Source organism: Allorhodopirellula solitaria (genome assembly GCF_007859855.1).
Classification (GTDB): domain Bacteria; phylum Planctomycetota; class Planctomycetia; order Pirellulales; family Pirellulaceae; genus Rhodopirellula; species Rhodopirellula solitaria.
The window spans coordinates 1-57,671 of the sequence record NZ_SJPK01000003.1 but is presented as its reverse complement, the minus strand read 5'-3'; the positions used below and the strand labels follow the sequence as shown (position 1 = coordinate 57,671).

At 58.3% G+C, this 57,671-nt stretch carries 26 protein-coding genes; 16 read left to right on the top strand and 10 right to left on the bottom strand.

Features of this window, described 5'->3' with window-relative positions; translation table 11 throughout:
• Positions 1 to 676 precede the first annotated feature (676 nt).
• Entirely contained in the window at positions 677 to 2,518 is a 1,842-nt protein-coding gene (locus tag CA85_RS06325) for a BBP7 family outer membrane beta-barrel protein (protein WP_246112561.1), read from the bottom strand.
• Between the two features lie 151 nt (positions 2,519 to 2,669).
• Positions 2,670 to 4,406 (bottom strand): S41 family peptidase, encoded by a 1,737-nt coding sequence (locus CA85_RS06320; RefSeq protein WP_146390487.1) that lies wholly within the window; start codon positions 4,404 to 4,406, stop codon positions 2,670 to 2,672.
• Between the two features lie 527 nt (positions 4,407 to 4,933).
• Here CA85_RS06320 and CA85_RS06315 point away from each other — a divergent pair.
• From CA85_RS06315 to CA85_RS06280, 7 genes are all read left to right on the top strand, one after another.
• The gene (locus CA85_RS06315; protein WP_186774781.1) at positions 4,934 to 8,041 is read left to right on the top strand and encodes a tetratricopeptide repeat protein; all 3,108 of its coding nucleotides are present in this window, start codon (positions 4,934 to 4,936) and stop codon (positions 8,039 to 8,041) included.
• A gap of 239 nt (positions 8,042 to 8,280) precedes the next feature.
• Positions 8,281 to 9,105 carry a leucine-rich repeat domain-containing protein gene (locus CA85_RS06310; RefSeq protein WP_146390485.1) on the top strand — a complete coding sequence of 275 codons (825 nt, stop codon included), beginning with the start codon at positions 8,281 to 8,283 and terminating at the stop codon, positions 9,103 to 9,105.
• An 875-nt stretch (positions 9,106 to 9,980) separates the two neighbouring features.
• Entirely contained in the window at positions 9,981 to 12,872 is a 2,892-nt protein-coding gene (gene leuS, locus CA85_RS06300; RefSeq protein ID WP_146390483.1) for a leucine--tRNA ligase, read from the top strand.
• A gap of 121 nt (positions 12,873 to 12,993) precedes the next feature.
• Complete coding sequence (locus CA85_RS06295) at positions 12,994 to 13,917, top strand: hypothetical protein (protein ID WP_186774780.1); 924 nt, start codon at positions 12,994 to 12,996, stop codon at positions 13,915 to 13,917.
• A 37-nt stretch (positions 13,918 to 13,954) separates the two neighbouring features.
• Positions 13,955 to 15,652 (top strand): Na+/H+ antiporter NhaC family protein, encoded by a 1,698-nt coding sequence (locus CA85_RS06290; RefSeq protein ID WP_146390481.1) that lies wholly within the window; start codon positions 13,955 to 13,957, stop codon positions 15,650 to 15,652.
• A 1,061-nt stretch (positions 15,653 to 16,713) separates the two neighbouring features.
• The gene (locus tag CA85_RS06285) at positions 16,714 to 17,133 is read left to right on the top strand and encodes a hypothetical protein (protein ID WP_146390480.1); all 420 of its coding nucleotides are present in this window, start codon (positions 16,714 to 16,716) and stop codon (positions 17,131 to 17,133) included.
• Positions 17,134 to 17,155: 22 nt separating this feature from the next.
• Positions 17,156 to 18,088, top strand: coding sequence for a cobalamin-binding protein (locus CA85_RS06280; RefSeq protein WP_146390479.1), 933 nt, complete (start codon positions 17,156 to 17,158; stop codon positions 18,086 to 18,088).
• Here CA85_RS06280 and CA85_RS06275 read toward each other — a convergent pair.
• Together CA85_RS06275 and CA85_RS06270 are read right to left on the bottom strand one after the other, a co-directional pair.
• Positions 18,075 to 18,746, bottom strand: a complete 672-nt coding sequence (locus CA85_RS06275) for an ankyrin repeat domain-containing protein (protein WP_146390478.1) — start codon at positions 18,744 to 18,746, stop codon at positions 18,075 to 18,077. The two genes, CA85_RS06280 and CA85_RS06275, sit on opposite strands and share 14 nt — an antisense overlap.
• A gap of 3 nt (positions 18,747 to 18,749) precedes the next feature.
• Positions 18,750 to 19,370, bottom strand: a complete 621-nt coding sequence (locus CA85_RS06270) for a hypothetical protein (protein WP_146390477.1) — start codon at positions 19,368 to 19,370, stop codon at positions 18,750 to 18,752.
• Between the two features lie 410 nt (positions 19,371 to 19,780).
• On the opposite strand from CA85_RS06270, the gene CA85_RS06265 reads away from it, so the two are divergent.
• The gene (locus CA85_RS06265; RefSeq protein ID WP_146390476.1) at positions 19,781 to 20,518 is read left to right on the top strand and encodes a DUF4142 domain-containing protein; all 738 of its coding nucleotides are present in this window, start codon (positions 19,781 to 19,783) and stop codon (positions 20,516 to 20,518) included.
• A gap of 886 nt (positions 20,519 to 21,404) precedes the next feature.
• Here the strand turns inward: CA85_RS06265 and CA85_RS06260 are convergent.
• Positions 21,405 to 23,987: a DUF1588 domain-containing protein gene (locus CA85_RS06260; RefSeq protein ID WP_146390475.1), complete on the bottom strand. Its 2,583-nt coding sequence runs from the start codon at positions 23,985 to 23,987 to the stop codon at positions 21,405 to 21,407.
• Complete coding sequence (locus CA85_RS06255) at positions 23,984 to 25,333, bottom strand: DUF1552 domain-containing protein (protein WP_146390474.1); 1,350 nt, start codon at positions 25,331 to 25,333, stop codon at positions 23,984 to 23,986. The genes CA85_RS06260 and CA85_RS06255 overlap by 4 nt, the downstream gene beginning before the upstream one ends.
• Positions 25,334 to 26,063: 730 nt before the next feature.
• Between CA85_RS06255 and CA85_RS06250 the strand changes: the two genes are divergently transcribed.
• From CA85_RS06250 to CA85_RS06230, 4 genes are all read left to right on the top strand, one after another.
• Positions 26,064 to 27,929, top strand: coding sequence for a sulfatase (locus tag CA85_RS06250; protein WP_146390473.1), 1,866 nt, complete (start codon positions 26,064 to 26,066; stop codon positions 27,927 to 27,929).
• Between the two features lie 84 nt (positions 27,930 to 28,013).
• Entirely contained in the window at positions 28,014 to 30,221 is a 2,208-nt protein-coding gene (locus CA85_RS25620) for a sialate O-acetylesterase (RefSeq protein ID WP_246112560.1), read from the top strand.
• 82 nt (positions 30,222 to 30,303) lie between these two features.
• On the top strand, positions 30,304 to 33,351 hold the full coding sequence (locus CA85_RS06235) for a glycoside hydrolase family 2 TIM barrel-domain containing protein (RefSeq protein WP_146390472.1): 3,048 nt from the start codon (positions 30,304 to 30,306) through the stop codon (positions 33,349 to 33,351).
• Between the two features lie 161 nt (positions 33,352 to 33,512).
• Positions 33,513 to 34,472, top strand: a complete 960-nt coding sequence (locus CA85_RS06230) for a family 43 glycosylhydrolase (protein ID WP_246112559.1) — start codon at positions 33,513 to 33,515, stop codon at positions 34,470 to 34,472.
• 681 nt (positions 34,473 to 35,153) lie between these two features.
• Here the strand turns inward: CA85_RS06230 and CA85_RS06225 are convergent.
• From CA85_RS06225 to CA85_RS06210, 4 genes are read right to left on the bottom strand one after another with little or no spacing between them, the layout of a single operon-like run.
• Positions 35,154 to 37,778, bottom strand: coding sequence for a VWA domain-containing protein (locus tag CA85_RS06225; protein ID WP_246112558.1), 2,625 nt, complete (start codon positions 37,776 to 37,778; stop codon positions 35,154 to 35,156).
• Positions 37,779 to 37,781: 3 nt separating this feature from the next.
• Positions 37,782 to 39,581 carry a vWA domain-containing protein gene (locus CA85_RS06220; protein WP_146390471.1) on the bottom strand — a complete coding sequence of 600 codons (1,800 nt, stop codon included), beginning with the start codon at positions 39,579 to 39,581 and terminating at the stop codon, positions 37,782 to 37,784.
• A gap of 5 nt (positions 39,582 to 39,586) precedes the next feature.
• Entirely contained in the window at positions 39,587 to 40,414 is an 828-nt protein-coding gene (locus CA85_RS06215; RefSeq protein WP_146390470.1) for a DUF58 domain-containing protein, read from the bottom strand.
• A 50-nt stretch (positions 40,415 to 40,464) separates the two neighbouring features.
• Positions 40,465 to 41,475: an AAA family ATPase gene (locus CA85_RS06210; RefSeq protein ID WP_146390469.1), complete on the bottom strand. Its 1,011-nt coding sequence runs from the start codon at positions 41,473 to 41,475 to the stop codon at positions 40,465 to 40,467.
• A 137-nt stretch (positions 41,476 to 41,612) separates the two neighbouring features.
• Here CA85_RS06210 and CA85_RS06205 point away from each other — a divergent pair, with 137 nt between their 5' ends.
• From CA85_RS06205 to CA85_RS25950, 4 genes are all read left to right on the top strand, one after another.
• The gene (locus CA85_RS06205) at positions 41,613 to 53,774 is read left to right on the top strand and encodes a DUF1583 domain-containing protein (protein WP_186774779.1); all 12,162 of its coding nucleotides are present in this window, start codon (positions 41,613 to 41,615) and stop codon (positions 53,772 to 53,774) included.
• A 400-nt stretch (positions 53,775 to 54,174) separates the two neighbouring features.
• Positions 54,175 to 55,662, top strand: coding sequence for a hypothetical protein (locus CA85_RS06200; RefSeq protein WP_146390467.1), 1,488 nt, complete (start codon positions 54,175 to 54,177; stop codon positions 55,660 to 55,662).
• A 690-nt stretch (positions 55,663 to 56,352) separates the two neighbouring features.
• Entirely contained in the window at positions 56,353 to 56,637 is a 285-nt protein-coding gene (locus CA85_RS06195; RefSeq protein WP_146390466.1) for a hypothetical protein, read from the top strand.
• 201 nt (positions 56,638 to 56,838) lie between these two features.
• Positions 56,839 to 57,420: an IS66 family transposase gene (locus CA85_RS25950; RefSeq protein WP_186774778.1), complete on the top strand. Its 582-nt coding sequence runs from the start codon at positions 56,839 to 56,841 to the stop codon at positions 57,418 to 57,420.
• Positions 57,421 to 57,671 lie beyond the last annotated feature (251 nt).

Below are 57,671 nucleotides of genomic sequence, written 5' to 3'. Positions count from 1 at the left end.
GCTAGACTGGCACTGCCGGGAGAAACGGAGCCGAGCTCTGCAGAGGTGCGGGCTTGGCGAGGGATATCTCGGTCGCCAGCGTTTCCCTGCAAAAGCGGTACGCCAATGGTGTTGTCGGTCCCTGGCGAGCGATTGTTCGTCAGGGACGCATTTTTGAACGATCATTGGATATTAGAGCCATGCCTAGAAAAACCTTCTGCTGTGCTCTGCGCACGCTTCCGTCGGATGAACCTAAATATCTAGCGTTCACCCCGCTCCCATGCGGGCTTGCCGCGTATGAGAGCAAAGTTTGTCGGCTTGGTTTCCTGTCAGACAAGCTGACAGGGGAACCTGTGTTGGATGAGGGACTCGTCTCCTCGTCCACTACCCACAAGTTTTCCTACGCCGACGGCGTTGAAGACAATAGCCGGTGGTCGAGCGTAGCGAACACCACCGGAAACGCTAAGAAACACGCGTGCCAACCCCGAATGGGGTTGAAGATCATCCACGACGAGGTCTGCGACCCGCTTCGGGGTCGACGCTCCACGGCCAACGAACCACCGCGGGTGGAGCTGCGCTTACCTACGGCTATTCTCTTCAATCCCTTTCGGGATACTTGTGGGGAATCGACAGCTCGTCGCCTCGTCCACTACCGAGAAGATCTGGGAAAATTCGCCGCTTACTGATCCCGCGTTGCTTACCACACGTGGCGGATACCGAAGTGCATTCCTTGCATCATGAAGGTGCCTGACTTTGCGCCAGTGCGTGGCGTGTCCAAGGTGTTGTTCGGGTCCATGATGCCTGACAACCGCACAGCGTCGGTCATGGCGATGATGTTGTAACCGAAGGTGACGTCGAAGCGAGGGTATTTGTGCCAACCCACCGAGACGTCGAATTCAGGTACCCATCCGAAGGTGCTCGATGAGTACGAGCCGCTGTTGGCATCGCCGACCAACAGGCCTGTATCGTTGACCGCCGGGGGCGGTGTGTCGGTGGTGATCACGGAACTCCCCCGCCGTTCGGCTTGCCGTTTGATCTGTCCAAAGCCGATTTTGCCGAGCCAATCGAAGCTCCAGCAGCCTTCGCGGTAGTTGCCTGCGAAACCGAACTGGCCGCCGTGGAAGTTGTTGGTGGCTTCGAATCGGTCGGAAGTGGACAGTGTGTTGCCGATTTGAGCGGGGAAGGGATCCTGCGTCTTGGTGCTCGTCGTGGAGAACTGCAGGTCTTCGTCGAGGTGCATGTATTGATAGCCGTATAGCACATCGAACGTCGTGCCCAATCCACCGGTCAAAAATTGACGCACCGAGATATCGCCGCCGTACACGTTGCTGCTCGCTTGCAGATTCACGCTCCCGAAGCGACCGAAATTCTCAGCGGAATCGGGGAACGCGACCAGCAGCGAGTCCGGTGAACCGGCATTCGTCGTGGGTACCGCGAGAATGGATCCTGAATTGATGCCTTGGCGAGCCGAGTAGGAATAGTCCGCTTCGGTCGCCGTCCAACCGCGAAAGACGAGGCTGCGATCGCGGCAATCGTCCAGCCACGTGCCGAGGGTCAACCGCCCGCCAGCGGTGAGGTCTTTGAATGCCTGTTCGCCACCAGCGAGGATCGTGGCCCCAGGAAGCTGTCCGGCGACGTCGCCCTCGGTACCCGGAGGACTCGTCGTGACCAGTGCGGGAATGGAATCTCCCTCTCGAAAGAGCAGCAGCAATTCAAGCGAACCGAACCATTGGCCGGGGTCCAAACTCAGCGAGGCATTGCTCAGTCCACAGTGGTCGCAGGAGCCGCATCCCAGGCCATCGCAGCTATTGCAATCACCATAGTATCCGTCGCAGCTATTGCATCCGCCGTCACTGCATTGGTCGCAGCCAGAGTCGCCTGACCAGCTGCCGGCCATGGAAGTGTTGTTGTTCCAGTGGACGTTTCCAGAGCCCACCGAGTTGTATCCGCCCAAACCTTGACTCGCCGTACCTTGACCCACCGAATGTTGGCTCACCGAACCGCCATCGACCCAGATCTCCTCTCCCGCGGTGTGCTGGATGAGAGTTTCTCGGGCGTGTGATTGGCGGCGAGGTGGATTGGTGGCGTGCCCCGGAACGATTTGTTGCCGCTGCGCCGGCGACTGCACTTGGGACGAATTGGCATGGACACGTTGGGGCTGTTCAAAAGCAGCCTGTTCGATCGCGGCCGCTTGGTTCGCCAGCGGCAGCACGCGTGCTTTGCTACGTGGCACCATCGAGGGCAGCGGTTTCAGGTTGACCGGTTCAATCTCGCCACTGGCGTCTCGCAGAGGCGCTTGCTGGGACGGGGGATCGAACGGTTCCTCGGTGACCCCCGGGCCATGGGGATCAGGCTGCGTATCGATCGCTGGGGCGGGCGGAATTGCCGGGCCGGCGGGATTGTAGGTGGCTCGATCGGGCAACTTGGTTCGTACCTGGGCCGTCACGGATGTCGACAGGCTGAGAGTGCTGACGAGCGTGATCGCAAGCAGTTTCCCGGCCATGGGAACAGCGTTCATTTGGCGGGCTTGTGGGTTCATTGCAAAATTCATTCAACCGAGGTCGGTTCAACCGGGACGTTCCGAGTGAGGCGACCGCGCAAAACGAACGCCCGACAGTGATATCGGGCGTGCGGGTTGGGAGGATTGAATCAATTTGGCAGGATTTGCCGATTAGGCCGATCTCAACGGCTCAGCGACTGCCGCCGCCGAGGTGTTCGATAGCCTTCTGCAACACGGCATCATCGAGTTCCGTCGTGACCCGCCCGTTCTTATCGGGCCGAGCGGCGATGTAGGTTGGGGGGACGACGACGTTCGGCTCGACCCCGTTGCGGCTGATCGCCTTGCCACTGGGCGAATAAAATTTCGCAGTGGTCAGGCAGAGGCCAAATTTGCCCGATTGCATTCGAAAAATACCTTGCACACTGCCCTTGCCGTAGCTGGTTTCACCGATGATCGCTCCCCGTTCACTGTCGTGAATCGCACCCGAAAAGATTTCGCTGGCACTAGCACTATTGCGGTCGATCAGGACCACCATGGGCACGTCCCAGGTATTGGATTGGCGGGCGGTGTAGTCAAAGTTTTCGCGGGCGTTGCGGCCTCGCGTCGTCACGATCCGCCCATCGCTGAGAAATCGATCGGCGACTTCGACGGCCGCGGACAGCAATCCACCGGGGTTGTCGCGGAGGTCCATGATCAGCGACCGCATGCCCGCTCGATGCAGTTTCCAGAGGGCTTGTTCAACCTCGCGAGGCGTGGATTTCTGAAAGTTCGTCAAGCGGAAGTAGCCGATATGCCGGGCCGAGTCCACGATGTGAACGTTTTCCACGCAGGGGACATCGACGCGGCGGCGGGTCACCGAGAGTTGTCGCTCGACTTGATCGGCCGAAGCGATCGTCAAGGTCGCCGCGGTGCCTTCCGGGCCACGCAGCAGATCGGCGACGTAGTTGGGTTCCTGTTCGTCGGCGCGACTTCCCCCGACCGCGAGAATCCGGTCGCCAGGAACAATCCCCGCTTCGGCCGCCGGGCCGCCCGGGATCACCGAGAGGATCAGCAGCGAATCTTCCGCCGCTTTGAGTTCGACACCGAGACCGACGAAGTTGCCTTCGATCGTCGAGAACATCTCATCGAGCTGACCGGGAGAGAGTAAACGTGTGTAAGTATCGAGCGTCGAGACGGCACCACTGACATATTCGAGCACCGTGGCTGTCCCGGAGATGCCGAGTTCTTCGTGTGCCATCGTTGCGACGAGCTTCACGGTCGACCGCAGATCAAACCGGCTCTGGGTCGACCGTTCAGCGATCCGGTGATGAATCGCTTGCCGGAACGACTCAATGCGATCCCGCCGATCGGCATCGACCACTCGGTTAACGAACGCCGGTTCCGTCAGTGCGACTTCGAGGGCCGCGGTCCCGTGGAGGAGAATCCGTGACCATTCGATCGTATCGACGTAGTGTGTCTGCAGGTTGGCCAGGATCTCACTGTAGAGATCGAGGGTTTGCGAGCTCGACATCTCACGCACACTCGCCAGGTAGGTGCGATCGTCGTAGCGGCGGATCACATCGAAGTGCAATCGGCTGATCAGCAACCGTTGGTAGAGGATCCGGTCCTCGGGAAAGGCCCGCGTTGCCGAATCATAGTGATCGATCGCGTCGCCCCACTGTTGGGCTTGCTCGAGCTCCAGCCCCGCTTGGAGGGATCGCTCGCGGGCCGATTCCTTGTCGATCGATTCACCGGTCGCCGCTGGAACGGTGGGCGCCCGAACGCTCGTCGGAGCCGGGAGGGCAGGTGCCACCGGTTGCCCTTGAGCGAACGTTGAGGATGGTGAGCAAACCGTCGCTGCGGTGAGCAGTAACCAGGAGCCCAGCACGATCCGCCGGCGACTACACCGGCGTGGGTGACGACTCGATACGCTTGACGACAATTCCATACGAAAGTTCCATTGGAGTGTCATGCGGAGGAGGGGGACGCCGCGTGATCGACACTCGAGAAGACGCGGCTGAGCAAACTTAGGTCACAATTGGTGCCTGGTCAAAAAACCTTGCCGAAAAAATTCGCTGCATCCCCTCCAATCCGAATCAGCCGACCTGAACAGGTGCGGTCGAGTCGATTAGAGGGAAGTGGAGATGCATGCGGGCTTCGCATCGATCTCCCTTTTCCCGGCGGTTTGCGCTTCCGCTGCGCGTGAAAGAGAATTCGTCATGGCGATGTTTCACAGGTAAGTGATGTGAAACACGCAGGGGACCCGGTCGACGGGCCCGTGAGTTCTCTTTGGCGTCGAGCAATTAATAGGCATTGTCGCGCCGGCGGGCAAGCAAAAAAGACGCTGCAGCACGGCGGCCCGATCTGCCGGGAGCGGACATGTGTTAGAATCGTTAAGGTGGATGGCTCGCGAAGACTGCTCTTTCACACCGCCGCTCGGTGCATGCCTTTTCTTTCCCAGGCCGCTCTTTGAATATGAATCGTTTCGCCCAAGTATCCGTCGTGTTCCTGTTGATGGTGGCGCTCGCGATTACAACCTCGGCGGCGGATGGTCCGGCGCCCACTCAGGCGTCAAAAACGGGGCCTATCCAGCGTGATGGCGATTGGCAGGGTCCCCGGCAACTCAGCGGGGACGCGTTCTCGCTGCGTCGACGCTCGACCTGGGAGCTGTGGCGAGATCGGGACCAGTACCGCAGCGCGATCTTGACAGCGGCTCGCAGTGACGATGCCGAAGAGGCGGAGCGGGCCCAGTGGATCCTGGAGCGGTGGCGGCGAGGGATTTTGGCCGACACACCTTCAGAGCTTGCCCGGCGACTCGCGGCGCTCTCGCCCGTCGAGGCGATCGAGGCGTTGCTCGAGGCCGCGCAGTTTGACGCTGCGACGATCGCTATGCGTGAGGCCTATGGAACGCTCGATTTCGAAGCCGTCTCGCAACGCGTGGCCATCACGCTCGACCAGCGTTTCCCCGTGTACGCGCGGGCCGCGGTCCAATCACGCCGAACCGACGAGCTATTTGCGTTTCTCGATGTCGCCAGCAGCACGTCCGCGATGGCAGTCTGCCGCCGTGACTGGGCAATGCTGTTTCCGGGCCAGCCGTTGGTTCCCCGCCAACCACCGCTGACTGATGCGGACGGGCTGCCGTCAGCGGCCGAGACGTGGGACGGCGACTTAGTGGCCCGGACGGAGGTGCTTCTTGACCTCATCGCGGGTGATCTCGCCGCGGCGATGGAGTCGGCGGCCGCGGCCGATCGCAGCCGATCGGAGGATTCCAACCCCAGCGATATCAACGACACAGCGGAACTCGAGAAGCCGAGCAACCACCCCGATCAACCGCTGGTCCGCACCGTGCGTTTGCTCACGTCACAGTGGCCGGAGATGGCAGCCCACGCCGCCCGCCTGGCTCGCCAATGGGATCGATCGCTGCCGGTTTCGGAGGATGCATCGAACGGTCAAGCAGCGACGGAAGTCGTCTCAGGTCGTGAAAATGCGATTCGGTTCTGGGCGGATGCCCTAATCGCGGCTGAGCGCAGTGGGGCCTCAGATATTCGTGCTGAGGCGATTGCTGGGTTGATCACGCACCTGGATGCGCTCAGCCGAATCGATGATGGCTCAGCAACGACGAAGGAGGTGCGAGCGTTGGGGTGGCGGGTTTTGTTGATCCACGGAGAGATTGATGCGGCCTTGGACGTCGTGGGGCAAGACGAACCGTCGGCTGCCGCCATGATCGCTGCGAGTGCCTCTCGCAGCGCCGAAGCATTCGAGCGACTTGGGTTCCCCGCCGACCAGATCGATACTCACCTGGAGAGCTGGATCGACGAAGCGATCGCGGCCCAGCGTGAACTATTCGAGTCGATGGATCTTTTTACTTCTGGGGCGAACCAACCGGAGGGATCCGAGACCGGAGTCGCACCGGAAATCGAAAAGCTATTCACCTTGATTCGCTTGCTCGACCGAGTCAATCTCGATGGCGCGGCGTGGCGGATTGCCGATCGTTTATCACTCGAGGATCTGCATGTCCAGCGACCTCAATCCTCCTCCCACTACCTGATGCGCGACTATGTGATGTTGTCCCTGTTGTGGACAACGCATTCCGATTGGATGATTCGACTGGGGATGCGAGACTGGGAGTCCGAACCGACTTTGATCAGCCGGAACACGATCAGTCAGATCACGGTGCCCGAGAGTTACCAGATCCTGTGGATTCTGCAACAGTTCGTCGAGTTGCGGCGTCCTCAAGTCGGCACAGCGACGGCGTTCCAAATCGCGTGCGAGATCGCTCGGGCTGGCGAGGAGGACCGCCGCCAACACGCGGGTCTCGTTGCCGAGTTGGCCCAGAGTTTGCGCGACGGTTCGCTCCGCAGACGCGTGGCGGCGGAACCTGAACTGGCACGACTCTTTCGCCCAACGGCGAAAGCTTGGAGTGATCTGTTCGCTGCCCACGGACGTCCGGATCTAGCCGAACCGCTGCTCCGCAGCCGATCGGGGGACGGGGACATCAACGCGGCACTGACGCTCGCCAAGGAATATCGCATGAGTGCGCCGGCGGCGATCGGCCGCCAATTCGACGACGAGATTTGGGATGCGGTGGCCCAATCATCGAGTGACGGAAATCCGCGTTTTCGCGACGACGTGATGACTGCGGTGAGCGCCGTCGGTGAGCAACTCCGAGCGGCTCGCGACGCCGGAGACCAACGGACCGCCGACAGGCTACTGGTCGAGCTACGGGCGATGGCCTGCACACCGTCAACGGACATGCGCCAACAGATCGCGGAGATCTTTGCCGAGCTTGGCCAGTGGCAGATTGCTGATGAAATCTACCGCTCGCTCTTCTTGATCACCGCCCTGGGTTCGGAAGAGACCCTGTCAATGTTCGAGATCGCGCGCAAGTACCAGGGGTTCGTAGCCGAGGCGACTGCGTCGAGCGTGGAAACGACCGAATCGGCGTTCGAAACCGCCCAAGCCCGCAGCATCCGTGCCGAGGAATTGCAGCTGCGAGAGCAGGCCATTGGTTGGCTCGACATCGCCTTTGCCAGCTCGCTCGACCAAGCCGGCTTTCAACCGCAGCTCTACCTTGTCTTTTCGCGTTTAATCGCGAGGGAACAATTCGAACTGGTCGTCGAGCAGGCTGGGCCGACGGCCACGAGAGAGGCAATCGTGCGGTTCATCGAACGCTTGCAACAGCTCGATTCGATGGACATCACGATGGCGGAATCGATTCTGCCGAGACTCGAAGAAATCGGGATGCAGGATCTCGTCGTCGAGGAGTTGCAACGAATGATCGAAGCGGCCGACCTCCATCTCGACATCTTTCCCGCCGATGCCGTGACCGCGAATAATGTTGCCTGGGGAGCCGCGGTCAATCACGTCGAACTCGACGACGCCCTGCGGTTATCTCGCCATGCCGTGCGATTTGAGCCCGACAGCGCAATCTACCGCGATACACTCGCCGAAATTCTCGCCCGCCAGGAGCAGTACGAACAAGCTCTGCGGATCGAACGCGGCTGCGTGATCGACGACCCCGGCCAGTGGCATCTGCACGAGCAGGTCAAAAGATTCCAACAGAAACTTTCAAAGTCGCGTTGACAGCCCGTCCTCGCAATTGATACCTCACTTGCACTTCCAAACCACACACATTGGGTTTTCGTTGTTGAGTCGTCGATTTGCGGGAATTGCTTCTCGATCAGCTCTGCTGACGGAAATGAGTATCCTGTCGCGAAGATTACTGGGTCAATCGTCTCGGCAGGCCAGTTTCCCAACGAAATCCTTAGCGGCACCGGGGCGTTCGATATTGAACGCCCCGGTGCATCGTTCAATGATCTGAAATGTCTCACGAAAACATCGACAGCGAGACGAGAGTGCGACGATCGTGCTGCGGGGTCACCTGCTGTGATCCCAAGTGTCTGATCGCAATCGTTGTCGCCGTTGCCGGACTGGGACTCTATTTCAGCTGGCCATCCTTGCCCGATTCCACCGAGAAGACCGGCGCTGCCGTGGGAACCGCCCCGCAACAGCAACCGCGGCAGAGCGCCGAACAAGTGATCGTCGCTCAGGTCGCCAGCGTTGAGGCGGGCGAATCCACCAGTCTGCATTTCGAGCAGGTGGTCGTCTCGGATCAGAGGCTTGTCGATCTGCCGATCGAATCACTCACGGCCCTCGACGTCGTGAACGTGGATCAGGGCGTGGTGACCGACGAGGGGCTCGCTGTCCTGGCGCAATTGCCCAATCTCGAGCAACTTCGACTGCGACTTTCACCGATCACGGATGCAGGCATCGTTGCTCTGGCCGGTTGCGACAAGCTCTGGCTGGTCAATCTCCCGCAATCCCAGCTGAGTGCGGCGGGGATCGAGGCGTTACAGAAGTTGCCTGAATTGAAGCAACTGCGACTGGGGTCACCCCAACTCGACGACGACTGCTGTGCGTCGATCGCGGAACTGGAAACGCTGCGGGGATTGCATCTCATCGGAGTGCCAGTGACCGATGCAGGCTTGCAGCAGATCGCGACACTGCCTCATTTGCAGTCGCTCTATCTCGACGATTCCAAGGTCACGCAAGCTGGTTGGGAGTGGCTCTTCGAGCACCACCCTCAGCTCCATGTGCACGTCGACCAGCAGCACCACGACCGCGATCCCCATCGTCATACGCATTGACATAGTCGACCGACGGCTCCGACCGTCGCGAGTGAGGATGCGTGGGGTTCTAGCTCAGACGGGCGGAGCCGTCTGGCTACGAAAATCCAATCCGACCGGCAAAAGCAGGAACCCAGTTCAATAGCAATTTTAGTGAAATTTCGGGTAGGAGGGATTACTTTCCCTTGAGAGGGGGATTACGGATCCCCAGAGATCATCCCGATATTCCTCCTAGTTGACGCAATGGTTTCAAGCCTTAAACTCTCGCTAAATTGCCTCGTCGAGCGACGAGCTTTACCCCATCCCCCCATTTTGGTGAGAATTAGATGATTCGTACGATCCTGGCAGTTGCCCTGCTCGCCGTTGCCGGCAGCGTTGTTGCACCTCAAGCCGAAGCTGGCTTCTTTCACAAAAAGCGTTCGGCTTGCTGCCAACCCGTTTGCACTCCTGCTCCAGCACCTCAGTGCTGCCCAACTCCCGAGCCAGTGTGCTGCCCCGAGCCAGCTCCTGTTTGCTGCCCCGAGCCCGCCCCAGCACCAGTTTGCTGCCCTGAGCCTGCACCAGCACCAGTTTGCTGCCCAGCTCCTGAGCCAGTGTGCTGCCCCGACCCATGTGCCAAGCCTCGTAAGCACTGCGGCCTGTTCGCACGCTTGCGTGCCAAGTGCGAAGCACGTCGTTCCGCTCGCTCCTACTGCGATCCTTGCTGCAACTAAGCTGCAGGATTCAGACGCGAATTCAGAGCAATCGAAAGAAAGCGGGTGACATTTTCGGATGTCGGCCGCTTTTTTATTGCGCCCTCGGCTCTTTCGCGTTGTCGTTTCTCGGTGAGGCGATTCTAATCCGCCCTGGAAAATCATTCACCGATTCTTTTTCTGACACCGCAACTTGAATACGCTATGGTCCGCTACAACCCCAATGAGATCGAACCCCGCTGGCAATCGTATTGGGAAGCCAATCAAACCTTTGCCACCCCCGACTTGAGCAAGGCTGGCGATGACGTGGCCAAGCGGTACGTACTCGATATGTTTCCCTATCCCAGCGGCGATGGGTTGCACGTGGGTCATCCGGAGGGCTACACCGCGACGGACATCGTATCTCGTTTCGCCCGCTCTCGCGGCGAGTGCGTGCTGCACCCGATGGGTTTCGATGCTTTCGGGTTGCCTGCGGAGGAGCACGCGATTCGGACGGGGGAGCATCCGCGCGTGCAGACCCAGCGAAATATCGATAATTTCACCCGCCAGCTGAAGATGCTGGGGTTCAGTTACGATTGGAACCGAGTTCTGGCGACGACGGATGAGGGCTACTTTCGCTGGACGCAGTGGATTTTCCTGGTGCTCTTCGATACCTGGTTCGATTCCGAGGCTCAGGTAGGGCGTCCGATCGCGGAGCTGCCGATCCCAGCGGAGGTCCAAGCTCAAGGCGAGCGGGCGATCGAGTTGTATCGTGATTCTCGCAGACTGGCCTACCAGGACGACGCGTTGGTGAATTGGTGCGCGAAGCTGGGCACGGTGTTGGCCAACGAAGAGGTCGTCGATGGCAAGAGCGAAGTGGGTGGGCATCCGGTCAAGCGCATTCCGCTGCGGCAGTGGATGTTGCGGATCACCGACTACTCGGAGCGGTTGCTCGACGGGCTCGAGGAATTGCAGTGGCCGGCCGGCATCAAGAAGCTGCAGTACGACTGGATCGGCCGGAGCTCGGGAGCGGAGGTCGATTTCTATCTGCAGCCGGGGGTCCCCTCCGACGCAGCCTCGAGCGAATCGGACGAGGGTGCGGCCCGCGGTCCGTTCGTGGCCTGGAAGCGCGAGCGAGCGGCCAGCGGTTTTCCGAGCGAGGCAGGCAGCGACGCACTGCGGGTTTACACAACCCGACCGGATACCCTGTTCGGGGCGACCTACATGGTGGTGTCACCGGAGCATCCGTTGATCGATCGCTTGGTCACCCCAGATCGTAAAGCGGAAGTCGACACGTACCGGGAACAGGCTTCCTTCAAGAGCGATCGGGAGCGCACCGAGGGCGACCTCGAGAAGACCGGTGTGTTCACGGGTTCACACGCGATCAACCCAGCCGACGGACGGTCGATTCCCGTGTGGGTCGCCGACTACGTTCTGGCGGGTTACGGCACAGGCGCGATCATGGCGGTGCCGGCTCACGACGCACGTGATTTCGAGTTCGCTGTCGCATTCGATCTGCCGGTCATCCCGGTTGTCGACCCACCGAACGATCATCCGCAGCACGACGAAATCTTGGCAGGCCAAGCCTGTTATGTCGCCGAAGGTATCGCGATCCATAGTGGTGACTACGATGGCCAAACGACCGACGAAGTCAAAGCGAAACTAACTGCCTCGTTGGCCGAGCAGGGGCTCGCCTGTCCCGCGGTCAACTACAAACTACGGGATTGGCTGTTCAGTCGCCAGCGTTTTTGGGGGGAGCCGTTTCCGATCCTGCACGAACTCGATGCCGATGGGAACCCGACCGGAATCAAGCGCGGTGTCCCGGAGGACCAGCTACCCGTCACCCTGCCGGAACTCGAGGATTTCAAACCGCACGGTCGCCCCGAGCCGCCACTTGCCAAAGCCGACGACGATTGGCTGATCGTGGAACTCGATGGAAAACGCTACCGGCGTGAAACCAACACGATGCCCCAGTGGGCTGGGTCGTGTTGGTACTACCTGCGCTATATCGATCCTCACAACACGCAGTCGTTGATCGACCCTGAGCTGGAAAAAACGTGGATGCCAGTCGATCTGTATGTCGGTGGTGCGGAACACGCTGTGCTCCACCTGCTCTATTCGCGGTTCTGGCACAAGGTGCTCTATGACCGCGGGTTCGTCACCTGTCCCGAGCCGTTCCAACGACTCGTCAATCAAGGCATGATTCTCGGTGAAGTCGAGTTCACGGGATACGTCGACAGCGACAAGCAGCCGGTTTCTACGCAGCAAGTCCGCCGCGACGCTGAGGGCAACCGGATCAGCAAAGATGGTCGCCAGCTCGAAACGGTGCGGCTCGCCGAAGAGGACGTGCAGAAGAAGGGTGAAGGGTTTGTGCTAAAGTCGGATCCGAGCATCAAAGTCGACAGTCGCGCGTTCAAAATGAGCAAGACCCGCGGCAATGTGGTCAATCCCGACGGGGTCGTTCGCGACTACGGGGCCGACTCACTGCGTCTCTACGAGATGTTCATGGGCCCATTGGAAGCGACCAAACCGTGGGTCATGAATGGCGTTGGTGGGGTACGTGGTTTTCTCGATCGTGTGTGGCGTTTGGTCGTCGATGAGAAATCAGACGAACTACGTCTCTGCGATGCGGTAGTCGACACGGACTGCGATGAAGAACAACTGCGGGTGCTGCATCAAACGATCCGCAAGGTCACCGAAGACACCGAAGCGATGAGTTTCAATACAGCGATCGCCAAGATGATGGAGTTTTCGAACCACTTTACCCGTTGTGAACAACGCCCTCGTCACGCGCTCGAGACCTTCTTGGTACTGCTGAATCCCTACGCACCTCACCTGAGCGAGGAACTATGGCGACTGCTGGGTCATGACGAATCAATTGCCCTGCAGCCTTGGCCGCAATGGGATGAAGCCGCACTGGTGCAATCGAGCATCGAGATCCCTGTTCAAGTCAACGGGAAAGTCAAAGCAAAGATCAACGTGTCGCCGGATGCTACCCAGGACCAGATGATCGAAGCCGCCCTGGCGAGCAAGTCGGTGGCCGGTTCCATCGGTGACAAAAAAGTCGTCAAGAAGATCGCGGTCCCTGGCAGAATGGTGAACCTAGTCGTGAAATAGGGACCCCCTAATGACATTCCCATGACAGGTCGCTCTGGGTGCCCGGGCTGTGGTAGACTGTGCTGCATACGCTCAAGCCTTGGGCTCCCGCTCCACCCGTTGACCTATGGGAACGTTGATTATGTTTTGCCGAAATTTGATTTGGGCATTGCCCGTGTTACTCCTCTGCACCTCCGTCGGGACGAGTGCCAGGGCAGACGAGGCCGACGATGCCGTCAAGGTGGAGCTGATGGAAACAGGCACCGCGCCTCTTCAAACCATCCGTTACGCGCCTCGCGTTGGTGAGACGCAAACTGCGGTGATGACCATCTCAATGGATATGGCCATGTCAGTCGCTGGCAATGCTATGCCGGCCCAATCCATTCCCGCACAGAAAGTAACGTTCGACACCACAATCGAAAAAGTCAGTGACGATGGTGTGATTGAATTTAGCTTTATCTACACCGGGGCCGAAATTGTCGACGACGCGCAAAACCCGTCGCCCATGGCGCCGATGTTGGAGGAGATGCTCAAACCTCTCATTGGAGCGACGGGGAAGGCGACGGTGACCAACCGAGGCATCACCCAATCGGCTGAATTCAACATTCCTGATGAGATGGCGCCGCAGCTCAAACAGATCCTTGATGGCATGAAAGAATCCATGAACCGGATCAGTTCGCCAGTGCCGAGTGAGGAGATTGGCCAGGGTGCCAAGTGGAAGGTCACGCAAAACCTGGTCGCTAACGGGATGCGGGTGGTGCAAACGTCGATCCATGAGATCACCAAGTTCGAACCCGGTGGGTTCACGATGTCGATCGAGGTAACGCAGGCCGCCGATGCTCAAGAGATCAAGAATCCTGGATTGCCGCCCGGAACCAAGCTGTCGCTGGTATCGCTCGACACGTCTGGAGAAGGCACTTCGCAGATTCAGGTTGGGTCCTTGATCCCTGAGCAATCGTCGTTGACGATCCGCTCCAAGACCACCATGGACGTGGAGACCGCTGGCCAGAAACAGCAGATGACCACGGACATGAGTATGGGCATGGAACTGGAATCACTCCGCTAAGTTCCCCCCGGTCGACAACGCCTGCAAGGATGTACCTTTGGAAGCCGCACTACCGGATTTCGGATTTACCAGTCTGCTGCCGCCGCTGATCGCGATCGCCTTAGCATTGCTGACGCGGCGTGTCCTACTGCCGCTAGCGACGGGGATTCTCGTGGGAGCGGCACTGTTGGGACGAGCGGACTCGGAAGCCGATTGGGGATGGGCGACGCTCCGATATTTCACGCAGAGCATCGAGAATTCGATCACCGATCACGATCACATGATGGTGCTCTCGTTCACGTTGCTCTTGGGCATGATGGTTGGTGTGATCGAAATCGCCGGGTCGATGCGGCGCGCGATCCAACGTTTGGCGCGGCGTGTGAAAGACCGCCGAGGTGTGCAAACCTTGATCGCCGCCTCGGGGCTGGCTGTATTCTTTGACGACTATGCCAACACCCTGCTCGTGGGCGGCACGATGCAGTCGACGTCGGACAGGTTCGGGATCTCGCGAGCCAAGCTGGCGTATCTGGTCGATTCCACAGCCGCGCCGGTCGCCGGACTGGCACTGGTCAGTACGTGGGTGGCCACGGAGTTGAGTTATCTGCAGGCTGGCATTGACGCCTCCGCATATTCTCAATCCTCGTCCATCCGCGTTTTCGATTTTTTCCTGCAGAGCATTCCTTATCGCTTCTATCCCTGGTTTGCTCTGGTGCTGGTGTTCATCATCGCCCGGACCGGCCGTGACTTCGGCCCCATGCGACGTGCCGAGCAGGAGGCTGTCGATCAACACCATCGCGACACTTCTACCGCCCGGGTGCCTGGGTCGTCGGAGCAGCCAGACGATGCATCTTCCCCCCAGGAAGCCGACGCGGCAGCCCCTTCGACTTGGCAGGACGCAGCGGCCGCTCTCGGTCCAATCGCGGTTTGTTTGATCGCGGTTCTCACCACGTTGGTCGTGACGGGCCAGAACGAAGCCAGCTCGGCGAGGGCGGCTGATGATTCGGTTTGGTTGCATCAAGTTCGCTGGGCCGGCGACGTGATCGGCTCGGGGGATTCTTACCTCGCCCTCGTCATCGGCGGCGGTTGTGGGTTAGCGTTTGCGGTACTGCTCGCCCTTTCGCTCAGTCGTCTTTCTCTACGAGGGTTAGGGCGCGGCGTGTTCGTCGGCGCTCTGCAAATGATGCCCGCGATGGCGGTGCTCTGGCTGGCCTGGGCATTGTCGGCGATGACGGGCAAAGAAGCACTGGACACCGGAGGGTATCTCGCGAGTGTACTGAGCGATCAAATTGACATTCGGCTGCTGCCTACCTGTGTCTTCATCTTGTCCGGAGGGATCGCCTTCGCCACCGGGACGAGTTGGGGCACGATGGCGATCGTGACGCCGATCGCCGTCAGTCTCGTGCTGGACATGCAAGCTGGGTCCGCCGCAGTTGCTGGCGAGATGGCAGTGAACTCACCGCTGGCTCTGGCCACGTTCAGCAGCGTTCTGGCGGGGGCCATTTTCGGTGACCACTGTTCTCCACTTTCCGATACAACGGTGCTCTCGAGCCGTGCCTGCGGCTGTGACCATGTCCTGCACGTCCGGACCCAGATCCCCTACGCGCTGCTCGGAGGCGCTGTTTGTGTGCTCACCGGTACCCTGCCAGTAGCCTGTGGGGTGCCGGTGTGGATTTGTCTCGGCGTGGGATTGATCTGTTTGCTCGCCGCGGTCCACACCTTCGGCCGCCCCGTCGCGGCGACCGAACCGGCCAAGTAAGAATAAAGCATTCGTGACGTTCGAGCGCCGGTGGTTTCCGGGCTTATAACGGTTTGTCGATTCAATCGATGTTGGCCCTGCAATGGTGAGCCGGGGGCTGTAAGGCCAATGCCATCTACTTTGCCCCCGTTCGGGTAACGCTGTGAAGCATCTTTCAGTGATTTTCAGATGTATGCGGGCGTCCCGCCCGCATAGGTCAAAAGCTCGTTCTCGCAAGAAAAAACAGCTCATCCGACGGAAGCGTGCGCAGAGCACCGGGGAAGGTTTTTCTAGGTATGGCTCTCGTATCCAATAACCTTACAAAAATGCGTCCCTGAGGAACGAATGTTCGCCCGGGACCGGCAACACCATTGGCGCACCATCGACCGGGATATCTCTTGCCAAGCCAGCACCTCTGCAGAGCTCGGCTCCGTTCCTCCCGGCAGCTCCAGGCTAACATTGATAATCACATCCCACAAATAAATCCTTGGATACGGGAGCCATGCCTTGAAAACCTCGGACGCACGCTTCCGGCGGATGAGCCAAAAAATTGCTTCACAGCGTTGCCGTTCGGGGCGTCATCACGATGGTAACCCGACGCGTCAGCGAGGACGATGCAGTGTTTTGCGTGGCGAACAAGTGATCCTCGCTGACCGGCGTGTTGATTTAGTGAGCGGCAAGGCCCCGGGTAACGCCGCCCACCCGGCCGCTTACGCGTCTCGGCTCAATAAAACGACAGCTCGTTTCGGCAACGGACTCGGCGCCGGAGAACCTGTGGGTGACCGACAGCCCGATGCCCATGAGCTCACTCGGTTTTACCGAACGAACTCTGCCAGGCTGCGCAGACGTCAACAGAAATAACCCATCGCAGCGAACCTGTCGGTCGCCAATTCGCTCCATTGGCCAGAGCACCGAATGATCGGTCTCGCACCGTTTTTTTTAGTCCCACTCGTTTCGAGAGATCGAGCCATGCGTGTTTCATGTCCCCGTTTTGAAAATCCAACCGGCCGTGAGTAGTTCCTGCTCGCGGCGCCAGAACAACATGAACACACAAGACTCAACCTTTCCACGATTGCGGAACTATGAAGACCACAACCGATCAAGGATCCAAGTCCGTGACGACCGTCGCGGCGCGGATCGCTGGCGAAGACATCGCCGCCGGTGACTATGTTACCATCCTGAGTGAGACCCTCGAGATCCCCTCCTTTTTATGGAACTGCTCGGAGTTCTCATTGCCACCGGACGAGCCCGTTCGAAGTCGTTTTTTATCGCGGGCCTCTGGGAACCCCAACAAAGTGGTTGCTGTTTGCTTACCCTTTGTCTACGTCAAATCTCCAGCAGGCACGTTGTCTGCATTCGACACGCGTCGACAAGAACTCGTCCGGCTCGATCGAACCCAAGGGCGATTGATCTGGAAATCGCTTCAGAAGCAATGGAAACCGAGGAAGAAGCGTAAGAGTAAAGGGAAATGCAACGGCAAGAGCAAAGGAAAAGGTAGTTGAACACGACAGACAAGGAATGACCATGCGGATCGTATCCCTCTTGCCCAGTGCAACAGAAATCATCTGTGCGCTGGGGCTGCGTGATGATCTCGTCGGGGTGACGCACGAGTGCGATTTCCCGGCCGATGTGGCGGGGTTGCCCAAGGTCACGCGGACGCTGATCCCGCCCGCTGCATCGAGCGGTGAGATTGATCGTCTCGTCCGCGAGCGGCTGCAAACGCAAGCTGCGTTGTATTCGCTCGACATGTCCGTTCTGAAGGATCAACAACCTGATTTGATCATCACGCAAGCCCTCTGTGATGTCTGCGCCGTCGCAGAGAGCGAGGTCCAAGCGGCTGCTTGTTCCCTGCCGGGCAACCCGCGAGTCATCAACCTTGAACCAATGTGCTTGGCCGATGTGTTTGAGTGCATCGGCCACGTCGGCGATGCCGCGGGCCAGGCCGATCGAGCCGCGTCCTACATTGGCACTTTGCAGGGTCGAGTCGACGCCGTCGCGTCCCGCACGGCATCGATCCCAAAGTCCGAGCGTCCATCGGTGATGCTGCTCGAATGGATCGACCCGCCTTTTTCGGCAGGGCACTGGAGTCCCGAACTCGTCGATATCGCCGGCGGACGCGAGGCGATCGGTGTCGCTGGCCAAAGGAGCGTTACCACGCCCTGGGAAAAAATTGTTGCCGCTGATCCCGAGGTCATGATCATCGCCTGTTGCGGATTCGACGTCGCCCGCACGCTCGAGGATCTCCCACTGCTGCAGTCCTACCCGAGCTGGAACCAGCTTCGCTGTGTCCAGAACGATCGTGTCTTCGTCGTCGATGGAAACGCATACTTCAGCCGCCCGGGGCCGCGACTGGTCGATAGTTTGGAAATCCTCGCCAACGCACTGCATCCGAACATCCACCCGCTACCCGAAGGCATCGAGGCGGCAGTACAAGTCTCGGCGCCTAATCGTCGCTGACCTCACGGGATTGCAGCACTTGCTCCATTTTCAAAAACGACTGCAGGCACTCAGATAGCAACGCGGCATCCTGCGAGTTCATTCCGGCGAGTGCTTGCTCGATCGCTGATCGTCGGGTTGTGATGTATTCCAGCGGCGTGTTCCCCTCCTCGTTCTCAATAGCCGGGTCGACGCCGTGCGTGAGTAACACGGAGAGGGCTTCGCTGGATTGAACGATAGCAGCATGATGCAAAAGCGATCCGGTGATAGCGTCTACCTGATGCGGATCCGCACCGAGTTCCAAAAGCGTCGACAGGTTCGAGGCGTTGCCCGACTGCACCGCAAACAACAGTGGTGAAACGCCTTCGCTGCCCTGAGCCTGCAGATCCGCTCCTAAACGAACTAGCGTGTGAATTGTTTCAGGGGTGCCATAGCTCGCTGCCATCGCCAGAGCCGTGACAGTAAATCCCCGGGGGATCGCGTTGACATCAGTTCCCTCCGCGACCAATCGCTCGATCGTTTCTATATCGTCGCTTGCCGCGGCGGAGTGCAGGGCGGCTCCTGGCACATCGACCGCTGCCGCCTGGTTCTCGGCACCGACGTCTTCACCCGACACCTCATCGCTCGCGTAGATCAGGTGACTGTGCTCGACGTAAGATTGCGTGTTGGGGGACTCCATCCATTAGCGGTAGCTCAAATCGGCCAAGGAAGGATCAGCACCCAAGAGCTTTAAAAAGTTAGCCAGCCCTTCTTCGCCGCTGCGGATTGGAAGGTGATCGAGCGACGACAGATCAATAGGTGACAGCGCATCGTCCAAATCCGCTCGCGTGACTCCCTTTCCCAAACAGTCTGAAAGGATGTCCCAACGTTCTTCGAGAGAGGGGGTTGGAGCACCACCGCCGTCATCCGCAAGCGGGTCGGTATCCCCGAGTGCGTCGCCAAAATACGCGTGTTCATCCATGCTGGTGAAGCGATCGACGGTCTGACCTTCTTGCACCAACGTATAGGTCCAGAAATCACTGTCGTGAACGTGGAAGTTGAAGATGCTCGTCGAAAGTGCACGCGAGAGATCTGTGGGCGTTTCGCTGACCATGGCGGCCGAATCGATCACGGCGACCCATCCGCCGATGGGCTGGCACAGGATCAATCCGCGACGCGCGCCACCCACACCCCACATGTCTTCGTCGCAGAGAGGTCCACTGCAGGGCTGCCAGCCCTCTTCGGACAACAGTCGCTGTAGCTCCTGCGCGACCGTTTCGGCGTCTGTGGCGTGAACCAAATAGCTTGCTGAAAAACCGCCCATCTCATCACACCTCTCCGACGAAAACATTGGTGAACGAACAGAGGCTGCTTGGGATCTCGCAACTCAATCGCCCGTAACGAAACTCGGCTGACGATTGTATCGTCCCAGTCAACTGCATTGAATACGAGTTGCAATTCGAACTGCGGTTCCGCGACGCTTCGAGCTGAAGAAACAACTTGGTGGTGCCACCATCAAAGTCGCGAAACAGGATCAGCTCCTTCGGTCCATTTACCAACAGCGGTACCCGTTTGACAGCAAGTGTCAGCGATGCTCACTTTCGCGCGGAAGTCGAATGGAGCAATCATTTTGCTCGACCGGATTGGTATGTCGTGTGCATGACTTGGTGAGTGTCAGTTCGCGGCCAGGTTGCCGTGAACTTCTATTCTTACTCCGACAGTTAGGATCTTCCGATGTTGAAGTTACGATTCACCACAACTTTGCTTTCCACAGCCGCTATCGCGGGTCTTTCGACCGTGAACGCACAAACGACACTTCCCCAACCGATCCCACAAGAGGTACCAAGCGACCAGTCGGCGACGCTCCCTGGGCAACCAACCGACCGGCCAGTCCGATCGCAAACCGAACAGGACGGTCGCTACGAAGCTCGGCGGGCTGCACAGAACTCTGTCCAACAGCAAGGGCCAACTGTAAAAGAAGCCTTGACGCAAAAGCTGATCAAGGCGAACGAAGCCGAGATCGAATTGGCGAAGCTCGCTCACGAGAAGTCGGACAATGAGGACCTGAAGCAACTCGCTGTGACGATCGTGAAAGATCATCAACAGTTCAACCAGGTGCTTCAACAGCACGCTGAGAAGCGTCAAGGTGACCGACGCAATGCCGCCGCTAGTCAAACGGCGACTGTGCCGAAGCAACTCTGCGAGATTGGCGAGAAGGCCTGCGACAACGCGTTGAAAATGACCAAAGAGATGCTTGGCAACTACGAAGGGCAGGACTTTAGCATGGCGTTCCTCGGCCAACAGTGCGTTGCCCACACCATGATGCTGGCTGAACTTCGAGCCATCGAGAGCAGCGGCCCCGAGGAGTTGCAGCCCGTCGCTGCTGAGGCCGCCAACAAGGTTGAAAAACACCTCGAAGAAGCGAAGAAGCTGGCCAAGAAGCTCGAAGATGACCGCCGGTCGCGAAGCTAATCGTCAGTGATTGACCGAAAGTGTCAGTCGAGTGAACGTAGTGTCTGCCGGAGGCCGTCCCGACGAATGCCCCGGCAGACAGATTCATCGTAGGGCCGGTTCCTACCGGCCATATTCTATGCGGACCCTGGACGTGCGGATAACCGACGCGTGCGGCCGGTGGGAACCGGCCCTACTTGTGAACAACGTTCATGGGGCCGGTTTCTACCGGCCGTGTGTTGTGCGGACCCTGGACGTGGGGACAACCGACGCGTGCGGCCGGTGGGAACCGGCCCTACTCTTGAACAACGTCCGTAGGGCCGGTTCCTACCGGCCATATTCTATGCGGACCCTGGACGTGGGGGCAACCGACGCGTGTGGCCGGTGGGAACCGGCCCTACTTGTGAGCAACGTTCGTAGGGCCGGTTCCTACCGGCCATATTCTGTGCGGGCCCTGGATGTGGGGATAACCGACGCGTGCGGCCGGTGGGAACCGGCCCTACTTGTGAGCAACGTCCGTAGGGCCGGTTCCTACCGGCCGTGTGTTGTGCGGACCCTGGACGTGGGGATAACCGACGCGTGAGGCCGGTGGGAACCGGCCCTACTTGCGAGCAACGTCCGTTGGGCCGGTTCCTACCGGCCATATTCTATGCGGACCCTGGACGTGGGGACAACCGACGCGTGCGGCCGGTGGGAACCGGCCCTACTTGGTAGCAACGTTCGTGGGGCCGGTTCCTACCGGCCAAATTCTATGCGGACCCTGGACGTGGGGACAACCGACGCGTGCGGCCGGTGGGAACCGGCCCTACTTGGGAGCAATGTTCGTAGGGCCGGTTCCTACCGGCCATATACGATGCGGGCCCTGGAGGTGCGGATAACCGACGCGTGTGGCCGGTGGGAACCGGCCCTACTTGCGGTAGAGGAATGCGTCGGAGGTGAGCAGGGATACGAGCAGCGCGTTCATGCTTCCACCGCTCTCTTGATAGACGCGGTGCGCGTCTTGGAGCAGGGGACCGTCGTTGAGAGTTTCATTGCGGCCCATCCAAAATCGGAACGCGTGACGGACGAAGACCTGCTCGGCTCGTTCGCTCTGAGCTAGTCTCTCGATCAGTTCGATCGCATCAGCCACCTTGCCGTCGAGGGCGGGGTCGCCTGAATCGATGATCTCGCCGGACGTGTCAATGGGTTGGTCCTGTTCAGTTCGTCGGTAGAGGCCCGCGTGGTTATACATCTCAAAGGGCAGGCCGAGCGGATCCATCTTCTGATGGCAAGTCCAGCAATAGTCTTCGCGGGTGACCCGCATCCGGTCGCGCAGCGTGCGATTTGGCTCATCGGGAAGCATCGCGTCGACGGTGATCGGGACGTCGGGAACACCGCCACCGATCAACCTTTCTTGAATCCATCGCCCTCGGCGAATCGCATGGTTGTCCATCGCATCCGAATGGGAAACGAGCCAACTTGGATGGGTCAGGATGCCCATTCGTTCACCTTTGGGGGCGTCGGCGAGGATGCGTTCCCGCTTCATCGATCCTCGACCGAAACTGCGTCGACTGACGCGTGCAAAGATCGTCGGCCCTGATAGATCCGCTTCCGTGACCCGGTGATTGACGCTCGCTGGCTTCTTGCCCGCCTTGGGTTTGGGCGGTTCCTTTCCCGGATTCGCTTTCTTCCAGGCCGCAAGCTCCGCCGCCTTCTTCTGGGCTGCTTCCGCTTGCGCTTTTTTCACAGCGGCGATGGATGCCGCGATTTCTTCGCGGGAGCGTTCTGTGCCGAAGTAAATGTTGTCTGCCTTCGTCGCAACGACCTTGTTGGTTGTCAACAGCTCGTTGAGCACATCCTTGTCTTCTCGCAGAATGAGTTCGATCAGTCGATCGGTACTCGCGGTGGCGTCAAACATGGATTGGTAGTGAGCCTGGCCTCGGTTGCTCGCCCCGGTGTCAGCGAGTGCTCGAGAGTCTTTGCAAATGTAGCCGCCGAGGTCGTAGTCGAAGTATTCACGGAAGAAACGCAGGATGCGTGGTTTGCGGATGCTGTCGTCACCGAGCATCCGCTCGACTTCCCGTTTGACATCCTCTCGGGTCCGCATTCGCCCGTCCGTGATGGCGTCACGCAGCTTTTCATCGGGGCGGAGGTAGCGCAGCGCATGGTTGACGGCGAGACCGAGTTCCCAGTCCTGCAACATGACGCGGCCAAACTCATCCGGCTTGCCGTCCTCCGCTAACTCCGGCCGGAAGAGTGCATCTCGATCGAGAAAAATGGATGTCAGGCCGAGGACCGCGCCGTCCTGTTTACCAATCTTTTCAATGGAGTGTCGGACGATCGCCATGTAAGCGTCGGACTCACTCCGGTTCGGCGGCCGGAACGTTAACGCTTCGAAGAGATAGTCCACCGCAGCCCGCAAACCATCGTCAGTCGCACTGTCGTCGTTCATGAATTCATTGACTGGCGTCAGCGGACGAACCACCTCGGTGCTATAGACCAGACTGGTGGGCAGCCCACGAAGATCACCTTTCATCTTGTCCGCGATCGATTGCGGGTCGTCCGTGATCTGATAGGGCCGGGCAATGCTCAGCGGGCCGTCGGCCATGTATCGGATGATGTCGCCCGCAATCCCCATGATCTGCGTCGCTTCGGCCCCGTTGACGGTGGAGAAGATCGGGTAGTTCTCCAGGCCATGATCGCGTGCGGACGACAGCACCGCCGGTACGCTTTTAACCGAGGTCGCATAGGCGACCGTTCCACCCTGCCATTTAATAATGCGATCGGTACCGAAGTAGAGTTTCAATTCACCACCGTGATTGGTGGGGACAACATCGCCATGGGTGCGAAGCCCTGGTTTGGCTGGGTCGAACTCAGCTTCGGTGTTGATCAATTCATTCAGACGAGTGATGTGTTCTTGGGGGGTGACGCGCCAAATGCGAGCGGCCGATGAGGTGGGCTGGAGTCGGACGCCATCGGGAAGCGGTCCGAAAAGCAACTCGTGATCGACGAAATTACCCTTGTTGGGATCCAGGTGAGCCTGGAAGCCGCCACGGCCACGCATCACGCGCGTCAGTTCGCCGACGATCCAGTCGGAGAATCGCAGCCGCTCGATCACCTTAGGCTGATCTGCGTCCGCGGGCGGCATCTCTTGCAAAGACACCTGTGCCCACACGCTTTTCCAGGTGCTGGCATTGATCTCGTCGACCGGTCCGAGATCCTCCAGCGACAGCTCGCCTTCGGGGTAGGACGCGCCGTGGCAGTCGACGCAGTGGGTTTCGAGAAACGGCTTCGCAAAGCGGTCGAAGTCTTCGTCGATCGCTTCGCCGGGTGTGTAGGTCTGGGCACTGACAGGCGAGATCAGACCTACGAACGTGAGCGTTAGGAATGCGGTCGCGAGGAGTGCCACGGTTTGTAGTGGACGAGGCGACGAGTCCTTGAACGCGAATGATTTACGCAGATGCAGAGCGGGAGGACTCGTCGCCTCGTCCACTACGGTGCGTCCATTCATGCCAACACTTCTCGGAGGGGACCGTTGGCAACGTCAAACTTCTTGGCCATTTTGTCGTCCATGTTGAAACGATCGAGGTTCTGGCCAGCTGCACGCAGGAGCGAGGTGTACAGTGCGTTGATCGGCCGCTTGCCATCGAGCTGTGTGAAACAGCCGGATTTGAACGCCCCATCGAGGTTCCCCAGCAGCATGACTGGCCAGTTGGCACCGTTGGTGTGCTGTTTGTCCGCGTTGTTGCTCGTGTAGACGATCAATGTATTGTCCATCATCGTGCCGCTACCTTCGGGAACGCTCTCGAGCGACTCCATGATCCGCGCGAGCATGCGGCTGTTGTATTGGCGGATCTTGATCCAGATCGGATTGTCCGGCTGTTCCATGTGCCCCAGGTTATGGCCCTGTTTCTCCACGCCGAGTCCCTTCCAAGCACCAAAGATTTCGCCGCGACCGGAACCGATCGTCAGCGTATTGGTGATCCCTGAGGTGAGTGCCGAGATCCCCAGGTCCAGCAATCGATCGTGCCAATCCGTTTCGAACTCAGGATCGGTGTATCGCTCATCCACCGTAGGGGCAAAATTCCGCAAGTGATCGGCAACGGTATCGAGTCTGCCCCGGAGGTCATTGACGTCCTGGAAGCCTTGCACAAATTGGCCATAACGCTGTTGATCCGAATTGGGAAGCGATTGACCTTTCATTGCCGCGAGTACCTCGACCTGGCTCATCACACTCGACCGCGCTTCGTGCTGGCGGCGTATGTCGCCCGACGAGATGCCACCATAGAGCATTTGATAGAGATGATTGGGGTTCGAATGCATGAAGATCGGCTGGCCAGCACCGCTGGCCGACAGCGTCGCGATCGTGGGCTTAGCCTTCATGTTCTCAATCGAGTCCATGCCGATGCACAGATGAGGCAGTAGCGTTTCTGGCAGTGCCTTGCTCAGCTCGTAATCGATAGTCGGAGCACTCGGCGGTACCCCGTCACTACCGCGATACCCTCCCAATGCGCCAAAGAAAGCACTGTGCGAAGGGCTGGTGTGGCGGCCATGCAAGCCGTTGATAATGTGCAGTCGTTCCTTGTAAGGTTCCAACGCAGCGATGGGCTCGGGAAGTTTCGCTTTGGCCAGCGAACCGCTGCTCGTCATGCCGCGCGGGACGCAGGTCTTGGGATCGAACCCTTGATTCTGCATGAAGAAAACGATCCGCTTGGGAGTCGCGTTTCCAAAAGTGCCCGCAGCGGAGGTTCCGATGCCAGCGGGTCCAGCTAGGAGGCGTTCCGAAACGACCGAGGCACCTAAGGCAGCACCGGTGCTGGCGGCGATCCCTTGCAGCATTCTACGACGGCTGAGCATGATCGTTCTCTCAGTTAAGATGAAAGATCGACTGTCGACGATGTATCTGTCTGGGCGAGCAGAGAAGTTGGAAAGACAACCCGTCGCAAACGCACGCGACTCTGGCGAACGAACGGCGGCAGACCCACGGGGTTCGAAGTCGATAGGGAGGTGGGATTCGCCACTGCATGACCAGAGGCTTTGGCTACCATTCTAGCGAATCAGGCTCGCCCTGCAACAGAATCTTAGTTTTGCCCTAAACCAATGAACGCTCGTCCATTTCGCTGATTCACGTTCCCGCCCGGCTGAGCGGTGAAAACATCGACACCTGCCGGTCAATCGGCGTGTCGGTCGAGCGAGCCAGGCGCGCAAGCGGGCGGGTGGACGGCGTCACTTAGCACGGCACGATCAATTTCTGTCGTGGTGGACGAGGCGACGAGTCCAAAGCCGCAGGACTCGTCGCCTCGTCCACTACGAAAACCGACACTTATTCATCGTGTGTTGCTTAGTGCGTTACGGCACCCTGCCCACCGTTGCGGCGCCAGCATCGATTCAATCGCCAACCCGCAGGCAGACTGGGAATCGACTATAGTTGATAACGAACCGCGAAAGTCGAATGGAGTCGCTCAGAACGAGGAAGGGAGACTCATGCGGCGGATATCGGCGAAGCGGTGGCTAGACAGCATCGTTGGTCATCCGCCGATCGTGTTCAAAACAGTTTTAGTTTCACTTTCTATCGAAACGGCCTCCCATGACGTCTACGCTCTCAGTTTTCTCGTTCGCGTTGGCGGTTCTATTCGCATCGACGCTCTACGGTGACCAGCGTCCAGCGAAACCGAACGTTTTGCTGTTACTGACCGACGACTTGGGATGGCAAGACGTCAAGTGCTACGACATTGATGAGCCATCGCCCACCGAGACCCCCAACATCGATTCGCTTGCTCAGCGTGGCGTGATGTTTTGGCAGGGGTACTCTCCGACGCCTGTCTGTGCATCTTCACGGTGCGCGATCATGAGCGGTAATCACGCAGCCCGTTCTCGGAAAACAAGCGTGGTCGGTGGCGCCCCGCCCCATCCGCTGCGCACTGATTCGACCATGATGGATCCATGGCAAAGCGGCCGGATGCCCGCAGAGGAGATCACTCTTCCTAAGGTTTTGCGTGAGAACGGTTACGTCACCGGTCACTCGGGAAAATGGCACATGGCGATCCAGCACCATGCCTTCCCGCAACCCATCGACCAAGGGTTTGATTTTTCTCGTGCAAATCGAGGTTCACGATCGTCGATGGAAGATCGCCTGACCGGTTTCGCCACCACAGCACCCAACGACCCATTTCGCTTGGACGAGAATGGATATCCATTTCACCAAACCAATGAAGACGCGTTTGACTTCCTCCGCGAGAACAAAGACAAACCATTTTTCCTCTACTACGCGACCTGGTTGGTTCATGCGCCAATTCACACTCGTAGCGAAGCACATCTGGACAAGTATGCAGAGCGGATCGGCATCGCCCCAGCCAAGGTGCCTGGCCGGGAGACGCCGGGTTACGTCAATCCGTTCTACTGTGCGATGGTCCAAGAACTCGATTACTACGTTGGCCAAGTATTTGACTACCTCGACACGACCGAGGATCCTCGCTGGCCAGGGCATATGCTCAGTGAGAACACGTTCATCATTTTTTCTTCTGATAATGGTGGCATGGAAGGCAGTCCCAAGGAACGTTACACCGAAAATTTCCCGCTTGACCGTGGCAAGATCTCAGCGATGGAAGGCGGCACACGGGTGCCGCTGATCGTGACCGGCCCCGGCATCCCTGCGGGCGTCCAAACCGATGTGATGGCCAACGGTTTGGATTTCTATCCCACCATTCTTGCGATGACAGGCACCCAGGTTCCCGAGGGCAAGCAGTTCGACGGATGCGACTTGACACCATTGCTCTTGGGCGACCCCACAGATCCGAGCGAGGTCAAACAAATCGACGGCAGCGTCCGAGATACGATGATGTGGCACTATCCACACGGTGCAGCCATGGAGAGCACGATCCGCGTCGGCGACTACAAACTGATTCGCAACTACGACCATGTCGGGCACCCACACACCCAACCGCTCGAACTCTATCGGCTGTACGAGACGGTTGATGGGAAGCAGACGCGAGTAGACATTGAAGAAGCGAACAATCTTACCGATTCGATGCCCGAGAAGACTGAGGCATTGAACGATCGCTTGACCGAGATCCTGACAGAAATGGATGCGGCTGCACCGTATTACAACCCAACCACTGCTGCCGATTTGCCCGGCAAAGATCAAGTTTGCCGCGTAATTAAACACACCGTGCGAGATGACTCAGCGGTTTTTCGCTATCGCGAGAACGGCGCGAAAGTTGTTGCTGCTGATTTGATATTCACACGCAACGGTGGTGAGCGATATGAAGAATGGTTTCGCGAGCCCGCCCGATTGCTGCCAAACTCTCGCGTCGAAGCGGCGATTCCAGACGGAGCAACGCACTACGTGCTCAACGTGATCGATGAGAACAATTTTCTCGTCAGCTACCCACCGGTAAAACGATCCCGAACCGGATACACGAGCACCGCTATCAAAGTCGAACCGCCACAGTAGGGCCCCGCGTGGCTCGAGCAAAGCCTGTCGAATTTCGCTACCGCTACCACTCCACGAACGATCCTTCGCGACAAAGACGACCTGATGTTATTCAACCGATCTGTACTTAGCCTGATCTTCTTCTGCGCGTGGACTGGCCTGAGCTTGGGTGCGGCGCCAGAGCGATCAGGCCAAACGGAGACCGACACCCCGAAAGAATACTCATCTCCGTTTGCCAATCCCAAGGACAGCCCAGCACTTCCCAATGTTCTGTTGATCGGCGATTCCATCTCAATTGGCTATACCGTCGAGGTGCGACGGCAACTGCAAGGCCAGGCCGATGTATTCCGGATCCCCAGCAATGGAAAAAACTCTGCTTTCGGAGCGAAGCATCTCGATCAGTGGATCGGAGAACGTAAATGGGATGTGATCCATTTCAACTGGGGGCTCTGGGACCTCTGTTATCGGAATCCCAAGTCGAAGATGCAGGGGAACCGGGACAAGGTGAACGGGACCCTGACCGCGACTCCAGAGCGATACCGTGCCAACCTAAAAACGATCGTGGCCCGCCTCCAGGAGACGGGAGCGACACTAATTTGGTGCGCGACCACGCCCGTTCCGGAAGGCGAGGCGGGGCGAAAACTGGGCGATGACGTGAAGTACAACCGGATCGCCGAAGAGATCATGGAAGTCAATGGAGTGCTGATCAACGACCTCCACACCCATGCACTCGCGAAGCTCCCCGAAATTCAAATCCGCGAGGGCGATGTTCACTACACGACAGATGGATACAAGTACCTCGCCTCGAAGGTTGGCAAGAAGATTGCCGCCCAGCTCCAGCAACACGACGCCGGCACAACCGCGCTGACGGTGGCATCGCCCTTCACCGATCACGCCGTGCTGCAACGTGATAGCGAGGTACCGGTGTGGGGAACAGCCGCTGCGGGGAGCACTGTCACGGTAAATTTCGCCGGACAAACAAAGACTTCCCTGGCCGGTCCGAACGGTAGATGGAAGGTCCTGCTGGATCCCATGCCGGCAAACGCCGACCCACAAGTGCTTCAAGTGTCCGGTCCCCACTCTCAGATTTCCTTCTCCGACGTCGTCGTCGGTGAAGTCTGGATCTGTTCGGGTCAGTCGAACATGCAGTTTTCGGCACGCGCGGTTCCCGAAATCAAAGGCTTGATTGAACGTGCCAAGAACATCCGCAGCTTCGAGGTGAAGAGAACGGTTGCTTTCACGCAACAGGATCGTTGTGAGGGCGAATGGGTAACAACACCCCCGGATAGTGCAGTCGCGTTTTCATTCGCTTACTTTCTCCAAGCAAGTGCCGACGTTCCCGTGGGCATTCTGCTGACGTGCTGGGGCAGTTCGTCACTGGAAGCGTGGATGCCGCGGGAGATGGCGGAGTCCGTGCCGCACTTCGATGTTCTCATGGACGAGTTCGATGCTGATATCGAGACACGGAGCCGCATCGCCAAAATTCTCAACGGCCCCAAACCTTGGAGCAATCGAGACGATATCTTTCTGCGCCGTCAATCCAGCATCCTCTACAACGCGATGATGCATCCATTGGTTCCGTACGCCTGCCGTGGGCTGGTCTGGTATCAGGGTGAACGCAACACCCAGTCGATGTTCGGCATGTTGGAGGAACCCTGGTTTGCTCGCAATTCGGGGATGTTGAAATACGGCGACACGCTCAAGTTGTGGATGCAGCGTTATCGTCAGGAGTGGGGACGCGATGATCTTCACTTTCTCGTCGTGATGCTGCCCGGCTACGGAAAGGTATTGCCGGGGGGCCCGAAGGGCGAAGCCGAAACGCCAGCGGCGCATTCCTGGGCGTGGATGCGTGAATCGCAGCTCAAAGCACTCGAACTACCACATACCTCCGTCGCCAATACCATTGACTTGGGCGATGCGACGAATGTTCATCCGAAGGACAAGTTGCCCGTCGGCCAGCGGTTAGCGCTGCTGGCAGAGCGAGACACGCTGGGCCGCGAAGTGCAGGCACGAGGGCCTGAGATGAAGCGGGTCGAGGTTCAGGGCGACAAGCTGGTCATCGAATTCGATCATGCCGACAGTCTTAAAACCACCAATGGCCAGGCCCCGACAGGCTTCTGGCTGGCGGATGAGTCCAAGGAGTGGCGGAAAGCCACCGCCGAACTCGACGGGCAAACCGTCGTACTGAGATCGCCGAAACTGGCAATGCCGCTCTACGTCCGCTATGCCTTTACCGGAAAACCGAACGTCAATCTGGTCAATGCGGCCGGTCTCCCTGCCGTTCCGTTCCGTACCGATCAATTCGAGCCATAGTGATCCGCCGAGACACCCACCTATTGTTTACGCGCACCATCACCCGTTCCACCAACTTGACTCACGAAGCCGAACGAAAAACATGAGATACTTACACGTCGTCCTTGTGCTTTTACTTCTATCAGCTCAGACCACACGGGCAGATCGTACGAGTTTCGATGAGGCATGGAAATTTCAACTTGGAGATCCCAGTGGGGCAGAAGCCACTGAGTTTGATGACTCCACCTGGCGTTCACTCGACGTGCCGCACGACTGGAGCATTGAAGGTGAATATGAAAAAAGCCATCCGATGGGTGATCGGGGCGGTTACCTGCCGGCCGGCATCGGATGGTATCGGAAGACCGTTCCTGTTCCCGAAGCGTGGCAGGGGAAGCATGTTGAGGTTGCTTTCGACGGCGTCTTCATGAACAGCACTGTTTGGGCGAACGGCGAGAAGCTAGGAACCCGTCCCTATGGCTGGAGTTCCTTTTCATACGACATCAGCGAGATCGCTGACTCCTCAGATGCGATCACGTTCGCGGTGCGGGTCGACAATAGCAAGCAGCCGTCTGCACGCTGGTACACCGGTAGCGGAATCTATGCGCACACCTGGATGGATGTGAAAGAGAAGGTGCACGTACCTAACGACGGTATCTTTATCCGCACGGAGGGCAACACGGCAAAGCTCGATACCGAGATCCGCAATACATCGGGCGAGAATCAGCCGGTCAGTGTTCGAGTCTCAATCATGGATCCCGATGGCAATGTCGTGGCGGAGAACACCAGCACGCTAAGCCTGAAACCCAACACACGTCAAGTTTCGACGGCACAAATGCAGGTCCCCAGCCCGAAACGCTGGGACCTCGAATCACCCAACTTGTACCGCTGTGAGGTTGAGATACGCGTTGACGGCACATCGACAGATATTGCCACGAGTCGCTTTGGATTCAGAGACGTCCAGTGGAAACCCGGTACCGGCATGTGGCTCAACGGCAGGAACGTGAAACTGCGAGGTGTCTGCAACCACCAGGATGCCGGGGCGTTGGGGGCGGCCGTGCCAGATAAAGTGCTCCGGTTCCGCATCGAGCAGTTGAAAGCGATGGGCTGCAACGCCATCCGCACAGCTCATAACCCGCAAACGCCGATTTTTTATGAGATCTGCGACGAGGTCGGCATGCTGGTCATGGATGAGATTTTCGATGGTTGGCGGAAGAAGGCTGACCACGACTATGGGCGTTATCATTTTGACCAATGGTGGCGTCGCGATCTGACGGACTGGGTGAAACGCGACCGCAATCATCCCTCGGTGGTGATCTATAGCGTGGGGAATGAAACGCGTGGCCCTGTCGCCGAAGATCTCGTTGCCCTTTGCCATCAACTCGATCCGACGCGGCCGGTTACCTCCGGGCACTCGGCGTCACAGCACATGGATGTGTTCGGCGTGAACGGTTCGAGCGAAAAGAAGGGTTTCTTTGATTCACTGGACAACGATCGAGTCTTCATCGGCACCGAGAATACGCATACTTGGCAGGTCCGGGGCTACTATCGAACCAAGACGTGGTATCGCGACGGGTACCCGAGCAAGCAGAGACCGTACGAAACGCCCGACCTCACCGCAGAGGAAGTCTTCACTCACGACTGGATCGAGTCTGACAAGCGACGAAACCGGAAACAGATTTTCAATTCCAGTTACGACAATGCGATGGTGCGTCTGAATTCACGCCGCAACATCCAGCAAATCCGAGACATTCCAAACCACGCCGGTTCGTTCCGTTGGACCGGCTATGACTATATCGGTGAAGCAGGTTACGTGCACGGCGGCTGGCCGTTTCGGGCATTCATGGGAGGTGCCATCGACCTCGCCAATTTTGAAAAGGACCTGTACTACCTCTACCAGAGTCAATGGACGGATGATCCGATGGTGCACATCCTGCCGCACTGGACACACCCCAAGGTCGAAGAAGGAACGGAAATTCCGGTATGGGTTTACTCGACCTGTCCCGACGTAGAACTGTTCTTCAACGGCAAATCTCTCGGTCGTCAAATGCCGGGAACCCAGTGGGATGAGATGCAGTGCCAGTGGATGGTGCCTTGGGCGGCGGGCGAACTGAAAGCGGTCGGGTATCAGGGCGACAAAATCGTCGCGGAAGAAACAGTCCGTTCCGCTGGTCCGCCCGCTCGCATCGCACTGTCCGTCGACGGTGAACCACTCGCCACTAGCGGTAAGGATATCGTTCAAGTTCGAGTCACCACAACCGATGCCAAAGGTGAAATGTACCCGTACGGCGAAAACCGCACGTACTTTCAAGTAATCGGACCGGGAAAGGTCCGCGCCTTGGATAATGGAAGTCCGGTCGATGTGGAGAAGCACTACGAAGCGGAAAGCCGCATCGCGTTCTATGGCCTCACGCGCGGTTACATCGAGTCGACCGGCGAGACTGGCGACATCGCATTGCTGGCGAGTTGCATCTTAGGCGAAAAGAAACAGATCACCTCGAACGAGGTTCATATCGACACGCAGGTGCTGGCGCTGCGGGGAGAGAAGCCTCAACTGAATACGGAAATCTTCTACACGACGGATCAGTCAGATCCGACGGTGCAGTCCACGCCCTACACCGGCCCTTTCTCAGTTCCGCTAGGCAGCACCGTCAAGGCGCTCGTCACCGTCGATGGGAAACCGTTCCAGGTATTGGAAGAACGCTTTGCGATGGACGAAGGGTTTGTCTGGAACAACGATGCATCGCCGATCGCTGCGGAGACTCCTGGCAGTGAGCAAGCCGAAGATGCGAAATTGAGCGGCGCGACGGTGAAGTCCCACGGCAGTGGGTTTCATGGCAAAGGCTACATTGATTTTGGCAGTGACCGGGACGCATACGCCGAGTGGTACCAGGAAAACGATGGCGACGCGTACGACGCGACACTGAAGATCCGGTATAGCGGCAAAGCAAAGAATCGCCCGGGAAGACCCATCCAGGTGGTTGTCAACGGGAAAGTCATTGATGACAGACTGTTCCTGCCAAACACTGACGGCTGGGGGACTCACTGGAAGACAGTGAGCGTGCCCGTGCAGCTGCAACGTGGTGCAAACGTCATCCGTCTTTCGACTGTCGAGGCCGGAGGCATGTACATCGATGAAATCGCACTTCAATAAAAGCTGCTTGTTGATCACCCACACGCCGTGTTTTCGAGCGGCCAAGTAGAATGCGTTGAGCAACTTCGTGCCCGGCCTGTATCGCAGCCCAACAGCGAGAGCTGAGACTGCTTTCGTTCGAACGACCGACATCCAATTCAAAACACACATCGGACCACACGATGAAGAAACTTTTCTTCCTTGCAGCAGTTGCCATGGCCGCGACCGCCATCCACGCCGAGGAACCTGCCATGCCGACCGTGGCGGTTACACACCGGTCCGTTGAGGGAATTGGCGCAGAATCAGGTGTGATGCGTCGAGACCCGAGCGATGTGATCCAGGTCGATGACTTGTTCTACGTGTGGTACTCCAAGGGAGAAATCTCGCCAGGATACGATGCGACCATCTGGTATGCGACTTCTGCAGACGGCCTTCACTGGACAGAGAAAGGCGAGGCTCTCGCCAAAGGCCCGGAGGGAAACTGGGACGGCGCCAGCGTCTTCACACCCAATATCCTCGTGGCCGAGGGGAAGTATTGGTTGTTCTTTACAGGAACATCGAATGAGTATCGCAAGCCGTTCAATCCAGACTCTAAAATCGGCATTGCCGTATCGGATTCACCCGACGGTCCGTGGCAGCGACTCGATACCAACCCGGCTTTGAAAAACAGCGACAACGCGAGCGACTTCGACAGTCATCTGGTTGATGACGCCTGCCTGATCGTCCGGGACGGCAAATACTGGTTCTACTACAAAGGCCGCCAGATGGGCAAAGGACCGGGGCAAACGCAAATGGGGCTAGCGATCGCTGATCAGCCGCAAGGGCCCTACGTCAGGCACGAAGAGAATCCAGTCATCCCTGGCAATCACGAGGTACTCGTTTGGCCGCAAGGCCAGGGCGTCGCTGCGATGATCGGGACCACCGGGCCCAAATCGATCACCAACTCGATCCTCTACGCCGAAGACGGGATCCACTTTTCCAAAACCCATCACGTCAAGAACGGTCCGTGGGCCGGCGGCGCCTATCGCCCTGAAGCATTTACCGATAGCGGTAGCGGAGGGCTTCCGAAATGGGGTGTTGAGATCGGAAGTGCAAGAAAGCACCTACCGTTCATTCGGCGTTTCGATACCGAGGGAGAGTAACCACCAACCAACCGAGCGGCACGCGAACACCAGCGATTCTAAGACGGTAGCACAGTACCCGGAAGGGATTCTAGAAAATAGCCGTAAGTTCGCGCAGCGCCACCCACGGTTGATCGTGGACGATGGAGCGTCGACCCCGAAGTCGGTCGCAGACCTCGTCGTGGATGGTCTTCCACCCCACTCGGGGTTGGGACGCGTGTCTTTCGGCGTATCCGGTGGTGTTCACTGCGTTCGACCACCAGCTATTTTCGGTTCATCCGACGGAAGCGTGCGCAGAGCACAGCGGAAGGTTTTTTAAGGCATGGCTCTCGTATCCAATGATCGTTCAAAAATGCGTCCCTGACGAACAAACGCTCGCCAGGGACCGACAACACCATTGGCGTACCGCTTTTGCAGGGAAACGCTGGCGACCGAGATATCCCTTGCCAAGCCAGCACCTCTGCAGAGCTCGGCTCCGTTTCTCCCGGCAGTGCCAGTCTAACATTGATAATCACATCCCACAAATAAATCCTTCGATACGGGAGCCATGCCTGGAAAATCCAACATCCTGGATGCCTGCCACTCAATTCCGAGAAGAACCATTTTCTTTAACGCCTTCGGCGTAGGGAAGCTTGGAGGACTCGTCGCCTCGTCCACTACGATGCGGGAGGACTCGTTGCCTCGTCCACTACGGATCGATGATTACGGAGCAGCCGTGAACCAGCGGTTCCAGTGCAGGGCGAAATCGATGCGGCGGAGCGCGACGTCGAGGATCAGCAGGAAGGCGGCGGCGGTTAAGAGCCACGGCCACAGGGGCGTCGGTCGATTGGCGGTAGCATCGGTCGGCTGGAAGAGCTCGGCCGCCGTGGGGTTGAAACGGCCTCCAGAGACATCGGCAACTTGTTCCAAGAGCTTCTCATCGGTTGGTCGAATGCGCAGCTCATCGCTGTAGCCTCGCATCACGCCGCGCGATTGGCGATAAACAGTCTGGCCGTCCTGCTTGACGTTGATCTCCATATGATAGGAACCCGACACCGGGAGCCGAAACTCGCCGCTGTAGCGGCCCGGGGCCGATTGAGCGACAGAGATGGTTTCGCGTTTGAGTTGCGGATCGATCACGGTCAGTTCGACTTCCGCATCGTTGAGAAACTGTCCCACTTGATCAGCGGCATCGATGTCGACGTCGATGCGGTCAGCGTCACGTGCCGTGTGGACTTCGATGCCACGCGAGTCGCTTTTACGCATCACCTGACGAATCACTTGAGTCCAAAATTTGCCATAGCCGGGCCATGTCATCCACTCGGCGGCCCAGCGTGATTTCGCATCGGATGTGAATGCGGCTGTCATCCCGAGACCATACCGCCACCACGCCAGCAGCGGGTCTCCTTTCTCGGTCGCCAGGATCACTTCGCTGGTCGGTTTGGGACGGGTCATCACGTAGCCGAGCAGGAAGGGAGCTGACTCCATGTCCAAATCCGCCATCGCGTGGGTGGCACGCACGACGATCGGCAGAAAGGGTTGCTCGTCGATCGCCGACTTGCTCGCCGTGACGGTCTCCTTGGCAAAAATCTGGGGCACCTGGGCGGGATCGTCGGTGAAGTAGTAGCGGCCTTTACCCGTGCGTGCGATCTGTTCGAGCAGGTCGGTGTCGGCGCCGCCACCGGCCGCGACGGTGGACACGGTCATCTTCATCGAGGCCATCTGCTGCGCCATGCCTTCGAAATCCCCCGGCGTGGAAACGCCATCGGTCAACAGGATCACGTGTTTCAACTTGGCCGAGGTGGACTGCAGCATGTCGAAGGACATCTCCATCGCGGGATACATATTCGTCCCTCCGCCTGCTTCGATGCGTGCGATTTCATCGCTGATCTTCAGAGCGCTGCTGGCGGGTTGCATGTCGCTGATCACGAAGGTGTCGCCATCGAAGGCGAGCACGGCGACCTGGTCACGGCGGCCGAGAAGTTCGACCGCGCCCCGGGCAGCGGACTTGGCCATCTCGATCGGGTCGCCTTGCATCGATCCAGATTTGTCGATCACCAAGACCATTGCCAGCGACGGTTTTTCCTTCTCCTTTTCAAAGTCGCTCCGGACGGGCAAAACGTCTTCGAGGGCGCTTTTGTAGTAGCCGCCTAGTCCAAAGGATTGCTCGCCACCGAGCATGATCAAACCGCCACCGAGTTCCTGGACCCATGTTCGGGCAACCTGCATTTGATTTTGAGTCAGGTCGGTCGCGGGCACGTTGGAGAGCATCAGGCACTCGTAGTTCTGCAAATCGGCCAACGATTCGGGCATCCCCTGAGGCGGCCGAATATCGACCAAAATGCCTTCATCTTCGAGTGCATAGGCGAGCTCACGGATCAGGTTCGGGTCGCTCTCAACGATCAGCACACGGGGTTTGCCCGCGGAATAAACCAACCCGATGTCTGAGTTGTTGTCCAGGAGCGTGTCGGCCTCCACGCCGGAGACGCGGACGGTGAAGGCGGCCAAACGGTCGCGTTCGATGGATTGCTGGAATTGAAATCGGTTCTCGCCGACGGTGAATTTCTTGGTTTCGCTGATGACTTTATGATCACCGCGATAGACTTCGACGAGTCCCTCGTCCTCATGGTTGGACTGGACGATGACCCCGACGTTGAAAGGTTCGCCCTCTCGCACTTCAGCAGGCACATCGACGGCAGCGACCTGGATCTCGGGATCACTCATCGAGGGAAGTGCCACGGTCGTGATCGGAATGCGGCTCTGCGCCGCCGCCGCGACCGCATCACCCTCGGTTTGATTGCCGTCGGTAACGAGCACGATCTGGGGGACGTAGCCGGGCGGGATGTAGCCAGCGGCAGCCTCGATGGCCGCGGCGAGATTCGTGCCGTCTCGCTGCTCTTTCTTCTTCGCCTCCGCCTCACGGTCCGCCGCCGATGCCTCCACGCTCGGCGGCGCATCCACCGAATCGGCGGCACTGGATGATGCGTCGCTCAGCGGCCGGATCGGACCGGTCGAGGCAGCAAAGGCGAGCGACGCGAGCTCATCGCCACCTTTCTCATCGATGGCCTGACTGACAAACTCGTCGATTCGTTGCCTGGCATCCTCATCGATACTCAGACTATCGTCGGTCAACAGCACCACGAATTGCTGGCGGGTCTGCCGCAACAGCGTGAGCCCGGAGAGTGACGCGATCAACAGACCGGCGATCAGCACACGCACGAAGAGGGACGCCAAGCGTTGCCGCGGTGGGAAATCCGAGAGCGAACGGCGATAATAGACGAGTACGACGGCCAAGATCGGAATCAAGCCGAGCAGGTACCACGGTCGTGTCCATTCCAATGGGATCATGGGCTATCCGATCAGCCTGCGTTGATACAAGAACCATTCCACCGCGAACAGCAAGGCGGCGAGTGCGGCGCAGTAGAACCACACCGGGCGGGTGAACCACAAACCGGCAATGGAAGTCGACTGCTCTAGATCCGAGGGCGCAATTGGCCGCAAATCCGATTCGGTGGGACTCGCCAAATTCACAGCAATCGTGGACTGGGAATCTTCGCCCTCGATCGTCCAAACACCGACCTCGGCGAGCGGTCCTGCGCGGTCTCCGGTAATCGGCGTTCGCTCGCCCGAAGGCGAAACGAGTGTGCGTTTTTCGCCGCCGGCGGCGGTGATCGAAGCGATGCCGCCGCTAGCGATCGCGGGCTCCCATTCCCCAGATTGGTCGGCGAACCAGGCCAAGGCATTGGTGATCATGATGGGAAACGCGGTCCGGAAAGCGAGGTCGCTCTGTTCCAAGTTCACACTCAGTACCAAGCCCTTGCCAGCGGGCCGATCAAGCGACGCATAGATCGGTTCGCCACTGACGGTGGCGGCGAGCGGATGAGCGTCGCCTTCAAAGGCGATCTCGCGGGCTTGGGGCACGAGCACGTTATCGAGCCGAATGTAAGTCATCAACGGCGATTCTTCGTCTTGCTCGGTGACAATCGGATTTTCGATCATGTCGCCGATCGTCCACAGATCGCAATCCGCGTCAGGGTCGATCACCAAAAAATCACGCTCGGGCATGGTCTCCGGAACCGACTGGTGAAACACCACGATCGTGTCGGCGGGCCAGACCTCGGGGATGGTGTTGGTGAGCGTCACACGCACCAGCGGATTGGCTTCAAATACCTTCTGCAAAAATAGGTTGCCCGGCGAAACGATCAGTACTTGCTGCAGCTCGCGAGTCGGCACGATCGCCGCGGCCTTATTGTCGATCGCAAGGGAATCGGTCTGTTCCAGTTCGGTGAGTTTCGCTGTCAACTGACCACCTTCGAGCGATGTTTTCTCGATCGTTCGTGACCAGGTTTCGCCAGCATCGAGCTTGAGCGGCAGCACGTCGATGATGATGCCATCGAGTTCCAACTCGAGCCGGCCGCGAGCTGGTTCCTCGGATGCATTGAGAACCTCGACGAGCACTTCGTAACCAACCGGGTCGACAAAGCTCCGGCGTGCCTGCAGCTCGGTGATGCCGAGATTGGCGGCGGCGGTACCCACCACCCGCCAATCGACGTCGGGAGGAGCCGCTTCGGCCCCGTCGCTGATCACGATCACATGCGCGTTGGGATGGTCCCCAACAAGCTGTTTCCCCAAAGTCACAGCAGCATCGATCGAGGAGGGAGCGTCCGTCGCGGAAATCGAATCGATCGCGCGTCGCAGCGTGGGGGCGTGGTTGGCCATCCCTGTGATTACCTTGGGAACCACGCCGGCGGTGAGAATCGCGACCTGGTCGTGGTCACGCACCCCATCGATGATTCGGTGGGCTTCGGCGATGGCCTCGGCAAAACGCGTCGGCTCAACGTCGCTCGCCTGCATGCTCGCCGAAGCGTCCACGATCAGAACCATCCGCCGCGCCCGGGCCGCTTGCCAGGCAAAGAATGGATCCGCAATCGCGAGCACGAGCAATCCGAGCAGCAACAACTGCGCGAGCAACGACAACCAGTGTCTCAGGTTCTGCCAGAGCGACCGAGGTGGCTTCTCATCGTAAACCTGTTTCCAGAACAGATTCGTCGAGACAGGCACCCGTCTCAAGCGGACCTTCAAAATATACAGACCGATGATCGGAACCGCCAAAGCGGCCAACGTCAATGCGATCGGAGCAGCAAAAGACATCGCAGTTACTCTCCCGTTGCCGAAGTTCGCATCATGCTCATCACCAGCTGGTCAAATGGCACCGTCGACGGCGACTGCGTGCAGCCGAGGCCGTAGTTGGCACAGTAATCACGGACGGACTGTTGGTGAGCCTGAAACAGTTTCTTGTACGAACGCAAATGTTTTTCAGTAACCGTCACCATTCGCACCGAATCGGTTTCCACGTCGATCAGCTCGGCGTCGCCGAGCAGTTTGGGATCGGCTTCCTGGGGGGCGTGTAGCTGCAGCACGTGAGCATCGAAGCGACGTGAACGCAGCAGATCGAGTCCTGGTTGAAAGCCATTGGGATCAAACAGATCGCTGATCACGACCGCCAACCCCGATCTCGCCCCACGATGCACCAATCCCTGGACCGCCCGAGACAGATGCGTGTCCTCACCCGATGGTGAGAGTGACTCTAAAAACCGCATCAACGCCAAGATCCGAGCCTTGCCGCGCGTGACAGGAAATTCTTCGACAATTCCGTCGGCGTAGGCAAGCACTGCGATGCGGTCCAAGTCCGCCAGAGCAATGTAGGCGAGTGCGGCGGTGAGATGGCGTGCTAAGTCAAACTTAGCAGGATCGCCCATCACCATGCTCGGCGAACAATCGAGCAAAAGGTAAACGTGCAGATCCTGTTCTTCTTGGAATCGTTTGAGCAGCAGGTCTCCGTGACGAGCGTAGATATTCCAGTCCAAGTAACGGAGGTCATCACCGGGCGTGTATTCGCGGTGGTCGGAAAACTCAATCCCCGATCCCATCTGCGTCGTCCGGCGCTGGGCCAGCAACGTGCCGCGGAAGACACGTTTGGACATGATGGAAAGGTATTCCAATCTTGTCAGAAAATCGGGTGGAAAGAGCTCGCTCACGCTGCCGCCAACGAATCTTCGGCAACGTCAGCGATGATCTTAGCGATCACGTCATCCGCACTGATGCCCTCGGCCTGACCTTCGAAATTCAGGATCAACCGATGTCGCAGCACAGGCGTCGCCATGCAACGCAGGTCTTCACGAGCGACATGGTATCGGTTGTCGAGAATCGCGCGAATCTTGGCACCCAAGATGAGTGACTGCAAACCTCGCGGTGACGCTCCATAACGGACATACTTCTTGGTCGCCTCGGCGGCGAGTTCATGCTCAGGGTGCGTGGCGACGACCATAGCGATGCCATAGCGTCGCACGTCCGAGGCGATGGGGATCAGGCGAGCGAGCGCGGACATCTCCAGGATGCGTTCGCCCGTCATCACGGCTTCGGCGCGAGGATGAATCGATTCGGTGGTGCGGTCGAGAATCGTCTCGAGATCACTCACCGTCGGATACTTGACCAAAAGCTTGCAGAAGAACCGATCCAATTGGGCTTCGGGCAGCGGATAGGTGCCTTCCATCTCGAGCGGGTTCTGGGTCGCCATCACAAAGAAAGGCTCCGCGAGTTGGTGGGTTGTCCCCGCCACCGTGACGCTGTGTTCCTGCATCGCCTCGAGCAACGCTGATTGAGTTTTGGGCGTCGCCCGGTTGATCTCATCAGCCAACAGCACGTTGGCGAACAAGGGCCCGCGTTGAAACTCGAATCCCTTGCGACCGTCGGGCGATTCCACGATCACCTGGGTGCCGATGAGGTCTGCCGGCATCAGGTCGGGGGTGAACTGGATCCGATGGAAATCCAAATGCAACGCTTCGGCGAGAGTACGAACCGTCAGCGTTTTGCCCAGTCCTGGAACCCCTTCGAGCAACACGTGACCGCCAGCGATCAACGAGATCAGCATATCGTCGAGGATCTCATGTTGGCCGACGATCACCTTGGCGATCTCCGATTTCAGAAGATCAAAATCACGACGAAAATTGTCGAGTTGCTGTTTCAATTGGTCGTCGATGGTCATCGAAGAAGTCTCATGGAGGAGGAAAGCTTGTCGCGATTCTATCCGCAATGACGCCACGCTGCAGTTGCGTTGTGTTATTTTGTTGGATGTCCTTGGACGATAGCGACAGGCGACTATTTCTTTTCAGAGGTTATCCGGTGAAATTTGCGAACGCTTCAAAATACTTGATCTTGAGTATGGTCGTCGGATGGGCAGGCATCGCCGCGCCACTGCCTACCTTGGACGCGGCACCTCAAAGTGTAGCCGATGATAACGCCGTCGTTGCGGACGAGCTTTCCGAAGACGAACTTCGCCAGATCCAAACGGCCGAGCGGTTTCTATCGATCCTCAAAAGAAACCCAAGGCGTGGCACGGCGCTGGACCGCGTCTACGGACACCATATCGAATTTGGAACACTCGATGAGTTGGTCGATTCGCTCGAGGAAGAAGCGAAGGAGGCGGCCGATGACGGTGCCGCCTCGATGCTGCTCGGCCTCTTTGAATCTCAGCGTGGCAATGATGGGGCGGCGGTTGACGCGTTCGAGCGAGCCGAAGAGCTGCGTCCCGATGATGCCATGGCTCCCTACTATCTCGCCCAATCTCAGTTGCGGATTGGCCAAGCCCAGGAAGCGGTCGCGTCGATGGAACGCGCGATCGCATGTGAGCCACGTCGCGCCGATCTGTTAGAAATCTATCAACAGCTCGGCCGTGTCCACCAACGCGCCCAGCGCACCGACGATGCGATGGAAGTTTGGCAAAGACTTGAATCGCTGTTCCCCGACGACCCCCGCGTGCTCGAGCAGATCGCTGTCACCCTGGCTGAAGAGGGCCAGCCCGCTCTGGCGTTGCCGAAGTATGAGACCTTGGCGACGCTCGTCAACGATGACTACCGCCGCGTGATGTATGAAGTCGCCGCAGCGGAACTGCGGATTAAAACTGGAGAGCGGGATGAGGGGATCGCCGCACTCGAGAAGATCTTGTCGGACCTGAACCCGGACGGTTGGCTGTATCGTGACGTTCGCCGCCGGATCGACGACGTGTTCCTCCGTTCGGGCGACCAGGACAATTTGGTCAAGTATTACGAGCGTTGGCTCGAAGCCCATCCCGATGATATCGACGGGATGTCGCGTTTGGCACGCTTCCTCGCATCCTCGGCGCGGATGCCCGAAGCGAGACAGTGGATGGAGAAAGCACTCGAACTGGCACCATCGCGAACCGATCTACGGAAGTCTTATATCGATCTGTTGGTCAATGACCAACGCTTTGCTGAAGCGATTGAACAGTACGAAGCCCTCGTGGAATCGGCACCGGGCAACCCTGACTTCCTACGCGACTGGGGCAAGCTCGTCCTGCGAAACAAGGAGATGGCCAAAGCAGATCGAGAACAGCAAGCCGAACGGATCTGGAACCGGATGTTGGAGGGGCATCAAGACGACGCCGTCGTCGTCTCGCAGGTCGCCGACCTGTTTCGGCAGAACAATCTCTTTCCGCAAGCCGAGGAGCTATATCGACGTGGAATTGAATTGGCACCCGCCGACCCGCAGTATCGGGAGTACTTAGGCGAGTTCCTTTTCATCCGAAAACGACCCGAGGAAGCACTTGGTGTCTGGTCGGGGATCGCACAAGGCGACCGAAAAACCGCCGTGAACCTGACCCGATTGGCGGAGGTTTACAACAGTTTCGGGTTCCCGGAGAAAGCGGTCGAGGAGATCGCTGCTGCTGTTGAGCTCGACCCCAAGAGCTTTCACCTGCAAATCCGCGCCGCGGACTACCATAGCCGCGCCGACAAGTTTGACGATGCGATCGCGTACATCGATCGAGCCCGGGAACTCGCCGCGAATGAAGACGAGCGGGAATCTGTCGTGACGCAGCGAATTGAAATTCTGCAGACGAGCCAACGGCTCGAGGAAGAGTCCGAAAGATTGGCCGAAGGGCTGCGTGAAAAGCCCGATGCTACGTCCACTGATTGGTTTCGGCTCGCCCGGTATTATGAGGCTGCCCGGCGTTGGGCCGATGCGACGGCAGCGATCGACCGAGCGATCGAGATCGATCCGAAGTCCATCATCGCCCTGACCGCAGCGGCGCGGATCGCCGAAACGTCAGGCAATTACGAGCGAGCAGCGAACACGAGCCGGAAACTGGCCCAGATCGATCGCCGCTCTCGCGGTGATCATCTGATGAACGTGTCCCGTCTGGAAGCCCAACTCGGACGCTCCGATGAGGCGCTCGCGGCAGCCAAGGAGTTAATCGTTTCTGCCCCGGGCAATACCGATCACTATGAGTTCTACGCCCAGATGTGTTTTCGCATGGGGCAAACTGAAGACGGACTCGAGGCACTCCGCAAAGCCGTCCGTATCAATCCCAATGAACCGCATCTGATCATGGCCCTTGGCGCGGCCCTCGCTGAACAGCTGCGTTCGGATGAAGCGATCGAAGTGTACTGGCGTGCCTTCGAGAAGTCTGACGAAGTCGAAGATAAGGTCAGCCTGACGACGAAACTCGCCAACCTTTACCAGCAGACGAATCGGTTCGACAAACTGATCGAACGCTTTGAACGAGATCGACGAGAAGAGGATCTACGGCGTGAACTGACAATTTGTCTGGCACAGGCTTGGCACACGACGGGCGATTTCGGAGCGGCGCGACAGGAACTCGAAAGTTTGCTGAGCGAAGACACCCGCGACACCAATCTACTCAATCAGTTAGCGAAACTTTGTCAGGACGGCGCCGAACTCGATGCCGCAATCGGCTACCAACGTCAACTCGTCGCGATCGCTCCCGGTCACGAGACCGAGTTCCCTCTGGCGACGATGCTGATGTCCAATGGGCAGACCGACGAGGCGCGGGAGATCTTCGTCAAGCTGACGCGCCGTGAAGAGGACCCCATCCGCCAGATGAGGACAATCGACTCGCTCCTGCGGCAGGGAAATAACGAAGCAGCCATCGACGTCATCGAACCGTTGCTGGCACAATCACGCGACGATTGGGAACTGCTCTATCGGGAAGCGATCGCCTGGACTCAATTGGAGAAGACCGCAGAGGCCAAAAATCGATTCGATCGAATCCTATCACTCACGCTGCCCTACGATTCCATGGGCAGATCGGCTGAGGCGAAGTGGAAGCGAGATCAAGCCAAGGCCAAGTCGAATAACTTGCGCGGTATCACGTCGGCGGCGCCCCAGCGTCAGTCGCCGTTGGCGATGAGGTCCATGGCTGCCCAGGTCCAACAAGCCACAGGGTTGGTCGCCGATAATCGTTACTACCAACCGGGGACGACGCCGCAGCTTTGGACACCCGACGTCTACGGCGTCGCGCGAATGGCCGCCATGGGATGGCTGCTCAAGTTGCAACAAGACGCCGAGCAGGAGACGGGGGCGGACGCGGAGAGTCCGGCTGACGGGAACGACGATCCGGTGTCATTCGCCGATGCGATCAATCAAAAGGCAGAGGAGGACGACGCTCCACGAAACGCAATCTACGATGCCCTCTATCTCGCTGCATTGCAAGACTCCAACCAACAGGTCTATCAAATCGCTCGCGCGATGGCGAGGGACGGAGGCACCGAGGAAAAACGTTTCTTTCTGTCGTCGTTGACACTCCGAGATGCCCAACCCGCAGGTAACCAGCGGAATGCCGCAGTCACCAAGACGCCACTTAACGAAGAGGATCTGCAGTTGGTCCGCGACTGCTACGCTGACTTGGCTGAGGAGAATCAGAATGTCGATTTGTCAGCGGTCTATGGCGGCAACATCGCCTATGACAGCAACGGGCAAGCATACGCACTGATTGGCGGCAGCTATCAAATGCTGTCCGGCGTTTTCAAAGGCGAAGGGGTCTTCCTCAACACCTTGGTGGAAGAACTCCGCTTGGCAGGGCACGAAGAGGAAGCGGAAACGCTGCTCAACGAACATCTCCAGGAAGCAGAGACTGCAGGACAACTCGCTGCTGCGATGGCGTTGTTACTGCAAGAAGATCGAGACGACGAAATCGAAGCCTACTTCCAACGTTGGCATCAGGCCGCACTTGAGCAGATCGACGCCGCACCTGTGGAGCCGCCGGCGCGCGGGAGCAATCGCACGGCGAATGCACAGTCGAAGGCGAATGCCAACGTGCTGGCGGCGGCAAGCCTCACGGTCCAGCGCTGGATGGGACAACTTGCTGCGGCAGAGGAAAACGATCAATTGCTAACGATTCTCGATTCCGTACTCGATGTCTCCATCGCTGAAGCGAAGCACCGCCGCCTCGTCGACGCCCTCAAAACTCGGCGGAGTCCACGCGCGACCACCAGCACCACGAACCGGCGAGTCCTGATCATCTATGGCGAGGAGTCAAACAACGTCAATGTCGCGTTTCCTCCCTCGAGCTTGTTCCTCGACAGCGCAACGATGTCGCTGCTGCGTCAGGTTCACGAGAACTTGACCAAGAACGATGTCGGGAGTGATTTGGTCGATCGTTTGCAGACACGGCTCGCCGCAGCCGATGATGCGGATTCAGTCGCCGTTCTCTGCAACCAACTCTACCTCGCTGGAGCCGCTTGGTGGGCGGACGAGCGAGATGATGCGATCGAGTGGATGGCAAAGGTTTCCGAGCAGTTGCCCAATGATTTGTCCATGCAGTTTGATATGGCGAGCATGTACGAACAACGCGGTGACTTTGACGACGCGTTAACGATCATCGAGTCGATCGAGCCGCGCGACCAACAGGTTTTGCAGCGAAAGGAGATTGCCGTCTTGCAGCTCGCCGAACGAATCGGTGACATCGATCGCGCTCGCACCGCCGCAGAGCGTTTGTTTGGTCTTCGCCTGAGTTCGCAGATGCAGCTGAGTTTAGTGAAACGGATGCGCCGGCTCGGCCTCAGTGAAATGGCCGATGCCGTGATCTCCCGCATCGAACGGACCAGCAGCAATCAGGCCTCGTCCATGGCGTCATTGATGATGCTCTACCAGGGCCAGGGGAAAACCGACAAGGCGAACCAGGTCGCCCACATGCTGCTCCGCCGCACCTCGTCACCGATGTCGGTGAACGCCCGTTCTTCTCGCAATCCGCTGCGATATCAATCCAGCGAGAGTGGCGTGCGGAAGCAAGCGATTAGCGTTCTGCAGCGTTCAGGAGCTCTCAACGATCTCGTCGAGCGACTGGAGACGCAGTACGCGCGCTCACCGGACTCGGACAAGTTGCTCGAACAGTTGATTGAGTTCTATTCGGTCACCGGGGAGAAAAAGAAAGCACTCACGCTGCTGACCGAAGGGGTCGAGCGACGTCCCGACTCGCCCATGCTGCATCTTCAACTCGCTAAACAGTTCGAGCAGACTGCCAAGATTTCAGAAGCCTGCGACGAGTACCTGGAGGTGCTCAAGCTGCAGCCCAATTGGATCACGTCGGAGCTGTACCAAATCCAACGAGTCTTTCGGCAAGCCAAACGGCAGGTTGATCTTGTTAAAGGCCTTACTGAGGTCGACTTGAGTTCGATCAGCCAGCCCTACTACCTCGGACAAGCGGCCTCCTCGCTACTGCAAGAGGGTGAGAACGTGGAAGTCGCGATCGCTCTGCTCGAAAGAGCCTTTGACGCGTTTCCGCAGTATCGCTCAGACCTTTTCCAGAACTTTCGCGATCCGGAAATCCTTAAAAACCCTCGTGTCTACGCGTTCGCTAAGAAAATGGTCGTCCCGTCGGCGATGGACATCAAATCCAATCGCTGGACGGGAGTCGATCGGATCTACTCCAATTCCGGCAACGGTGAAGTTTCGACGCAGTTTGACCAGCTCCTGCAGGGTATCAAGTCCACTGACAACATCGAAGATTTTGAAACCACGATTCGCTCTGCCGCCGAGGCGAACTCGGATTGGCTGGGCGGGCAGGCCATGTTGGCGATGATAGAGTTGGCGACCGACCGCGATGAAGCGGGACGGAAGCGGTTGGAATCAATCGTGGACGATGAAGAGGTCATGCAGACCATTCCGTCCGACGCCTGTTGGATCATTGGGCAAGTACTCGATCGCAGTGCCGACACCGAAGAACTCGCGATGAGACTGTTCGAGAAAGCGGTTAAGAACCCATCACGAAATCACTCGAGCCAACTGCAATACAGCCCGGTTGCGAAGTTGATTCAGGCGTACGAAGACGATGGTCGAAAAGAGGACGCTCGAGATCTCCTGCTGGACCAACTCAATGGTATTGGTTCGGAGCAATATGACCAGTCCTATGCATCGTATCAGCGTCTGGAGAGTATGCAGTGGGCGGGCAAGCGATTGTTGGCGTTGAACTTTCCTGTCGATGCGATTCGCATGTATCGCCAAACGCTCGATGACCCCGAGGCCATGCAGGCTGCGGTGCGGTTTAGCGGTCGCGGTGAGAACGGATACAAAACGCAGGCGGAGGCGGGCATCAAGGAGGCGTTGGCGTTAATGAAGCCTGAGATGGCCGATGAAATGGTTGCGCAGCTGCTGAGCGTTGATGGAGAGGCTGCGTCCAGAGGCGCTGCCGTGGATCTGATGGTCGGCATCCCGGGGGTCGACGCGTCATCAGTCCAGCCGATGGAGAGTGCCTATGTGGCGTTGCTCATTCGTCTGTCACAGGATACCGAGTCAGCTACGGCGATCGTCAAACGGCTCGATGATTTAGGACGCCAATACCCGGACGACGTATCGATCGCGATCGCCGATGCTGCTTGGAAGCTGCAGTCGGGGCGCGAGGGTGCCGGTGCAGCGGTCGATCGAGTCAGCTCGATCGTTGAGTCAAACCCACTCGAAGCAATCGCCCAGGGACGACGTCCAAATTCCCGTCAACGCAAGAACGCCGCAAGCTATCTGCCGGTTTGGTTGGTGGCTCGGCAGTGCCTGAGCCAGCCCGAACGGCGTGAGGTCGGTCAATCACTCGCCGAGGTTGCATTGACGGCCGCCGAGCGACAAGTTTCATTCAAAGATCAAACGTCGGTTCTGTTTGAATGGGGCCAACGTCTCGCCGAGCAGGGCGACATCGAGGGGGCTCAGAAACGTTGGTCGCAGCTCCTCGACACCGTGACGCAGCGGCCAACCACCTCTGGAAAAACGGCGAATGAGGGTAGCGACACGAAGAAAGACTTCGTTCCGCCGCTCACCGTATCCCAGTTTCGTGTCGCTGCCCTGGTAGGCAAAGCAGCGGCTCAGCGTGGCATGCCGGCACTCTCGCGGAAGGCGGTCCGGGAAGCACTGCGTGGCGGATTCCCCGTCGCCGATGTGTCCAGTGACAGTCTCAGCAACTCGCAATCGAATCCATACGCGATTGTGACGAGCAGCAGCAGCAGCAACGACGCCTCGGCCGATCCCATCGAGACCGAGGTTGTCCAGTCGCTTAAAGGAATCGTTCAATTGTGGTCCGGTGAGCAGTACCCGCCGAGCGAATCGTTCGATGTTTTGGCAGCGATGGTGTTGCCCGACAATCGACCTCAAGAAGTGCTGATGTACGTCGACGCGGATATTTTCGCTGGCGAGGCTCAGGGTTTGGCCGAGCCATTGATCGAGAGCGCCGCTGCAGCGGACCGACTCGACGAGTTGGCTCGCCGTCTCGATGAACGCGCCGAGGGTGGAACAAACCGTGTCGCGATCCCGGCGATGGAGACATTGATCGCAATCGCACGGGGCGAGATGGAAACAGCCAACGAGAAGATCACGCAATTGGCGACGGCTTCCGCCACGGGTTTGTCAACGGCAGACGCGCAGATCGCATTCCTAGCCGCCCGGCGGGCCTTTGCTCACGGCGACCTCAAGGCGGCTGCGTTCCCGATCCTCCGCCGCTCGTTGGAAGATAAAATGAATAGCGTATCGGCGAATAACAGTACTGAGCTCAATTTATCCGCGTCATTGCCGCGTCTCGTCAACGAGTATCTGGCCTCGGTGGGCGATGCCGAAGCGGTCCAGGAGTATGTCGAGTCGCTGCTGGCAAGCCGCCAGACCTACTACAGTCGGTACAGTGGCGACTACGGACTCTATCAACAATGGCGAGACCTGGCGGAGATCGCCGCGCAAACAGCAAAGCTCAAGCTCCCCAATCTGACACTGAACCTGGTCGCCCGGACGCTCGATTTTGACGTCGCAAACTATTCACGCCCCGCTTTGGACCAACCGCTGTCTGCGATTTCGAACACGTTGCGTTCGGTCCCGGCGCAGCAGCGTTACCGCACCTGGAAGGACTGGACCCTGCCAGCTGCGAACCGTCTCGCGATTCGTTTTCTGGCCGAGCCGACGCGTTCACGCTACATACCCGCTGCCTTTCTCGAGGGTGAATTGGCGGGCGACGACCAAAATCCCATCCGGATTGTAAGCAATTTCACTGAATTGGTTGCTGCCGCCGAGGCTGCCGATCAACTGGAGGATTTGCGCAGTGAAGTCGAGCCACTTGTGGAGGCGGGGATGCCGGATGCAGAGCCGCTGTTGGGCTTGATCGCGATCGCGATGGATGACCAATCCACGGCGATTGCAATCAATGAGTCGCTCGCCAGTTCGATGAAGGAACGCAGCAAAACCGTGAATTCACGACGCGGCACCCCCATGCTCTTTGGCGACTATCTCGTCCTCCAAGCGTGTTTTCAGTCGGAAGTGATGTCGCCCCTGTTCGACGACCAGTACGCGAATCTGCGATCACGAATGATCGAGAATAGCCAGGTGCAACTGATGAATTTCTTGGTGCGGGATTGGAATGCGCGGGTCTCATCGCCGGCACCGAGATCATCCGCCTATACGGATTTCAAACACTGGATCCCAGCGACGGCGGACAAGGACCGCAGTGGCACGCAGCCCTGGTGGACAAGCTATCAGAATCAGCTCGTTCACCTATGGGGCCCCAAACACGACCACCTGTACCTGCAGTATCCGCTGACAGGCGATTTCTCGCTTTCGATTGAGCGGTTCGACGATAGCTGGGCGGAGTCGAGCGTAGGGATCAATGGCATGAAGATCAATTCGGAGAACGGCCGCACGACGATCAAGTCGATCAGCGATCACGAATCGATCACTCGCAAAGATTCGTTCAACCGGGCCCGCCCGGCATTCGGGACTGTGCGTTTTGATAGCCAGGATTCTCAATTGACCTATTCCATCAATGGGCAGTCGGTCTATACCGAGCCGGCGAGCAGTTCCAGCCCCTGGTTAACACTCACCACGTGGGATTTGCGTTTTGGAGCGATGCGGAATCTTCAAATCGAAGGCAGTCCGGTCATTCCTCGTGAAGTTGCCATGATCGGCGAGGATCGACTCGATGGATGGAATTGCTCAGCCTTCGGAGAATCGCAACCTCGGCATCGCTTGATGGGAGAGACGCCTGAGGACGAGAATTCCTCGTTGGCGTACTATCAGAAGCAGGAACCGGCGGAGTTTGATTGGAATGTCGTCGATGGCGTCTTGAAGGGACGGGCAATGCAATCCGCCAGTGGATCGCCGCGGCAGAGCTGGATTCAATATGAACGGCCCCTGTGCGATGGCGACCAAGTCTCTTACGAATTCTACTATGTCCCCGGCCAATCCGTCGCTCATCCGGCAATCGGCGGTGTCGCCATGATGCTGCAGCCCGATGGTGTGATGAGTCACTGGATATCGGTTCCCGCCTGGGATGGCGCAGGGGCACTGCCAGCAGACAATACGATGATCGAAGCAGATTGTCGCCGCGGACCTCAGTCGCTACCACTCCAGCCCAACGAGTGGAACCGGGTGAGCGTCAAATTGGCTCAAGGCGTGACGGTGGTGTCGCTCAATGACGAGATCGTTTTTGAGCGACCCGTTGAACCCCAGCTTTCGACCCGCTTCGGTGTTTTCCGGTATCAAAACCAAGCGGCTCAGGTTCGCAATCTCCGGCTCAGTGGCGATTGGCCCGAGCAATGGAATGACGCCCTGGTCGCGCGGATCACCGAACTCGAGCAACCGCTTTCCGATGAGCAGCGCCGAGAGGTGGGTGCGATCGTCAACGACGTACCGATTGCCATCCAAGCGGGTGATGCAGTCAGCTCGGCTCGCCAACAGAGCCCGGAAGACGCGTACGAGATGTTGAAAGCGTGGGTCTTGCCGAGCCCCGATCACGCTAACACGCGGCTGTACTACTCACTCGGTCAGCCCCCAGAGGACGAGGTGCTCGCCAACGTCCTAAGCCCGGCAGTGGAACTCATCCGGCTTGCCGCTGACCTGAAAAAGATCGATGAACTCGCCGCTGCTCTCGAGCAGTTGCCTGAAGACGCATCGGGTCGGGATGCCCACAACCGAAGCGCCCTGAGTGGCTTGATCGCCTTGCAAACGGGTGATGAAACGGCGGCCAGACTGGCGTTGCAGCAGGCCTGGCAATTGCTCCGCGATCACGCCACAGACGACTGGACCGCGCGCCAGCGGCATGCGGAGTGGGTGCTCGCTTGGCAAGCGGCACACGAGGCCCGCTACCGGACCGCTGCCTTGGATCTGACGCGGGAACTCCGCTGGGCCGAACGCGATGGGAATCGTAAATCCGGCGACAATCGGTTCTCGCGACACGTGCACGCACTCTTCGGGGACATCGAACAACTCCAACGATTTTCATCCCCAGAGAGCAAGAGTTTGGCAGATGACGGTGTCACCCAGTGGCAGTCCGTTGCCTATTGGAACCCCAAGACCCGCTGGGAAGGCTTCCGTCCGTCCACGTGGGTCGGTGCGAAAGGTTCGCTGCAACACATGCCGTCCGAAGCATGGTCCCAGCTGTTCTTTCAGTCTCCACTGCGAGGTAAGTTTGCCGTGCAAGCCCAGCACTCGAACATGGGACATGAGGAGATCAGCATCGGCTATGGCGAACATGCCGCACAACCGACCTATGATCTCAAGGACGTTCGCGTCCACACGTTGATGCATGGATCGAAATCTGTCGCAGGGAGTGTTGAGTTGCCGCATTGGGATCACCGCACGAACACCCGTTTAGAAGTCGACGGCGACAAACTCACAACCTATAGCAACGGCGTCAAAATCCATGAGGAAACGCTCGAATCATCGGCCAATCCCTGGTTGATGTTGCAATCCGATTCGCCGACCAATTATTCCGCGATCAGCGATCTGCGGATCACGGGCACTCCGACGATCCCAGCTGAAATCGATCTGATTGATATTAACAAGTGGTCGGGTTGGCGTGTCGACATGTATGGCGGATGGCATTCGATGGACTCGGCCTCCGGTGCACCCTGGAAACGCGACGGCGATGAATTGGTGGGGTCACTGCATCCCAATAGCCGTTCGGAGAACTTTGAAGGGTTGATGTTGTACCAGCGTCCGATGCTCGAAGACGGCGTCATCGAAATGGAATGTTGGTATGAGCCGGGAGCCTATGAAGTTCATCCCGCCCTGGGACTCAACGCGTTCCTGATCGCTCCCGATGGAGTTCGGCGGCATCGACTGACAGATACCTGGTACGAATCCAGTGGACTGCCAGCCGACAACGTGGATGACATCGACGGTGCAGCAGAGACCGTACCGCTGAAAGAAAATGCATGGAATCATGTCCGGCTGCAATTGGCGGGCGATCGATTGACCATCGCTGTCAACGACGTCGACGTCCTGGCGTGGGACGTGACCCTGCCGAAATCCGAGCGTCAGTTCGGATTGTTCCGCTACATCACTCAGACCGAGTGCCGGGTGCGAAAGCTGACATATCGTGGGGACTGGCCTAAGAGCTTGCCAACCGTCGCGGAGCAAGATCTCGCCGCACCCCCGGGAGGTGCCTTTGCAGTGAGCGGCTCCACCACGACGTTGGAAACACTCGATCAATTCCAAGCAGCTGGATTCACCGTAAAAGGGCCAGCCGATCGCACGCGGCAAACTTCCGCTGGCATTGAGCAGTTCTTGCACGACAGCAAGGGATACGAGTCCTGGCCAGCACTGGATCTCAACCGCGTCATCGAAGGTGATTTTCAAGTCACCGTGGATTATGCCGATTTAGAAATCACGCCGGTTCAAGAGGGCTGGGGCGTGGTGACGGGGCTGCGCATCGAAATGGACGACCGTGAAAAATCGCTTTGTGAGCTACAGATGTCACTCGATCCGGAAGGTCGGTTGATATGCCGCACGCACGTTTCGCATCAACTACCCAGTGGAGAAGACACCTTTCACGAGGGGTTCCACGTCCACGATGTCGAGACGGCTGGGCGGCTGCGGATGATTCGCCGGGGCGGGCAAATGCATTGCTTGACCGCGGCGGCTGATTCAGACAATTTTCGCTGGCTCGCTGCCTATCCCGTCGGAACAGCTGCCGTCAAATCGATCGAATATGGCTCGAAATGCTCCGATTCAGCTGCCACGGTAGAAATCACACTGAAACGACTCAGCCTCACCGAACAAGAATAAATAGAAATTTTCTCTCCCTCCAGAGAGGCCCCCACGCATATACTCATAGTAGCCCGACGGCTCCGCCCGTCGTCGCTAAGCAACGCACGCTCAATTTCGGTCATAGTGGACGAGACAACGAGTCCAAAGCCGCAGGACTTGTCGCCTCGTCCACTACGAAAACCGACACTTATTCATCGTGTGTTGCTAAGCATCGGGTGAACAACAACTGACGAGTGTAAAAGTGGCGTAAGCTTCCAGCTTGCGATTTTTGCCCACCGCAAGCTGGAAGCTTACGCCACTTGTTGTTCTCCAGCCGCAAAGCATCCCTTTCCGTCACATCTCGCCACATGATCCGCTCAGAACGCGGCAAAATACTACCTTGGCGGCGGGACTAACATCGTCTCTAGGAGTCCCCCTCATGACTCGATTGCAACAACAAATCGAAACCGTGCGTCGTCGCCAGCAACGTCAGTGGCAGTGGCGATGTGCCAGCACCGGGTTACTCGTCAGTGGCACGGCCGCGTGTTTGATGGGCGTGGTCGGGCTGCTGTTGGGTGCAGGGGCCCCGCGTCTCTGGATCGTGGCAGCGGTGATCGCCGGGCCACTGATCGGATTGATTTATGCTGCGATCTCGTCCCGCTCCACCGAGCAAGCCGCTGCAGCGATTGATCAGGCGGGCAATTTGAAGGATCGGACCAGGACGGCGCTGCAGTTCGATCACGAAGCGGACAGTGATACCGCGTCGGCGCTGCGTCGTTTGCAGGTCGCCGATGCCGACGATCATGCGACCCGAATGAGTGCCGACCAAGTCGCACCGATCGCCCGTCCGTCATCCTGGCCGCTGGCGGTCGCCGTCAGTATCGCGGCCATCGGATTGGCCATCTTCTCTGGACCGCGTACGCAGCTTACCGCAGCCGAAGTCAGCAGCGACGTTGTCGGTCAACAAGCCTTGCGGGTCGAGGACAATCTCGAGGACCTCAAGCAGATGCAAAAAGAATCCGACGATCCGGAGCTGAATGAGTTGGTGCAAGATCTCGAAGCGTTGATCGAACAGCTCAAAGAACCGGGAACGGATCCGAAGGAAGCATTGGCGACTCTGTCCGAAATGGAGGCCTCGCTCCAAGACATGCAGCAACAGCTCAACGACCCACAGGCGGCCGCGGAACTGCAAGAGGTCGGCAGCGCATTGGCATTGTCCGATGCGATGGCCAAAGCCGGCCAGTCGCTCGCCCAAGGTGAACTCGAAGAGGCAGCTGAGGAACTCGAAAAACTCGAAATGCCCAAGCTCGATCGCAAGACCGAGAAGGCGATCACAGAGAAGCTCGATAAACTCCAACAGGCCTCGGGCGACGGCAGCCAGAAAAAGTCAATCTCTGATGCAGCCAGCAAGATCAGCCAGGGACTCGGTCAGGGCAAACGCGGTAAATTCAGTGACGGGATGAAGGGTCTCGCCAGCGAAGCTCGCAAACAAGCACGCCGCAAAAAGCTCTCCGACCTGCTCAAGAAACAATGCAAGTGCTTGAGTGAATGCAAGTCGGAATGCGAAAGCGAATGCCGCAGCCAAAATGAATCCAACAAGAAAGGTGGAAAGAAGGCAGGCACCGCACGGAGCACCAATGAGCCGGGGCTCAAAACCGCTCGGCTGAAGACGAACCCTGAGATGAACATCAAGGGCCAGGAATCATCGCAAGGTGATGTGGATGTCGAGACCGAATCGAGCGACCCAAATCAACAGCAAGCCGTTCGCACCTATCGCGAGAAAGCGGACGAGTATGAGGCCCTGAGTGAATCCGTGCTCGATTCTGAATCGATTCCACTCGGCCATCGTCAAACCATCCGCAAGTACTTCGAAATGATCCGCCCGACCGGTGCCGAGATCGACGCGGTGAACGAGGCCACTCCCTAAGGTTTTCGGCTCATCCGCCGGAAGCGTGCGTCCGAGGTTTTCAAGGCATGGCTCCAGTATCCAAGGATTTATTTGTGGGATGTGATTATCAATGTTAGACTGGCACTGCCGGGAGAAACAGAGCCAAGCTCGAATGGCGTGGACTTAAGCGATTGCCGCGTGTGAAACATCCTTCCGTCGAGCTTGTCTCGGCGGAGGAACCAACTGGCAGCTACCGAACAAATGCGAAGTAGAAACGGTGCTCCGTTTCGGGCTTGCCCCGGCGGTCACACGACTTGATTCGCTGATTCCGCCGGGACAAGCCCGGAGCGGAGATCGATGTGGCGAGGACGTTTTGCAGGTAGCTTGCAGTTGCCACTCCGCCCGGACAAGCCGGACGGAAGCGAAAGCAGATGCCCGTGAAACTCGAGTCAACCTGCTTAAATCCACGCCATTGGAGCCGAGCTCTGCAGAGGTGCGGGCTTGGCAAGGGATATCTCGGTCGCCAGCGTTTCCCTGCAAAAGCGGTACGCCAATGGTGTTGTCGGTCCCTGGCGAGCGTTTGTTCGTCAGGGACGCATTTTTGAACGATCATTGGATACGAGAGCCATGCCTGGTATGTCCCCAAGTTAGCCTAAAAAACTACCAGGGGCGCATTCTGAGTGCTTTCATTGAAGGAATTCACTTTCCCTTCAATCAAGGAACTCCGATATGGCAATCGCCACCAAGAAACGTTCGTCAAAATCGTCAAAATCCAATCAGGCCCGTTACATCGGCAAGCCAGCTGGGGTGATTCAGCAGCGAGTCGAGGCGGTCGGTCCCTCTCACTTTGGTGTCGTTTCGGTCGACTGCGCCAAACGCAGATCCAAGTTCCCATCGCAAAACCCACAAACGGGCTCTCCAAAATACTCAGCAATTCGGCAAAACGACCAATTCGGGCCTCAAATCCATACAGTCATAATTTGGCAGAAAGTGCGACCGCAATTCGGTCGGTAACAGTCACGACTTCGTCCCGGCGGTCACGATCCTGCGTCGTTGGTTGGAAGACTACCGAGATGACCTCGGCGATCCGACGCCATCGGCCAACTCCGATTCCTTGCAGACATCGTGAGTGATGGCAGTCACTGTGCGCGAATGCTGACATCGTGAGTTGAGTCCGAGCATCGGTTCAGCATCATCGAATTGGAACCCACGTCCATGCGATCGTTCGCTCAGAACGATCGCATTTTTGCTGCGCAGTTAGCTTTCTGCTGCGCAGTTGGCATTGATCGTTCCCTAGCGATCGCAATCGGATTTCGATCAAGAGTCCGAATCGCCGAGCAGATCAATCGGCGCCATCCATCCTTCACGAAGTCGGTCCAGGATCATCCAACTCTCCGACACCAAATCGGCCAAGAAGAGCGGCGCGAAATGCTTCTCCAAATTTCGCACCAATTCGGCCAACACGCCAAAATCACCGCCAAATCCCTACAGTCTCAATTCGGCCAAAAATGCGACATCAAAAAGGCCGGTAACAACTACACCGAGTGGCTGGTCTTTGTTGATGACGACCGGGTGCCCCCGACGAACAATCTTGCCGAGCGCGCATTGCGTCCACTTGTGGTGCTCCGCAAGATCACGTTTGGCCACCGAAGTGAAACGGGCGCCCAGACGATGGCGAGATTGATGACCGTTGCTGAGACAGCGCGTCGCCATGGTCACCGCGCAAGCGACATTTATTTCGAGTTGCTGAGGCGTCCTCCCGACGCGGTTATGCGGCGGCTCTACGCGGATAAATAGGCCATCGAAACCTTGATGCATTGTCGATGGTCTGGGGCGAGAATTCTCTCTCGCCAACAAGCTTCTGATCGCCGTCTAGCGGTCGAGCAGAGCGTCTGGTGGATATTATTCATCAGAGATGAATTGTTACCGGCCTCGCTTTGGTCGCACTTCCCGCCGGTTTTGGGCCGAATTGTTGTCGCAAGTGGCAGTGATTGTTACACCGCTAATTCGGTACAGTCTCGCCCGCCCTCGCAACCCGCAACTCGCAA

Bases quoted from the DNA above. Each gene is read 5' to 3' on its own strand.
- CA85_RS06325 (WP_246112561.1), bottom strand. From the start codon at position 2,518: ATGAACCCACAAGCCCGCCAAATGAACGCTGTTCCCATGGCCGGGAAA.
- CA85_RS06320 (WP_146390487.1), bottom strand. From the start codon at position 4,406: ATGGAATTGTCGTCAAGCGTATCGAGTCGTCACCCACGCCGGTGTAGT.
- CA85_RS06315 (WP_186774781.1), top strand. From the start codon at position 4,934: ATGAATCGTTTCGCCCAAGTATCCGTCGTGTTCCTGTTGATGGTGGCG.
- CA85_RS06310 (WP_146390485.1), top strand. From the start codon at position 8,281: ATGTCTCACGAAAACATCGACAGCGAGACGAGAGTGCGACGATCGTGC.
- leuS (WP_146390483.1), top strand. From the start codon at position 9,981: ATGGTCCGCTACAACCCCAATGAGATCGAACCCCGCTGGCAATCGTAT.
- CA85_RS06295 (WP_186774780.1), top strand. From the start codon at position 12,994: ATGTTTTGCCGAAATTTGATTTGGGCATTGCCCGTGTTACTCCTCTGC.
- CA85_RS06285 (WP_146390480.1), top strand. From the start codon at position 16,714: ATGAAGACCACAACCGATCAAGGATCCAAGTCCGTGACGACCGTCGCG.
- CA85_RS06280 (WP_146390479.1), top strand. From the start codon at position 17,156: ATGCGGATCGTATCCCTCTTGCCCAGTGCAACAGAAATCATCTGTGCG.
- CA85_RS06275 (WP_146390478.1), bottom strand. From the start codon at position 18,746: ATGGAGTCCCCCAACACGCAATCTTACGTCGAGCACAGTCACCTGATC.
- CA85_RS06270 (WP_146390477.1), bottom strand. From the start codon at position 19,370: ATGGGCGGTTTTTCAGCAAGCTATTTGGTTCACGCCACAGACGCCGAA.
- CA85_RS06265 (WP_146390476.1), top strand. From the start codon at position 19,781: ATGTTGAAGTTACGATTCACCACAACTTTGCTTTCCACAGCCGCTATC.
- CA85_RS06260 (WP_146390475.1), bottom strand. From the start codon at position 23,987: ATGAATGGACGCACCGTAGTGGACGAGGCGACGAGTCCTCCCGCTCTG.
- CA85_RS06255 (WP_146390474.1), bottom strand. From the start codon at position 25,333: ATGCTCAGCCGTCGTAGAATGCTGCAAGGGATCGCCGCCAGCACCGGT.
- CA85_RS06250 (WP_146390473.1), top strand. From the start codon at position 26,064: ATGACGTCTACGCTCTCAGTTTTCTCGTTCGCGTTGGCGGTTCTATTC.
- CA85_RS25620 (WP_246112560.1), top strand. From the start codon at position 28,014: ATGTTATTCAACCGATCTGTACTTAGCCTGATCTTCTTCTGCGCGTGG.
- CA85_RS06235 (WP_146390472.1), top strand. From the start codon at position 30,304: ATGAGATACTTACACGTCGTCCTTGTGCTTTTACTTCTATCAGCTCAG.
- CA85_RS06230 (WP_246112559.1), top strand. From the start codon at position 33,513: ATGAAGAAACTTTTCTTCCTTGCAGCAGTTGCCATGGCCGCGACCGCC.
- CA85_RS06225 (WP_246112558.1), bottom strand. From the start codon at position 37,778: ATGATCCCATTGGAATGGACACGACCGTGGTACCTGCTCGGCTTGATT.
- CA85_RS06220 (WP_146390471.1), bottom strand. From the start codon at position 39,581: ATGTCTTTTGCTGCTCCGATCGCATTGACGTTGGCCGCTTTGGCGGTT.
- CA85_RS06215 (WP_146390470.1), bottom strand. From the start codon at position 40,414: ATGTCCAAACGTGTCTTCCGCGGCACGTTGCTGGCCCAGCGCCGGACG.
- CA85_RS06210 (WP_146390469.1), bottom strand. From the start codon at position 41,475: ATGACCATCGACGACCAATTGAAACAGCAACTCGACAATTTTCGTCGT.
- CA85_RS06200 (WP_146390467.1), top strand. From the start codon at position 54,175: ATGACTCGATTGCAACAACAAATCGAAACCGTGCGTCGTCGCCAGCAA.
- CA85_RS06195 (WP_146390466.1), top strand. From the start codon at position 56,353: ATGGCAATCGCCACCAAGAAACGTTCGTCAAAATCGTCAAAATCCAAT.
- CA85_RS25950 (WP_186774778.1), top strand. From the start codon at position 56,839: ATGCGATCGTTCGCTCAGAACGATCGCATTTTTGCTGCGCAGTTAGCT.